Below are 41,695 nucleotides of genomic sequence, written 5' to 3' on the forward strand. Positions count from 1 at the left end.
GCAGCGCCGGGGATCGACGACAGGAGGGTGCGGCGGAGGGAGTTACCGAGGGTGTAGCCGAAGCCCGGCTCCAGCGGCTCGATCACGAACCGGGAGCGGAACTCGTCGACGACCTCCTCGGTCAACGAGGGTCGCTGAGCGATCAGCATCTGTGGATCCTTCAGTCGTGGACGCCCGCTATATGACGCCCGACGGGGCCGCACCTGACAGAGTGCGGGTGCTGCAAGGCTACGGGCGGTACGACCCCAAGGGGCCATACCGCCCGAAACCGCTGTCCTGCGAAGCGGCCGTGCGTCAGACGCGGCGGCGCTTCGGCGGACGGCAGCCGTTGTGCGGGGTCGGGGTGACGTCCTGGATGGAGCCGACCTCGAGGCCCGTGGCCTGCAGGGAGCGGATCGCGGTCTCACGACCGGAACCCGGGCCCTTCACGAACACATCGACCTTGCGCATGCCGTGCTCCTGGGCGCGGCGGGCGGCCGACTCGGCGGCCATCTGCGCGGCGAACGGCGTGGACTTCCGGGAGCCCTTGAAGCCGACGTGGCCAGCGGAGGCCCAGGAGATCACGTTGCCGGACGGGTCCGTGATCGAGACGATCGTGTTGTTGAACGTGCTCTTGATGTGCGCGTGGCCGTGAGCGACGTTCTTCTTTTCCTTGCGGCGCACCTTCTTGGCAGCGCCCTGACGACCCTTGGGGGGCATCTACTAACTCCTACGGGAGGTGGTCGGTCCTACAGCGAAGACCGTGGACAGGTGTCCGCTGCGGACTACTTCTTGCCCGGCTTCTTCTTGCCGGCGATGGCGCGACGCGGGCCCTTGCGGGTACGGGCGTTGGTGCTGGTGCGCTGACCGCGGACGGGCAGACCGCGACGGTGACGGAGACCCTGGTAGGCGCCGATCTCCACCTTGCGGCGGATGTCGGCCTGGATCTCACGACGGAGGTCACCCTCGGTCTTGATGTTGTTGTCGACGTACTCGCGGATCGCGACGAGCTGCTCCTCGGAGAGGTCGCGAACGCGGGTGTTCGGGTCGATGCCGGTCTCGGCCAGCGTCAGCTGGGAGAGCGTCCGGCCGATGCCGAACACATAGGTGAGGGCGACCTCCACGCGCTTTTCGCGCGGGATGTCAACACCGGAAACGCGTGCCATTCAATGGCTCCTGGTGATCTTCGGAGGTCTTCCGCAGAGCCGGCTCCCGGCCGCCGTACGAGGTACGAACCGGGTCCCCGGCCTCCGAACCGGGGGTATCGGAACCGCATGGTTCCGGGCACTGCGTATGAACATATTCAGCTTGCGTCGCGCGAATTTCTGCGGATGCAGAGGTGCGGTCGTGCGTCAGCCCTGGCGCTGCTTGTGGCGCGGGTTCTCACAGATGACCATGACCCGACCGTGACGGCGGATCACCCTGCACTTGTCGCAGATCTTCTTGACGCTCGGCTTGACCTTCATGGGATTGAGGTTCTCCGGGTCAGTGCCACCACCCCGCCGGAGCGGAGTGCGGGCAAGATCTACTTGTATCGGTAGACGATCCGTCCACGCGTCAGGTCGTAGGGAGACAACTCCACCACGACCCGGTCGTCAGGGAGGATGCGGATGTAGTGCATACGCATCTTGCCGCTGATGTGTGCCAGGACCTGGTGGCCGTTCTGGAGCTCGACCTTGAACATGGCGTTCGGAAGAGACTCGACGACAGTGCCCTCGATCTCGATGGCACCTTGCTTCTTGGCCACGCTTCGCCCTTCGAATCGACTACCTTGATCGACTCAGGGTCCCGCATGCGGACATGCGAATACACGAGAGCCGACGAGTCAGTCTACGTCAGGCCCCTCGGAAAGACGAATCGTGGAAGTCTGCCCCATGCGCGAGATCATCATGCGCGCGGGGGCCTGCGGGCGGCCGGACTCAGGCCAGCGGGTCCGGGGCCGCCGTGATGCCGTATTCGGCGAGCTTCGCCTTACCGCCGTCCGGGGCCGTCAGGACCAGCGGGCCCTGCTCCGTCAGGGCGACGGAGTGCTCCCAGTGCGAGGACCAGGTGCCGTCCGTGGTGATCACGGTCCAGTCGTCCTCGAGCACCTCGGTCTTCGGCGTGCCCAGCGACACCATCGGCTCGATGGCGAGGCAGAAGCCGGGGACCAGCTTGGGGCCCTTGCCCCGGCGCCGGTCGACGTAGTTCAGCAGATGCGGGTCCATGTGCATCTCGGTACCGATGCCGTGCCCGCCGTAGTCCTCGATGATCCCGTACCTGCCGCCGCCCGGCTTCGGCTGCCGGCGGATGTACGTCTCGATCGCCCGGGAGACGTCGACGAGCCGGTTGCCCTGCTTCGCCGCCGCGATCCCGGCCCACATCGACTCCTCGGTCACCCGGGACAGCTCGATCAGCTCCGGAGCGTGACCTGACCCCACGAAGACGGTGTACGCGGCATCCCCGTGCCAGCCGTCCACGATGGCGCCGGCGTCGATGGAGATGATGTCCCCGTCCTTGAGCACGACCTCGTCGGAGGGGATGCCGTGGACGACGACCTCGTTCGCCGAGGTGCAGATCGTCGCGGGGAAGCCTCCGTAGCCCAGGAAGTTCGACTTCGCGCCGTGCTCGGCGAGGACCTTGCGCGCCACCTCGTCCAGGTCCTTCGTCGTGGCCCCCGGAACGGCCGCCTCGCGGGTAGCCGCATGCACGGCGGCGACGACCAGTCCCGCCTCACGCATCTTGGCGATCTGCTCGGGGGTCTTGATCTGCACCATGGGGGCTGCGGCCTTTCTGGACCTGGAGATGACGGACACCATCAACGATAAGGGGCGGCCGATCCTGCCCGGCCGCGCTCGGTGCCGGGGCCCGCTCGGGTCGGCCGGGATCCGGGGCCGAGGGACCGCACACCACGGCCGCGGTCCCCTCTGGGGACCGCGGCCGGTGAGCGGTGAGGGCGACTACTTGGCGTCGACCTTCTGCTTGAGCGCCTCCATCGCGCGGCGGGTGACCTCTTCCACCTTGCCGAGCGCGGAGATCGTGGCTACCAGGCCCTGCGCCTTGTAGTAGTCGATGATCGGCTCGGTCTGCTGGTGGTAGACCTCCAGCCGCTTGCGGACGGTCTCCTCGGAGTCGTCGTCGCGCTGGTAGAGCTCGCCGCCGCAGACGTCGCAGACGCCCGCCTGCTTCGGCGGCTTGTACGACTCGTGGAAGACGTGCGACGGCTCCTTGCGGCAGACCCGGCGGCCCGCGATGCGCTTGACGACCTCTTCCTCGGGGACCTCGAGGTCGAGGACCGCGTCCAGCTTCATGCCCTCGCTCTTGAGCATGTCGTCCAGCGCCTCGGCCTGCTGCACATTGCGCGGGAAGCCGTCCAGCAGGAAGCCGTTCTTCGCGTCCGGCTGTTCCATGCGGTCCTTGGCCATCGCGATGGTGACCTCGTCCGGTACCAGTTCGCCCTTGTCCATGAAGGACTTCGCCAGCTTGCCGAGTTCCGTCTGCTGGCTGATGTTGGCGCGGAACAGGTCGCCCGTGGAGATGTGCGGGATCGACAGGTTCTTGGCGAGGAACGCGGCCTGCGTTCCCTTGCCGGCACCGGGCGGTCCGACGAGGACGATTCGCATCAGCGGAGGAACCCTTCGTAATTGCGCTGCTGGAGCTGGCTCTCGATCTGCTTCACCGTCTCGAGACCGACACCCACGATGATCAGGATGCTGGTGCCACCGAAGGGGAAGTTCTGGCTCGCCCCGAAGCCAACCAACGCCACTGTCGGTACGAGAGCAATCAGACCCAGGTACAGCGATCCCGGCCAGGTGATCCGGTTGAGCACGTACGAGAGGTACTCAGCGGTGGGCCGACCGGCCCGGATGCCCGGGATGAAGCCACCATACTTCTTCATGTTGTCCGCGACTTCCTCGGGGTTGAACGAGATGGCCACGTAGAAGAACGCGAAGAAAACAATGAGCAAGAAGTACATCGTGATGTAAATCGGGTGGTCGCCCTTGGTCAGGTTCTGCTGGATCCAGGCTTTCCACCCGGAACCGCCCCCGGCGAACTGCGCGATCAGGGCCGGGATGTACAGCAGCGACGAGGCGAAGATGACCGGGATCACACCCGCCTGGTTCACCTTGAGCGGAATGTACGTGGACGTGCCGCCGTAGGAACGCCGGCCGATCATGCGTTTCGCGTACTGGACCGGGATGCGCCGCTGCGCCTGCTCCACGAAGACCACCAGGCCGACCATGACCAGGCCGACGGCGATGACGGTGCCGAACTCGATCCAGCCGCCGGCCAGGGTGCCCTGCTTCTTGATGGCCCACAGCGCGGACGGGAAGGTCGCGGCGATCGAGATGAACATCAGGATGGACATGCCGTTGCCGATGCCGCGGTCGGTGATCAGCTCGCCGAGCCACATGACGACGGCCGTACCGGCGGTCATGCAGATGACCATCGTGATGGTGCTGAAGATCGACTGGTCCGGGACGATCGAGGTCGCCACCGGGCAGCCCGAGAACAGGGCGCCGCTGCGGGCGGTGGCCACCAGGCCCGTGCCCTGGAGGATCGCCAGCGCCACCGTCAGGTAACGGGTGTACTGCGTGATCTTCGTCGTACCCGCCGAGCCCTCCTTCTTCAGGGCCTCGAGACGGGGGATGACCACGGTCAGCAGCTGGAGAATGATGCTCGCCGTGATGTACGGCATGATGCCCAGCGCGAAGATCGTGATCTGCAGCAGCGCGCCGCCACTGAACATGTTGACCAGACCGAACAGGCCCTGGTTGCCCTTGGCGACATCGATACAAGTCTGGACGCTCTTGTAGTCGACGCCCGGGATCGGGATGTGCGTACCGACCCGGTACACCACGATGATGCCGAGCGTGAAGAGCAGCTTCTTGCGCAGGTCGGGCGTCCTGAACGCCCGGGCGAACGCGGTGAGCACGGTGCCTCCTGCGACCCCCGCGCAACTGCGTCAAGGGTGACGGTCTTGAGATTCCGACTGGACAACGACATGTGTAACGGTCGACTACCGCCCAGAGTGCCCGTACTGCGGCGCCCTGTGAAAGTTGGCAGTGCTGGCCACCTTACCGGCGAGACTGCCCCCTTGGAACGACCAACCGGGGATACCCCATGTGGGATATCCCCGGCGGGATCGTTCAGGTCATCGAGGCGTCCGAGGGAATCAGACGAGCTCGGTGACGGTACCGCCGGCGGCGGTGATCTTCTCCTTGGCGGAGCCGGAGACGGCGTCGACCGTCACCTGCAACGCCACGGAGATCTCGCCCTGGCCCAGGACCTTGACGAGGCTGTTCTTGCGAACGGCGCCCTTGGCCACCAGGTCCTCGACCGTGACCTCGCCACCCTCGGGGTAGAGCGCGGCCAGCTTGTCGAGGTTCACGACCTGGAACTCGGTCTTGAACGGGTTCTTGAAGCCCTTCAGCTTCGGGAGGCGCATGTGCAGCGGCATCTGGCCACCCTCGAAGCGCTCCGGAACCTGGTAGCGGGCCTTGGTGCCCTTGGTACCACGACCGGCCGTCTTACCCTTCGACGCCTCACCACGACCCACACGGGTCTTGGCGGTCTTGGCGCCCGGGGCGGGACGGAGGTTGTGGATCTTGAGCGGGTTCTGCTCCGCCATGATCAGTCGACCTCCTCGACCGTCACGAGGTGGCGGACGGTGTGCACCATGCCGCGGAACTCGGGGCGGTCCTCCTTGACGACCACGTCACCCAGGCGCTTGAGGCCCAGGGAACGCAGGGTGTCACGGTGGTTCTGCTTGCTGCCGATGTAGGACTTGACCTGCGTGATCTTGAGCTGAGCCATCACGCACCCGCCCCGGCACGCGCACGCAGCAGGGCCGCGGGAGCGACGTCCTCGAGCGGCAGACCACGGCGGGCCGCGACCTCCTCGGGACGCTGCAGGCCCTTCAGGGCCGCCACGGTCGCGTGCACGATATTGATCGCGTTGTCGGAGCCGAGCGACTTCGACAGGATGTCGTGGATACCGGCGCACTCGAGCACGGCACGCACCGGACCACCGGCGATAACACCGGTACCCGGGGACGCGGGCTTGAGCAGCACGACGCCGGCAGCCTTCTCACCCTGGATCGGGTGCGGGATGGTGCCCTGGATCCGGGGGACCTTGAAGAAGTGCTTCTTGGCCTCCTCAACACCCTTGGCGATGGCGGCCGGCACCTCCTTGGCCTTGCCGTATCCGACACCCACGGTGCCGTCACCGTCGCCCACCACGACCAGCGCGGTGAAGCTGAAGCGACGACCACCCTTAACAACCTTGGCGACACGGTTGATCGCGACGACGCGCTCAACGTACGCGGTCTTCTCGGCGGCAGCTGCGCCGCCGTCACGGCCCTTCCGGTCCCGCCGCTCGCCGCCACCGGCACCGCCACCGCGGCGCTGGGGTCCAGCCATTGGAATTACCTCTCTCTGTTTCCGCTAGCTACGGCAGGCTCAGAACTTGAGCCCGGCTTCGCGGGCGGCGTCCGCCAGGGCGGCGATACGCCCGGCGTACTGGTTGCCACCACGGTCGAACACGACAGCCTCGACACCGGCGGCCTTGGCGCGCTCGGCGACCAGGGCGCCGACCTGCTTGGCCTGCGCGGACTTGTCGCCCTCGCCACCACGGACCGAGGTGTCCAGCGTGGACGCCGATGCCAGGGTGTGGCCCTTGAGGTCGTCGATCACCTGCGCCACGATGTGGCGGTTGGAGCGGGTCACGACCAGACGCGGACGCTCCGCCGTACCCGAGATCCGCTTGCGGATCCGGAGGTGACGGCGCTTGATCGCGGCGCGCTTGTAGGCGTCGCCCTTGAGGATCTTCTGTCCGTATGCCATGGCTTACTTACCCGCCTTTCCGACCTTGCGGCGGATGACTTCGCCCTCGTACTTGACGCCCTTGGCCTTGTACGGGTCGGGCTTGCGCAGCTTGCGGATGTTGGCCGCAACCTCGCCGACCTTCTGCTTGTCGATGCCCTCGACCGAGAAACGGGTGGGGGCCTCCACCTTGAAGGTGATGCCCTCGGGGGCCTCGACGGTGATCGGGTGGCTGTAGCCGAGCGCGAACTCGAGGTTCGCGCCCTTGGCGGTCACGCGGTAACCGACACCGCTGATCTCGAGCTTCTTCACGTAACCCTGGGTCACGCCGGTGATCATGTTCGCCACCAGCGTGCGGGACAGGCCGTGCAGGGCCTTGTTCTGACGCTCGTCGTTGGGGCGGGTGACGTTCAGAACGCCGTCCTCACCCTTGGCGATCTCGATCGGCGCCACGACGGTGTGGGTCAGTGTGCCCTTGGGGCCCTTGACCGAGACCGTGTTGCCGTCGAGGGTGACGTCCACGCCGGCGGGAACCGCGATGGGGAGCTTGCCGATGCGCGACATAGCTGTTTCCTCCGTTCCCTTCCGTTACCAGACGTAGGCGAGAACTTCTCCGCCTACGCCCTTCTTGCCGGCCTGCTTGTCGGTGAGGAGCCCGTGGGACGTGGAGATGATCGCCACGCCGAGGCCGCCGAGCACCTTCGGCAGGTTGGTGGACTTCGCGTACACCCGGAGACCGGGCTTGGAGATCCGCTTGATGCCCGCGATGGAGCGCTCACGGTTCGGGCCGAACTTCAGCTCGAGAACGAGGTTCTTGCCGACCTCGGCGTCCTCGACCTTCCAGCCCGTGATGAAGCCCTCCTGCTGGAGGATCTCCGCGATGTGCGACTTGATCTTCGATGCCGGCATCGTCACGGAGTCGTGGTATGCCGAGTTCGCGTTCCGCAGACGCGTAAGCATGTCTGCGATCGGATCAGTCATGGTCATGAAGTGGCCTTCGGCCTCTCTCGCCGGGGTTTCCTGGTGCGCCATCCCTCTCCCCGATCCGAGACGGGACGGGTGCGGCGCGGTGGACCTACGGCGTAGTAAGTCGTACGGGCGGCAGACGCCCAACCCCACAAGCTTAATGCATGTGAGTTGGGCCGCCTGCCGACCCAGATGCTTACCGAGAGCCTGATATCAACCCAACTGGGCTGATTACCAGGAGCTCTTGGTCACGCCCGGCAGCTCGCCACGGTGAGCCATCTCACGAAGGCACACGCGGCACAGGCCGAACTTGCGGTACACGGAGTGCGGACGGCCGCAGCGCTGGCAGCGGGTGTACGCGCGCACACCGAACTTGGGCTTGCGAGCAGCCTTGGCAATCAGAGCCTTCTTCGCCATCTCGCTTACGCCTCCTTGAACGGGAAGCCGAGGTGACGAAGGAGCGCACGGCCCTCAGCGTCGTTGGTCGCCGTGGTGACCACGGTGATGTCCATACCCCGGACGCGGTCGATCTTGTCCTGGTCGATCTCATGGAACATGACCTGCTCCGTGAGACCGAAGGTGTAGTTGCCACGGCCGTCGAACTGCTTGGGGGACAGACCGCGGAAGTCGCGGATGCGCGGCAGCGCGAGCGACAGGGTGCGGTCCAGGAACTCCCACATGCGGTCGCCACGAAGCGTGACGTGGGCACCGATCGGCTGGCCCTCACGCAGCTTGAACTGCGCGATGGACTTACGGGCCTTGGTGACGGCCGGCTTCTGACCGGTGATCGTGGTGAGGTCGCGGATGGCGCCCTCGATCAGCTTGGAGTCGCGGGCGGCGTCGCCCACACCCATGTTGACCACGATCTTGACGAGACCGGGGATCTGCATGACGTTCTCGTACTTGAACTCGTCACGCAGCTTGCCCGCGATCTCCTCGCGGTACTTCTGCTTCAGACGCGGAGTGGTGGTGGTAGCCATCAGATGTCCTCACCCGTCCGCTTGGCAACGCGGATCTTGTTGCCGTTCTCGTCGAAGCGGTAGCCGACACGCGTGACGACCTTGTTGCCGTCCTTCTCCACGACCAGCTGAACGTTGGACACGTGGATCGGGGCCTCGGTGGTCACGATGCCGCCGGCCTGCGAACCGCTGGCGGTCGGACCGGCCTTGGTGTGCTTCTTGACCCGGTTGACACCCTCGACCAGGACACGCTCGTCGCGCGGGTAAGCGGCAATGACCTTGCCCTGCTTGCCCTTGTCCTTGCCGGTGATGACCTGGACCAGGTCGCCCTTCTTGATCTTCATGCTTACAGCACCTCCGGCGCGAGCGAGATGATCTTCATGAACTTCTTCTCGCGCAGCTCACGGCCGACCGGGCCGAAGATGCGGGTGCCGCGAGGGTCGCCGTCGTTCTTCAGAATGACGGCGGCGTTCTCGTCGAAGCGGATGTACGAGCCGTCCGGACGGCGGCGCTCCTTGACAGTGCGAACGATGACCGCCTTGACGACGTCACCCTTCTTCACGTTGCCACCGGGGATCGCGTCCTTGACGGTGGCGACGATGACGTCACCGATGCCCGCGTAGCGGCGACCGGAACCACCGAGCACACGGATGCAAAGGATCTCCTTCGCACCAGTGTTGTCGGCGACGCGCAGTCGCGACTCCTGCTGGATCACGTCTATCTCCTGATCGTCTGCCGGTTCCCTCCGGGTGTTGAGGCCGGAGAGCCTGGCGGAACTGTCCTGCGGGGGGTGCCCCGCAGGAATTACTTACGCCTCTTCAGGCGGAAACCCACGCCGGGGGCCGGGACCTGACGGTACGGCCCCCAGCGGTGGTCAACCGGGGCTTCGCAGCCCCCGCTGGTTACTTCGCCTTCTCGAGGATCTCGACGACGCGCCAGCGCTTGCTCGCGGACAGCGGCCGGGTCTCCATGAGGAGGACGCGGTCGCCGACACCAGCGGCGTTCTGCTCGTCGTGCGCCTTGAGCTTGTTCGTACGGCGGATGACCTTGCCGTACAGCGCGTGCTTGACGCGGTCCTCGACGGCGACGACGACGGTCTTGTCCATCTTGTCGCTGACGACGAGACCCTCGCGGGTCTTGCGGAAGCCCCGCGCCTCAGTGTTCTCAGTCACGTTCTTCTCGCTCATCAGGCGTTCTCCACCGTTTCGATGCCCAGCTCACGCTCGCGCATCAGGGTGTAGATCCGCGCGATGTCCTTGCGGACCGCCTTCAGACGGCCGTGGTTCTCGAGCTGGCCCGTCGCCGCCTGGAAGCGGAGGTTGAACAGCTCTTCCTTGGCCTCGCGGAGCTTGTCCAGAAGCTCCTCGTTGCCCAGCTCGCGCAGCTCGGACGCCTTGGTACCGGCCGACATCACGCTTCACCTGCCTCGCGCTTGACGATCCGGCACTTCATCGGCAGCTTGTGGGCCGCACGGGTCAGCGCCTCACGGGCGATCTTCTCGTTGGGGTACGACAGCTCGAACATCACGCGTCCGGGCTTGACGTTGGCGATCCACCACTCCGGAGAACCCTTACCGGAACCCATGCGGGTCTCAGCGGGCTTCTTGGTGAGCGGACGGTCCGGGTAGATGTTGATCCAGACCTTGCCGCCACGCTTGATGTGACGGGTCATCGCGATACGAGCGGCCTCGATCTGGCGGTTCGTCACATACGCCGGGGTGAGCGCCTGGATGCCGTACTCGCCGAACGCAATCTGCGTGCCGCCCTTGGCAGCGCCGTCGCGCTTCGGGTGGTGCTGCTTGCGGTGCTTGACCCTACGGGGGATCAGCATGTCGGTCAGGCCTCCGTTCCGGTGCTCTCAGCCGGAGCGGCAGCGGGAGCGTCGGCCTTGGGGGCCTCGGCAGCCGGAGCCTGCTGCGGCTTGCGGCCGCGCCCGCCGCGCTCGCCACCGCGGCCACCACGGGCCGGGCGGTCGGCACCACCGCGGGCCGGGCGGTTACCCGCACGGGCTGCAGCGTTCTCGGCGCGGACCTCGGCGATGTTCTTGACGTCGCCCTTGTAGATCCAGACCTTCACACCGATACGGCCGAAGGTCGTCTTGGCCTCGAAGAAGCCGTAGTCCACGTTCGCGCGGAGCGTGTGCAGGGGCACACGGCCCTCGCGGTAGAACTCCGAGCGGGACATCTCGGCGCCGCCGAGGCGGCCACCGCACTGGATCTTGATGCCCTTGGCGCCCGCCTTCATCGCCGACTGCATGCTCTTACGCATGGCGCGGCGGAAGGAGACGCGGGAGGAGAGCTGCTCGGCGACGGCCTGGGCAACCAGCTGAGCGTCGGTCTCGGGGTTCTTGACCTCGAGGATGTTCAGCTGGACCTGCTTGCCCGTGAGCTTCTCGAGGTCGCCGCGGATGCGGTCGGCCTCGGCGCCACGGCGGCCGATGACGATGCCCGGACGCGCGGTGTGGATGTCCACGCGGACGCGGTCACGGGTGCGCTCGATCTCGACCTTGGAGATGCCGGCGCGCTCCATGCCGGACGTCATCATCCGACGGATGGAGACGTCTTCCTTGACGTAGTCCTTGTACAGCTTGTCGGCGTACCAACGCGACTTGAAGTCGGTCGTGATACCGAGCCGGAACCCATGCGGGTTTACCTTCTGGCCCATTACCGGGTTCCTTCCTTGCTGCTGACGACCACGGTGATGTGGCTGGTCCGCTTGCGGATCCGGTAGGCACGGCCCTGGGCACGCGGACGGAACCGCTTCAGGGTCGGGCCCTCATCGACGTAGGCCTCGGAGATGAAGAGGCTGTCGACATCGGTGTGGTCGTAGTTGTGCGCGGCGTTGGCAATGGCGCTGTCCAGCACCTTGCCGACCGGCACGCTCGCGGCCTGCGGGGCGAAACGCAGGACCGCCTGAGCCTCCGTGGCGTTCATGCCACGGATGAGGTCCACCACGCGGCGGGCCTTCATGGGCGTGACGCGGATGTACCGCGCCTGGGCCCTGGCTTCCATGGTTGTCCTTCCAGTGTCTGTCATGGTCATTCCACCCCGCTGCTAGCGGCGCTTCGACTTCCGGTCGTCCTTGACGTGACCCCGGAAGGTGCGCGTCGGCGAGAACTCGCCGAGCTTGTGGCCGACCATCGACTCGGTGACAAACACCGGAATGTGGGTCTTGCCGTTGTGCACCGCGATCGTGTGGCCGAGCATGGCCGGGACGATCATCGAGCGGCGGGACCAGGTCTTGATGACGTTCTTGGTGCCGGCTTCGTTCTGGACATCCACCTTCTTGATCAGGTGGTCGTCGACGAAGGGCCCCTTCTTGAGACTGCGCGGCATCTAAACCCGCTCCTAGCGCTTCTTGTTCGTCTTGCGGCGGCGGACGATGTACTTGTCGCTCGCCTTCTTGGCGGAACGAGTACGGCCTTCCTTCTGGCCCCACGGGGACACCGGGTGGCGGCCACCGGAGGTACGGCCCTCACCACCACCGTGCGGGTGGTCCACGGGGTTCATGACCACACCACGCACGGTCGGGCGGACGCCCAGCCAGCGCTTGCGGCCGGCCTTGCCCCAGTTGATGTTCGACTGCTCGGCGTTGCCGACCTCGCCGACAGTGGCGCGGCAGCGGACGTCGACCAGGCGGATCTCGCCGGACGGCATGCGCAGGTGGGCGTAGGCGCCCTCCTTCGCGAGCAGCTGCACGGAGGCACCGGCCGAGCGGGCGAACTTGGCGCCACCGCCCGGACGCAGCTCGATGGCGTGCAGGGTCGTACCGACCGGGATGTTGCGCAGGGCCAGGTTGTTGCCCGGCTTGATGTCGGCCCCGGGACCGTTCTCGACGCGGTCACCCTGCTGCAGGTTGCGCGGGGCGAGGATGTAGCGCTTCTCGCCGTCGGCGTAGTGCAGCAGCGCGATGCGCGCGGTGCGGTTGGGGTCGTACTCGATGTGCGCGACCTTCGCCGGCACGCCGTCCTTGTCGTGACGACGGAAGTCGATCACTCGGTAGGCGCGCTTGTGTCCGCCACCCTGGTGGCGAACGGTCACACGACCGGTGTTGTTACGGCCGCCCTTGCTGTGCAGGGGACGGACCAGCGACTTCTCCGGCGTGGACCGCGTGACCTCGACGAAGTCGGCGACGCTGGCGCCACGACGGCCCGGCGTAGTCGGCTTGTACTTGCGGATTCCCATTTCTCAGTCCTCGTCCGATATCGGACGATCCGGACCGCCCTCAGGCGGTCGGACCGCCGAAGATGTCGATACGGTCGCCCTCGGCGAGGGTCACGATCGCGCGCTTGGTGGCGGCACGCTGGCCGAAGCCCGTGCGGGTCCGCTTGCGCTTGCCCTGGCGGTTGATCGTGTTGACCCCGGTGACCTTGACCGAGAAGACCGCCTGGACGGCCTCCTTGATCTGGGTCTTGTTGGCGCTCGGGGCAACGACGAACGTGTACTTGTTCTCGTCGAGGAGCGCGTAGCTCTTCTCCGACACGACCGGCTTCAGCAGGACGTCACGGGGGTCCGTGTACGACTTGCTCGCCGGGGTGACGACGGTGTTCTTGCCCTCGGTGGCGTGGCGACGCGCCTTGGCGACGCGCGCGGCCTTGGCGGCCTTGGCGGCCTTCGAGGCAATGGCGGGGTGACGGATGGCCATCAGACCTCGCTCCCTTCGGTGTCAGTGGCCTTCGGGCCGGACACGAAGGACTCGAAAGCGGCCTGGGTGAAGACCACGTCGTCGGAGACGATCACGTCGTACGTGTTCAGCTGGCCCGGCTCCAGGATGTGGACCTGGGGCAGGTTGCGGGCGGACAGCCACGCGGCCTCGTCGGCGCGCTCGATGACCAGGAGCAGGTTCTTGCGCTCCGAGATCTTGCCGAACAGCGTCCTGGCGGCCTTGGTGGAGGGGGTCTCGCCCTCGATCACGCCGGTGACGACGTGGATGCGGTTGTGGCGGGCCCGGTCGGTGAGGGCGTGGCGCAGGGCTGCGGCCTTCATCTTCTTCGGGGTCCGCTGCGAGTAGTCACGCGGCACGGGACCGTGCACGACGCCACCACCGGCGAACTGCGGCGCGCGGGTCGAACCCTGACGGGCGCGGCCGGTGCCCTTCTGGCGGTACGGCTTCCTGCCGCCACCACGGACCTCGGCGCGGGTCTTGGTCTTGTGCGTGCCCTGGCGGGCAGCCGCGTTCTGCGCGACGACGACCTGGTGGATCAGCGGAATGCTGACCTTCTCCACGCCGAAGATCTCCGCGGGGAGTTCGACGCTACCGGCCTTCTCGCCGGCAGGCGAAAGGATGTCAACAGTGCTCATCGGTTACCTCAGGCCCCCTTGGCCGCGGTGCGGACCAGGACGAGGCCGCCGTTCGGACCGGGAACCGCGCCCTTGATGAGCAGCAGACCCTTCTCCGCGTCAACGGCGTGGACGGTCAGGTTCTGGGTGGTGACGCGCTCGTTGCCCATGCGACCCGCCATGCGGACGCCCTTGAACACACGGCCCGGGGTGGCGCAGCCACCGATCGAACCGGGAGAGCGGTGCTTGCGCTGAACGCCGTGCCCGGCGCCGAGGCCCTTGAAGTTGTGACGCTTCATGACACCGGCGAAGCCCTTGCCCTTGCTCTTGCCGGTGACGTCGACCTTCTGGCCGGACTCGAACACCTCGGCGGTGATCTCCTGGCCGAGCGCGTAGTCGGCGGCGTCCGCGGTGCGGATCTCGACAAGGTGGCGACGCGGGGTGACGTCCGCCTTGGCGAAGTGGCCCTTGAGGGGCTTGTTCACCTTGCGCGGGTCGATGTCACCGAACGCGATCTGGACGGACTCGTAGCCGTCGGCGTCGTTCGTACGGACCTGGGTGACGACGTTCGGCCCGGCCTTGACGACGGTCACCGGGACGACACGGTTGTTCTCGTCCCAGACCTGCGTCATACCGAGCTTCTCGCCCAGGATGCCCTTGATCTGCTTGGTCATCTCTCAGATCACCGGCCTCAGAGCTTGATCTCGATGTCGACACCGGCCGGGAGGTCGAGTCGCATCAGAGAGTCAACGGTCTTGGGGGTCGGGTCGAGGATGTCGATCAGGCGCTTGTGGGTGCGCATCTCGAAGTGCTCGCGCGAGTCCTTGTACTTGTGCGGCGACTTGATGACGCAGTACACGTTCTTCTCAGTGGGCAGCGGCACCGGGCCCGCGACCGACGCACCAGTGCGGGTCACCGTCTCGACGATCTTCTTCGCCGAGGAGTCGATGACCTCGTGGTCGTAGGCCTTGAGCCGGATGCGGATCTTCTGTCCCGCCATGGCTACTTCGTAGTCCTGTCTCTGCTTACGCTCTGGAACCCGGCGTTCCAGCCTTTCTCCTCCGACCCACGCGGTCGGGCGTGTCGCGCTCCCGCTGACACAGATGTCCCTTGTTCGAGCATCCCTGCTGGGGAACACGGCCCTTCCGGAACCGCGAGACCGGGGGCGGACCCGCCGGGTGCCTGGCCGGTGCCGCGCCGACACTTCCCGGAAGATTCCCGTACGTCCGCCCCAGCGCTGCCGTGAGGCAGTTAGGGCGACGAGTACTGTGGGACTCGCTTCCGGTCCTCCCGGCGGGAGGCGCGCAGCATCAACACTCGACCGAGCAACCCCGCTAGTCTGCCATAGAGGGCGGGGCGCTGGCCAATCGAGCCGGAGAGGATACCCGGACGGTTCCGCGGGTCAAACCCGGCTCGCCCCATCACAGCCGGCCCGCAGGTCCGCACCCGGGGACCGCGGATAATCCCTCGCCCGCCGCCGCGCCGCGATCCTACGCTGACCAGGTACATCGGCCGTCACGGGGGACGTTCACCATGCGCACGCACTATCCGCGGACCCCGCATCTGCCCTGGTCCCCCGGCGCGAGCGCCGATGATCTGCGGGTCACCGGCCTGTCCGGCCTGCGCGGCCGCGAGGTCGTCGTCACCGAGAAGCTCGACGGTGAGAACACCACCCTCTACGCCGACGGCCTGCACGCCCGCTCGCTCGACTCGGCCCACCATCCCTCCCGCACCTGGGTCAAGGCGCTCCAGGCACGCATCGGCCCCGCCATACCCGAGGGCTGGCGAGTGTGCGGGGAGAACATGTACGCCCGCCACTCGATCGCGTACGACGCCCTGGAGAGCTGGTTCTACGGCTTCTCGGTGTGGGACGGCGACGGCCGCTGCCTGGACTGGGACCGGACGGTGGCCTTTCTGCACGGACTCGGCATTCCCGCGCCCCGGGTGCTGTGGCGAGGCGTGTTCGACGAGCGGGCCCTGCGCGCTCTGCCGGTGGATCCCGGGCGCCAGGAGGGGTACGTCGTGCGGGTCACGGACGGGTTCGGCGCGGAGGAGTTCGGGGAGCGCGTGGCCAAGTGGGTGCGCGCCGGGCATGTGCGGACGGACACCCACTGGATGCACGCGGCCGTCGTCGAGAACGGGCTCGGGCCGAGCGCCGCGTTGTGGGCGGTGCGCTCCGGGGCGGCTGTCGATGCGGCGGCGCTGGAGGAGGCCGTCGGGTTGCCCGGCGAGGGCGACCGACCGGCCGCGGCCCGGTTCGATCCGGCGGAGCGGTCGGGTGACGACCGGCTCGCCGGCGTACTGGCCGCGCTGCTGCACAGGGGCAGACGAGGGCGGCTCGCGGCACGGCTCGCCGGGGTGGTGGGCATGCCGCTCGCACGCCGGGTCGCCGATCTCGTGGGACTGCACCCGGCACTGCACCGGCCGTATCCGGACGCGGACCGGCGGTCCGGCCTGGTGCGGCTGTCCTACGCCGCCGACCTCGGTCTGCTGCACGCGGTCGCCCGGGCCACCGCGGCGACGGACGAGGCACGCGAGCAGGTGGAGTGGTCGGCGCTGCACGCCGAGGGCATCCGGGCGATGGACGAGGACGCGTTGCGGGAGGCGTTCGCCGAGCTGCCGGCCGATGCCGCCGTCCGGTGCCGGGCCGAGGCGCGCGAGGCGTACGCCGCGGGGCGGATCAGCGGTGTCGACGAGGTGGTGGCCGCGACCTGGCGCTGGCGCTCCGGCGCCTTCCCGCAGCTGATCCAGATGGTCGGCCCGGCCGGCAGCGGCAAGAGCACCTTCGCCCAGGGGCTCCCGGGCGTGGACGCGTACGTCTCCCTGGACGATCTGCGCGAGGCGCGCGGTGCACGCGCCGACCAGCGGGCGAACAAGGAGGTCCTGCGCGAGGGGCTCGGCCTGCTGGACAGGACGCTGGCCGCCGGAGGGACCGCGGTGTGGGACGCCACGTCCCTGAACAAGCAGCAGCGCTCAATCGTGCACGCGACCGCCCGCCGCCACGACGCCCTGATCACCCACGCCGTGGTCCTGGTCGACGAGGACGAGCTGGTCCGGCGCAACGCCCACCGTGAGCACCCGGTGCCGCCCGCGGTGCTCACCGAGCAGCTCCGCCGCTTCGGCCCGCCGTATCCGGGCGACGCGCATCGCACCTGGTACATCGGCGCGAGCGGAACCGTCGAGGAAGAGGTCTGACCGGTGCGCACGAGCGAGGAGATCTATCACCGGCTGCGCTGGGACGCACGCTTCGACCCGGCCCGCTTCGTACTGGGTATCCTCCAGCGCGGCGCCGGTCCGAAGCGTGTTCCGCTGCCCGTGTTCGTGCCCGGCGGCGAGATCCCGTGGCACCGGGTGCTGTTCTTCGAGGCGGACGGCGAGGTGGTGTGGGACCGGGCCACAGGTGTGGACCGGATCGACGCGACAGGGGCCGGTCGGGTGCGGGAGGCCCGGCTGCTACGCGCACCGTTCTTCACGGCCCGTACGCCGCACGTCCGGGACGGTGAGGACTGGGTGCCCGCACGCCCGTACGCGGCCGCCTCCGGCCCCCTCCCGGACTCCGGCGGTGTGCGGGTGCTGACCTGGAACACCCTCTGGGACCGGTACGACGCCGACCGCATCGACAGCGCCCGGCGCAGGCCCGAGCTGCTGCGTGCCCTGCGTGACGCCGATGTGGACGTGATCGCGTTGCAGGAGGTCGAGGCGGATCTCCTGGCCTTGCTGCTGCGCGAGCCATGGGTGCGGGCGGGCTGGACGCTGGGGACGGATCCGCGGGGACCGGACGTGGACACCTGCGGGCTGCTGCTCCTGAGCAGGTTGCCCGTCCGCGAGGCCGCGTCCCATGCGCTGGGCCCGCACAAGGCGGTGACCGCCCTCGTCGTGGAGACGGGCATGCGGCCTCTCGTCGTCGCGGCGACGCATCTGAGCAGCGACCACTCCGAGAACGGTGCGGACCGGCGCGTTGCCGAACTGGCCCGGATCGCCGAGGGGTTGGCGGGCCTGGATGCCGATCTGGTCCTGATGGGCGACTTCAACGACGGTGGTGACGCACCGCAGCTGACGCTGGGGATGCGCGACGCGTGGAGCGAGGCACACGGCGCCGGCGACACGACCCCGACCTTCGATCCGGGCACCAACCCGCTGGCCGCGATCTCCTCCCTGTCCGGCCGGACATCCCGGCTGGACCGGGTGCTGCTGCGCGGGGACGGTCTGCGGGTACGACGGGCCGAGCTGTGCGGCGACAAGCCCGCGGCGGAGGGGCTGTACCTCTCCGATCACTACGGGGTGCTGGCGGAGGTGACATCGGACCCAACGGAGGGGGACGCCCTCGACCGTCTCGACGCCCGGCCGACGCCCCGTACGGCACTGGCGTGGATCCCTCCCCGCGCACTGTGGCCGCCGCTGCAGGACATCCGCCGGGACCATGACCCGCAGATCCACCGCTGGCCTCCGCATGTGAACCTGCTCTTCGGATTCGTGCCTGAACACGCCTTCGAGCAGGCGGCATCGGTGCTCGCGACGGCCGCCACGGCTCCCTTCGACGCCCGGCTGGAGGGCGTGCACTCGTTCGGCCACCGCGACCACGCCACCGTCTGGCTCGACCCCGCGGCCGGCGGCGAGGAGCCATGGGCCGAGCTGCACCGCACCCTCCTGCGCCACTTCCCGCGCTGCCGCGGCCGCCACGCGGGATTCACCCCTCATCTGAGTCTGGGCCGCACCACCGACCCGCACGCCCTGGCCGCCGTGTGCGAGGCCCGGCTCGCCCCGATGCCGGCCAGGGTCGGCGAGCTGGCGCTGCTCTCGCGGCGCGGGGACGAGCCGATGCGAGTGCGTGGGACGGTGGCGCTGGGCACGGGCGAGGTCCGCTGGGCGGCGGAGGCCCCTCAGCACGGACACGAAGCCGCCACGGCCGCCGGCTCCGCCGTGGCCGACCGGATCACGCGCCGCATCGAGGACGCGATCCGCGACGGCGTCGTGCACGTCGCGGGCTCCCGGCGCATGGGCTGCGCGCTGCCCGGAGCGGACCTGGACCTGGTGGCGGCGGTGCCCGGCAGCGTCGAACTCGCCGCCATGCAGGCGAAGTTGACCTCCTCTCTCCCCGAGACGGCCGACGTGCGCGAGGTGGTCGGGGCACGCGTTCCCGGTCTGCGGTTGCGGCTCGACGGGCTGGACGTGGACCTGGTCGTCGTGGCCACCGGCTCGATCGACCCCGCCGAGGCGGTGGAGCGCCGGGCCGAGCTGGGCGAGGCGGCAGCGGTCGCGCTCAGCGCGGTGAGCGACGGCGACGCCGTGCTCGCGGCGGCGGGCGCACACGGGCCGGCCTTCAAGCGGCTGGCCACGCAGGTCAAGGCGTGGGCGAAGGCCCGGGGCCTGGACTCGGCACCGTTCGGCGGCCTGCCGGGCCTGGCCTGGTCCGTCCTGGCGGCCCGCACCGCGAGCGAGGCCGGGGGCCTGCCCGCGCCCGATCTGCTGCGGCACTTCTTCGCGACCTGGGCGGCCTGGGACTGGCACAAGGAGGTGGCACCGGCGGGACGCGAGGACGATCGGGCCCAGCCCCTCCCCCTCACCATCACGACGCCGTCCGCCCCGGTGCGCCCCTGCACGGACCAGGTCACGGCCGGCATGCGCGACCTCGTCACCCAAGAGCTGTTCCATGCCTGGGAGTTGCTGGACACGACCACGGACCCGTACCCCTGGGCCGAGCTCCTCGCCCCTCCCCCGCTCCACCGCCGCCACGCGGCCTGGGCGGTCGTGACGGTGGGCGCGGGGGCGGACGAGGGGCGGGTACGGGGCAGAATGCGGGCCCTCGTCACCGACCTCGCGGAGGCGGCCCCGGCCTGCCACGCCTGGCCCCGCCCCTTCGCCACGGACCCCGCCCGCTACGCCATCGGCCTGGGCCCCACCCCACCGACCGCCGACCAGCTCGCGGCCGTCGTGGAACGCCGACTGCGCGGACTGACCGGGGTCACGCTCACGAGGGCCAAGGGCGGCGAGGTTCCGACCCTGCGCTGAGCGCCGTGGCTCCGGAACGCGCTCGGCGAGTCTCAGCCGCCCGGCGGCTTCGCCCGCAATCGGTCGAAGACCGCCTCGTAGTGCTGCTGCGGCGCCCTCGGCGAGCAGTGCGGCTGCTTCCCCCGATCACCCGGATGCGCGTACCCCCGGTGCCGCAGGCGTGACAGCGCACAACGCGAAGAGGCCCGTACGACCGGAGTCGTACGGGCCTCTTCAGGTCAGCTGATGACCCTCAAGCAAGCGGAACTTACTTGGTGATCTTGGTGACCTGGCCGGCGCCCACGGTGCGGCCACCCTCACGGATGGCGAACTTCAGGCCCTCTTCCATGGCGATGGGCTGGATGAGCTCCACCTTCATCTCGGTGTTGTCACCCGGCATGACCATCTCGGTGCCCTCGGGGAGGGTCACGACGCCGGTCACGTCCGTCGTACGGAAGTAGAACTGCGGGCGGTAGTTGTTGAAGAACGGCGTGTGGCGGCCACCCTCGTCCTTGGACAGGATGTAGGCCTGCGCCTCGAACTCGGTGTGCGGGGTGACCGAGCCCGGCTTGATGATGACCTGGCCGCGCTCGACGTCCTCGCGCTTGATGCCGCGGAGCAGCAGACCGACGTTCTCACCGGCCTGGCCCTCGTCGAGCAGCTTGCGGAACATCTCGATACCGGTGACCGTGGTGGTGGTCTTCTCGGTCTTGATGCCGATGATGTCGACGGTCTCGTTGACCTTGAGGATACCGCGCTCGATACGACCGGTGACGACGGTGCCACGACCGGTGATCGTGAAGACGTCCTCGATCGGCATCAGGAACGGCTTGTCGACGTCGCGCTCCGGCTCCGGGATCGACTCGTCGACGGCCTTCATCAGGTTGAGGACCGACTCGGTCCACTTGGCGTCGCCCTCGAGCGCCTTCAGAGCGGAGACCTGGACGACCGGAACGTCGTCGCCCGGGAACTCGTACTCGGAGAGGAGCTCACGGACCTCGAGCTCGACGAGCTCCAGGATCTCCTCGTCGTCCACCATGTCGGCCTTGTTCAGGGCGACGACGATGTACGGAACGCCGACCTGGCGGGCCAGGAGCACGTGCTCCTTGGTCTGCGGCATCGGGCCGTCGGTGGCGGCGACCACCAGGATCGCGCCGTCCATCTGGGCGGCACCGGTGATCATGTTCTTGATGTAGTCCGCGTGACCCGGGCAGTCGACGTGGGCGTAGTGACGCGACTCGGTCTGGTACTCGACGTGCGCGATGGAGATGGTGATACCGCGCTGACGCTCCTCGGGCGCCTTGTCGATGTTGTCGAACGGGGTGGCCTCGTTCAGGTCCGGGTACGCGTCGTGCAGCACCTTGGTAATGGCGGCCGTGAGGGTCGTCTTACCGTGGTCGATGTGACCGATGGTGCCGATGTTGACGTGCGGCTTAGTCCGCTCGAACTTCGCCTTCGCCACTGGGGTCCTCCTGTGGAGTGGTTCTGTACGCCTTACTCATCGGCGCCAGGTGATCTTTGCTGGGGTGCCGCCCGCCGGGGTCCTTCACGGGGAAGAACCCCAGACGGTCGGTGTCAAGCCTAAAGCGTGCAACGGGGTGCGTTACTCGCCCTTGGCCTTCGCGATGATCTCCTCGGCGACGTTCCGGGGAACCTCGGCGTAGGAGTCGAACTGCATCGAGTAGCTCGCGCGACCCGACGTCTTGCTGCGGAGGTCGCCGACGTAGCCGAACATCTCCGACAGCGGAACCAGGCCCTTCACGACACGGGCGCCGGCACGCTCCTCCATGGCCTGGATCTGACCACGGCGGGAGTTGATGTCACCGATGACCTCACCCATGTAGTCCTCGGGCGTGGTGACCTCGACGGCCATCATCGGCTCGAGCAGCACGGGGCTGGCCTTGCGCGCGGCCTCCTTGAAGGCCTGCGAGCCGGCGATCTTGAAGGCGAGCTCGGAGGAGTCGACCTCGTGGTAGCCACCGTCGATCAGCGTGACGCGCACGCCGGTCATCTCGTAGCCGGCGAGGATGCCGAACTGCATGGCCTCCTGCGCACCGGCGTCGACCGAAGGGATGTACTCCTTCGGGATACGACCACCGGTCACCTTGTTCACGAACTCGTACGAGGCGTCGCCGCCCTCGATGGGCTCGATCGCGATCTGGACCTTGGCGAACTGGCCGGTACCACCAGTCTGCTTCTTGTGGGTGTAGTCCACACGCTCGACGGCCTTGCGGATCGTCTCGCGGTACGCGACCTGCGGCTTGCCGACGTTGGCCTCGACCTTGAACTCACGGCGCATACGGTCGACCAGCACCTCGAGGTGCAGCTCGCCCATACCACCGATGATGGTCTGGCCGGTCTCCTCGTCCGAGTGAACCTGGAAGGACGGGTCCTCCTCGGCCAGGCGCTGGATCGCGACGCCCAGCTTCTCCTGGTCGCCCTTCGACTTGGGCTCGATGGCGACCTGGATGACCGGAGCCGGGAAGTCCATGGACTCCAGGATGACCGGGTTCTTGTCGTCGGCCAGCGTCTCACCGGTGGTGGTCTGCTTCAGGCCCATGACGGCGACGATGTCGCCGGCGCCCACCGACTCGATCTCCTCACGCTTGTTGGCGTGCATGCGGTAGATCTTGCCGATGCGCTCCTTCTTGCCCTTGACGGAGTTCAGCACCGCGGTACCGGACTCCAGGCGGCCCGAGTAGACCCGGACGAAGGTGAGCTTGCCGAGGTGCGGGTCGCTCATGATCTTGAACGCCAGCGCGGACAGCGGCTCCGTGTCGGACGGCTTGCGCTTGACGACCTCCTCCGGGTTGTTGACGGCGTGGCCCTCGATGGCCTCGACGTCAAGCGGGGAGGGGAGGTAGCGCACGACCGCGTCGAGCAGGGGCTGGACGCCCTTGTTCTTGAACGCGGTACCGCAGAACACCGGGGTGACCGTGGTGTCCTTGGACTTGCCGGAGGCGATGGTGATACGACGAATCGCGGCATACAGCTGCTCCTCGGAGGGCTCCTCGCCCTCCAGGTACAGCTCCATGATCTCTTCGTCGTTCTCGGCGACGGCCTCGAGCAGCTTGCCGCGCCACTCGTCGGCAGCCTCGGTGTGCGTGGCCGGGATGTCGACGACGTCGTACATCTCGCCCTTGGTCGCCTCGGCGGACCACACGAGCGCCTTCATGCGGACCAGGTCCACAACGCCCTTGAAGTCGGCCTCGGCACCGATCGGCAGCTGCATGACCAGCGGCTGCGCGCCCAGGCGGTCGGAGATCATGTCGACGCAGCGGTGGAACTCGGCACCGGTGCGGTCGAGCTTGTTGACGAAGCAGATACGCGGAACGCCGTAGCGGTCCGCCTGACGCCACACCGTCTCGGACTGCGGCTCCACGCCGGCGACGCCGTCGAACACCGTCACGGCACCGTCGAGCACGCGCAAGGAGCGCTCCACCTCGACCGTGAAGTCGACGTGGCCCGGAGTGTCGATGATGTTGATGGTGTGGTCGACGTCTTCCAGCGGCCAGTGACAGGTGGTGGCAGCAGAGGTGATCGTGATGCCACGCTCCTGCTCCTGCTCCATCCAGTCCATGGTGGCAGCGCCGTCGTGGACCTCACCGATCTTGTACGAAACGCCGGTGTAGAACAGGATCCGCTCGGTGGTGGTCGTCTTGCCCGCGTCGATGTGGGCCATGATCCCGATGTTGCGGACCTTGGCCAGGTCAAGTGAAGTGGTAGCCATGAGGCTTCAGTCTTCTCTCGGTCTCGATGTGGGTAGCGACTACCAGCGGTAGTGCGCGAAGGCCTTGTTGGACTCGGCCATCTTGTGCGTGTCCTCGCGCTTCTTCACAGCGGCACCGAGGCCGTTGGACGCGTCGAGGAGCTCGTTCAGCAGACGCTCGGTCATCGTCTTCTCGCGACGGGCGCGGGAGTAACCGACGAGCCAGCGCAGCGCGAGCGTGTTGGCACGACCGGGCTTGACCTCGATCGGAACCTGGTACGTCGCACCACCGACACGGCGGGACTTGACCTCGAGGGTCGGCTTGATGTTCTCGAGGGCGCGCTTCAGCGTGATGATCGGGTCGTTGCCCGTCTTCTCACGCAGGCCCTCCATGGCGCCGTAGACGATGCGCTCGGCGGTGGAGCGCTTGCCGTTCAGCAGCACCTTGTTGATCAGCGAGGTCACCAGAGGAGAGCCGTAGACCGGGTCGATGATGACCGGGCGCTTCGGGGCGGGGCCCTTACGAGGCATTCTTACTTCTCCTTCTTGGCGCCGTAGCGGCTGCGGGCCTGCTTGCGGTTCTTGACACCCTGGGTGTCGAGGGAGCCACGGATGATCTTGTAGCGAACACCCGGCAGGTCCTTCACACGGCCGCCGCGCACGAGCACGATGGAGTGCTCCTGCAGGTTGTGTCCCTCACCCGGAATGTAAGCGGTGACCTCGATCCCGCTGGTCAGACGCACACGCGCGACCTTACGCAGGGCCGAGTTCGGCTTCTTCGGGGTGGTCGTGAACACACGCGTGCAGACGCCGCGACGCTGAGGGGAACCCTCGAGTGCGGGCGTCTTGTTCTTCTCGACCTTGTCCTGCCGGCCCTTGCGGACCAGCTGCTGGATCGTAGGCACTACTTCTCCGGTTTCTGTGTGCCGATGGGTACAGCTAACCTGGAACATCGCCGACCCACGCGGTCGGGTGTGTCGAATCCCGCAGACTCCCGCCGCAAGGCGAAAAGGGCGCAGATTACGGTGGCCGTTGACGGCTCGCTATGCGGTTGAAGGCACGCACGAGAGCCAGGGCACACCCCAGGCACAAGGTCTGAGCGTACCTACCTCATTCGCTGTGGTCAAAACAAATGGGCCGCGCCCGCATCCCCGTGCGGAGCATGTCAAGCCCATACGGCCTATGTGATCTTTGAATCAACGATCCGCGCACCTCGGTCAGGTGTCGCACGCACGCGCGCGCCACCCGGCGGACACCTCGGCGACACCCGTGTCACCAGGTGAGCGCCACCGTCAGCACGAGAACGAGTGCCCAGCCCGCCGTGGACAGCCAGCCGAGGATCAGACCGGTCAACGCGAGACCGTCGCCGGACTCACCCTTGCGGCGGATCTCGTCCCGCGCCACGTGCCCCAGGACGATCGCGGGAATGCCCGTGAGGCCCGCCGTGGGCACGCAGAGCAGGCCGCAGACCGCGGCGCCGACGGCCTTGTCGTTGGTCTTCGGCCGGGGCAGGACCATCTGCGGCACGAGTGCCGGCTGCGGCATGGGCCCCTGCGGCAGATCGGCCACGATCAGGGCCAGTTCGCCGAGCGTACGGGCCGCGTACGCCCGCGCCACCCGCCGTTCGAACTCCGGCTGCTCCAGTCGCCCTTCGGCGTACCCCGCCCGGAGTACGTCCACGGCACGCTCGCGGTCGGCGTGCGAGGCGAGCATGGGCGACTGCGCCGGCGGAGCCGGCTGACCGGGCCATGGCCGCGGAACGCCGGCCGCCCCCTGCTGCCAGGGTTGCCACGACGGATAGGACACCGAACACCTCCCCGTGGACTCCGAGTCCCCCCATCATGCGCCGAACCGGCAATTCCGGCACAGACGTTGACGGGACATGTGCCCCGGAAGGCCGAAGGGCGGCCACTCCGCACCGGAGTGACCGCCCCTCGACTCAAGCTGCTCGCTTACTGGTTGTACGGACCGTAGTCGTAGTCCTCCAGCGGAACGGCCTGGCCGGAGCCCGTGCCGAACGGCGAGTAGTCGATGTCGTCGTAGCCCACGGCCGAGTACATCGCGGCCTTGGCCTCTTCGGTCGGCTCGACCCGGATGTTGCGGTAGCGGGACAGACCCGTACCGGCCGGGATGAGCTTACCGATGATGACGTTCTCCTTGAGGCCGATCAGGGAGTCGGACTTGGCGTTGATCGCCGCGTCCGTGAGGACCCTGGTCGTCTCCTGGAAGGACGCCGCCGACAGCCAGGACTCGGTCGCCAGCGAGGCCTTGGTGATACCCATGAGCTGCGGACGACCGGAGGCCGGGTGACCGCCCTCCTGGACCACACGACGGTTCTCGTGCTCGAACTTCGAGCGCTCGACCAGCTCGCCGGGCAGCAGCTCGGCGTCGCCGGACTCGATGATCGTCACACGGCGCAGCATCTGCCGGATGATGATCTCGATGTGCTTGTCGTGGATCGACACACCCTGGGAGTTGTACACCTTCTGGACCTCGCCGACCAGGTGGACCTGGACGGCACGCTGGCCCAGGATGCGCAGCACGTCGTGCGGGTTGGTGGCACCCACGGTGAGCTTCTGGCCCACCTCGACGTGCTCGCCCTCGCTGACCAGAAGACGGGCGCGCTTCGAGATCGGGTACGCCGTCTCGTCGCTGCCGTCGTCCGGGGTGATGACGATCTTCTTGGTCTTCTCTGTCTCCTCGATGCGGACGCGTCCGGACGCCTCCGAGATCGGGGCGACACCCTTCGGCGTACGGGCCTCGAAGAGCTCGACGACACGCGGCAGACCCTGGGTGATGTCGTCACCGGCCACACCACCGGTGTGGAAGGTACGCATCGTCAGCTGGGTGCCGGGCTCACCGATGGACTGGGCGGCGATGATGCCGACCGCCTCACCGATGTCGACCAGCTTGCCGGTGGCGAGCGAACGGCCGTAGCACATGGCGCAGGTGCCGACCGCGGACTCACAGGTCAGGACCGAACGCGTCTTGACCTCGTCGACGCCCTGGGCCACGAGCTCGTCGATGAGGACGTCGCCCAGGTCCGTGCCGGCCGGGGCCAGCACCCTGCCGCCGACGACGATGTCCTCGGCGAGGCAGCGCGCGTACACGGACGTCTCGACGTTCTCCGCCTTGCGCAGCACGCCGTCGGCGCCGCGCTCCGCGATGTGGAGCTTGAGGCCGCGGTCGGTGCCGCAGTCCTCCTCGCGGATGATGACGTCCTGCGACACGTCGACCAGACGACGGGTGAGGTAACCCGAGTCGGCGGTACGCAGAGCGGTGTCCGCCAGACCCTTACGGGCACCGTGCGTGGAGATGAAGTACTCCAGCACGGACAGACCCTCACGGAACGAGGCCTTGATGGGCCGCGGGATCGTCTCGTTCTTCGCGTTCGACACCAGACCGCGCATACCCGCGATCTGGCGCATCTGCATCATGTTTCCTCGCGCACCCGAGTTCACCATCATGAAGATCGGGTTCGTCTTCGGGAAGTTCTCGGTCATGGCCTCGGCGACCTCGTTGGTCGCGTTGGTCCAGATGCCGATCAGCTCCTGGGTGCGCTCGTCCTTCGTGATCAGACCGCGCTCGTACTGGCGCTGGACCTTCTCGTCCGCGGCCTCCCACTTGGCGACGATCTCCCGCTTCGCGTCGGGGACGACGACGTCGGAGATCGCGACGGTGACACCGGAACGGGTGGCCCAGAAGAAGCCCGCCGCCTTCAGGTTGTCGAGCGTGGCGGCCACGATGACCTTCGGGTAGCGCTCGGCCAGGTCGTTGACGATCTGGGAGAGCTGCTTCTTGCCGACCTCGTAGTCGGCGAACGGGTAGTCCTCGGGCAGCAGCTCGTTGAAGAGCGCACGGCCCAGGGTCGTCCGCAGGCGGAAGGAGTCACCCTGCTGCCACTCCGGCTCGCCCTCCTCGCGGACCGGCGGGGTCCAGCCACGAGGCGGGATGGTGCCCACCGGGAAGCGGATGTCGACCGGCGCCTGGAGCGACAGCTCGCCGGCGTCGAAGGACATGATCGCCTCGGCGACGGACGCGAAGGAGCGGCCCTCGCCCTTGACGTTGCGGCCCTCGGCGTCCGTGGTGAGGAAGAACAGGCCCAGCACCATGTCCTGGGTCGGCATCGTCACCGGGCGGCCGTCGGCCGGCTTGAGGATGTTGTTCGAGGACAGCATCAGGATGCGGGCCTCGGCCTGCGCCTCCGCGGACAGCGGCAGGTGCACGGCCATCTGGTCACCGTCGAAGTCCGCGTTGAACGCGGTGCAGACGAGCGGGTGGATCTGGATGGCCTTGCCCTCGACCAGCTGCGGCTCGAAGGCCTGGATGCCGAGGCGGTGCAGCGTGGGCGCACGGTTCAGCAGAACCGGGTGCTCCGCGATGACCTCTTCCAGCACGTCGTACACAACCGTGCGGCCGCGCTCGACCATGCGCTTGGCGCTCTTGATGTTCTGCGCGTGGTTCAGGTCGACCAGGCGCTTCATCACGAACGGCTTGAAGAGCTCCAGCGCCATCGCCTTCGGCAGACCGCACTGGTGCAGCTTCAGCTGCGGACCGACGACGATCACGGAACGCGCCGAGTAGTCGACACGCTTGCCGAGCAGGTTCTGACGGAATCGACCCTGCTTGCCCTTCAGCATGTCGCTGAGGGACTTCAGCGGGCGGTTGCCGGGGCCCGTGACCGGGCGGCCACGACGACCATTGTCGAAGAGGGCGTCAACAGCCTCCTGAAGCATGCGCTTCTCGTTGTTGACGATGATCTCCGGGGCACCGAGGTCCAGGAGCCTCTTCAGACGGTTGTTGCGGTTGATGACCCGGCGGTACAGGTCGTTCAGGTCGGAGGTCGCGAAGCGGCCACCGTCCAGCTGCACCATCGGACGCAGGTCCGGCGGGATGACCGGCACGCAGTCGAGGACCATGCCCTTGGGGCTGTTGGAGGTCTGCAGGAAGGCAGACACGACCTTCAGCCGCTTGAGCGCACGTGTCTTCTTCTGGCCCTTGCCGGTGCGGATGATCTCGCGGAGACGCTCGGCCTCCTCCTCGAGGTCGAAGGACTCCAGGCGCTTCTGCAGCGCCGCGGCACCCATCGAACCGTCGAAGTACGTGCCGAAGCGGTCACGCAGCTCACGGTAGAGCAGCTCGTCGCCCTCGAGGTCCTGGACCTTGAGGTTCTTGAACCGGGCCCACACCTCGTCGAGGCGGTCGATCTCGCGCTGCGCACGGTCGCGCAGCTGCTTCATCTCGCGCTCAGCGCCCTCGCGGACCTTGCGGCGCACATCGGCCTTGGCACCCTCGGCCTCGAGCTCGGCCAGGTCGGCCTCGAGCTTCTTGGCGCGGGCCTCCAGGTCGGCGTCGCGACGGTTCTCGATCTGCTGCCGCTCGACGGAGACGTGCGCCTCCAGGGAGGGCAGGTCACGCGTACGGCGCTCCTCGTCGACGTACGTGATCATGTACGCCGCGAAGTAGATGACCTTCTCCAGGTCCTTCGGGGCGAGGTCGAGCAGGTAGCCCAGCCGCGACGGAACGCCCTTGAAGTACCAGATGTGCGTGACGGGAGCGGCCAGCTCGATGTGGCCCATCCGCTCACGGCGCACCTTGGCGCGCGTGACCTCCACGCCACAGCGCTCACAGATGATGCCCTTGAAGCGGACACGCTTGTACTTGCCGCAGTAGCACTCCCAGTCCCGGGTGGGGCCGAAGATCTTCTCGCAGAAGAGGCCGTCCTTCTCGGGCTTGAGGGTGCGGTAGTTGATGGTCTCGGGCTTCTTGACCTCGCCGTGGCTCCACTGACGGATGTCGTCAGCGGTGGCCAGGCCGATCCGGAGCTCGTCGAAGAAGTTGACGTCGAGCACTATGCGTCAATCCCTCTCAGGGTCGTAAGTCTTTCGGTCTGTACGGGGGTCCCGGGGTCGGCGGGCCTTGGAGTCAGGCCCGCCGGACTCCCGTCAGACCTCTTCGACGCTGCTCGGCTCGCGCCGGGACAGGTCGATGCCGAGCTCCTCCGCAGCGCGGAAGACGTCCTCGTCGGTGTCGCGCATCTCGATGGACATACCGTCGCTGGACAGCACCTCCACGTTCAGGCACAGGGACTGCATCTCCTTGATGAGCACCTTGAAGGACTCGGGGATGCCGGGCTCGGGGATGTTCTCGCCCTTGACGATGGCCTCGTAGACCTTCACGCGGCCGGTGACGTCGTCGGACTTGATGGTCAGCAGCTCCTGGAGCGCGTAGGCGGCGCCGTAGGCCTCGAGGGCCCACACCTCCATCTCGCCGAAGCGCTGGCCACCGAACTGGGCCTTACCACCCAGCGGCTGCTGGGTGATCATCGAGTACGGACCGGTCGACCGGGCGTGCAGCTTGTCGTCGACCAGGTGGTGCAGCTTCAGGATGTACATGTAGCCGATCGAGATCGGGTCCGGGAACGGCTCACCGGAGCGGCCGTCGAACAGCCGCGCCTTGCCGGACGGGAGGACCATGCGGTCACCGTCGCGGTTCGGGATGGTGTGCTCCAGCAGACCCGCCAGCTCGTCCTCGCGGGCACCGTCGAAGACCGGGGTCGCGACGTTGGTCCGGGGGTCGACCTGGTCGGCACCGATCGCCTGCAGGCGCTGTGCCCACTCATCACCGAGGCCGGAGACGTCCCAGCCCTGGCTGGCGAGCCAGCCGAGGTGGATCTCCAGCACCTGTCCCGGGTTCATTCGGGACGGCACACCCAGCGGGTTGAGGATGATGTCGACCGGGGAGCCGTCCTCCAGGAACGGCATGTCCTCGATCGGCAGGATCTTGGAGATGACACCCTTGTTGCCGTGGCGGCCGGCGAGCTTGTCACCGTCGGTGATCTTGCGCTTCTGGGCCACGTAGACGCGGACCAGCTGGTTCACGCCCGGCGGCAGCTCGTCGCCCTCCTCGCGGTCGAAGACGCGCACACCGATGACCTTGCCGGTCTCGCCGTGCGGCACCTTCAGCGAGGTGTCACGGACCTCACGGGCCTTCTCACCGAAGATCGCGCGCAGCAGGCGCTCCTCGGGGGTCAGCTCGGTCTCACCCTTCGGGGTCACCTTGCCGACGAGGATGTCACCGGCGATGACCTCGGCACCGATACGGATGATGCCGCGCTCGTCCAGGTCCGCGAGGACCTCCTCGGAGACGTTCGGGATGTCCCGGGTGATCTCCTCGGGGCCGAGCTTGGTGTCACGGGCGTCGACCTCGTGCTCCTCGATGTGGATCGAGGAGAGGACGTCGTCCTGCACGAGGCGCTGCGACAGGATGATCGCGTCCTCGTAGTTGTGACCCTCCCACGGCATGAACGCCACGAGCAGGTTCTTGCCGAGCGCCATCTCACCGTTCTGGGTGGCCGGACCGTCGGCGAGGACCTGGCCCTCGATGATCCGGTCGCCCTCGTTGACGATGACCTTCTGGTTGACCGAGGTGCCCTGGTTGGAGCGGGCGAACTTGGCCAGGCGGTACGTGATGTACGTGCCGTCGTCGTTGGCCGTGGTGACGTAGTCCGCGGAGACCTCCTGGACCACACCCGCCTTCTCGGCCTTGACCACGTCGCCGGCGTCGACGGCGGAGCGGTACTCCATGCCGGTGCCGACGAGCGGGGACTCGGACCTGATCAGCGGCACGGCCTGACGCATCATGTTCGCGCCCATGAGGGCACGGTTGGCGTCGTCGTGCTCGAGGAACGGGATCATGGCGGTCGCGACCGACACCATCTGGCGCGGCGAGACGTCCATGTAGTCCACGTCCTCGGGGCTGACGTAGTCGACCTCACCGCCACGGCGGCGGACCAGCACACGGCCCTCGGCGAAGCGAAGCTCGTCCGTCAGCGTGGCGTTGGCCTGCGCGATGACGAACCGGTCCTCTTCGTCGGCGGTCAGGTAGTCGACCTCGTCGGTGACCTGGCCGTCGTTCACCTTGCGGTACGGGGTCTCGACGAAGCCGAACGCGTTGACCCGGCCGTAGGAGGCGAGCGAACCGATCAGACCGATGTTCGGGCCTTCCGGGGTCTCGATCGGGCACATGCGTCCGTAGTGGGACGGGTGCACGTCACGGACCTCGAAGCCGGCCCGCTCACGGGAGAGACCACCCGGGCCGAGCGCGGACAGACGACGCTTGTGCGTCAGCCCGGACAGCGGGTTGTTCTGGTCCATGAACTGGGACAGCTGGCTGGTGCCGAAGAACTCCTTGATGGAGGCGACGACCGGCCGGATGTTGATCAGGGTCTGCGGCGTGATCGCCTCGACGTCCTGGGTCGTCATGCGCTCACGCACGACGCGCTCCATACGCGCCAGACCCGTGCGGACCTGGTTCTGGATGAGCTCGCCGACGCTGCGCAGGCGGCGGTTGCCGAAGTGGTCGATGTCGTCGGTCTCGACGACGATCGACTGGCCGCTGTCGCCGACCGTCTCGGTCTCACCCGCGTGCAGCTTCACCAGGTACTTGATCGTCGAGATGATGTCCTCGACGGTCAGGATGCCCGCGTCGAGCGGGGCGTCCGCACCCAGCTTCTTGTTGACCTTGTAGCGGCCGACCTTGGCGAGGTCGTAGCGCTTCGGGTTGAAGTACAGGTTCTCCAGCAGCGTCTGCGCGGCCTCACGCGTCGGGGGCTCGCCCGGGCGCAGCTTGCGGTAGATGTCGAGCAGCGCGTCGTCCTGGCCCTGGGTGTGGTCCTTCTCCAGGGTGGCGCGCATGGACTCGTACTCGCCGAACTCCTCGAGGATCTGCTCGGTCGTCCAGCCGAGCGCCTTCAGGAGGACGGTCACGGACTGCTTGCGCTTGCGGTCGATACGAACACCGACCATGTCGCGCTTGTCGATCTCCATCTCCAGCCAGGCACCCCGGGACGGAATGATCTTGGCCGAGAAGATGTCCTTGTCGGACGTCTTGTCGATGGAGGAGTCGAAGTAGACACCGGGCGAACGGACCAGCTGCGACACCACGACACGCTCGGTGCCGTTGATGACGAACGTGCCCTTGTTCGTCATGAGCGGGAAGTCGCCCATGAAGACGGTCTGGGACTTGATCTCGCCGGTCTCGTTGTTGGTGAACTCGGCCGTGACGAAGAGGGGCGCGGCGTAGGTGAAGTCGCGCTCCTTGCACTCGTCGATCGAGTTCTTCGGCGGCTCGAAGCGGTGGTCGCGGAACGTCAGCGACATCGACCCGGAGAAGTCCTCGATCGGGGAGATCTCCTCGAAGATCTCCTCGAGACCGGACTTGGTGGGGACGTCCTGACCGGACTCCAGAGCCTCCTCGACGCGAGCCTTCCATGCGTCGTTACCGAGCAGCCAGTCGAAGCTCTCGGTTTGCAGCGCGAGAAGGTTCGGAACCTCGAGGGGCTCCTTGATCTTTGCAAAGGAGATGCGCAGCGGGGCAGTGCTGGCGCCGTTATTCGTATTCGCGGTCGAGGCAGTGCGCGAGGCGGCCAAGAGGGGGTCCTTCCGAGGGCTCGGACTCACTACGCGCGTCCCGGTCCCCACCGAGCACAGAGAAGGAAAGTCCCAGGTCGGAGACTTCCAGTCCGTGTACTCAAGCAGAGGGCGTACTCCTGGTGACGGGCAGGAGACAGCTAACAGGCAGCGCAAAGGGTCAGTGTAGCCACTTGGCACACTGATGTCCAGTGCGGGTTTGCAGGCCCACGCCGGAGACCCTCTCTGTCCCTCAATACCTGCGGCAAGCCACGCCCTCGATGCACATCGATACTGCCCTCTTCGTCGTCGATCCATGCCTCGGATCCGGATCGTTGTGACGACGCGTCCTGAGAATTGCGCGCTGCGTGCGGTTCGTCAAGGCCCCCCCTGCCCAAACCGGGTGCTGCCCTCGTCACTTGCCACCTGCCACCGGGGCCCTCGGGAGGCAGGACGAAGATCACCATACTCCCCGCGACGACGGGCGCAAGGCAGCCGCCGCCACACCCCTCGGAACGGCGAAGGGCGACCACCCGGATGGATGATCGCCCTTCGGCGCGCTCGCGTTACAGTCCTGCGAGTGAGCCGCTCCGGGGACCCGCAGGGGGCCGCTACGGCGTTCGAGTGAGCCGCGGCCGGCGGTCGCGAGAGGACCGCGTGCGGCCTACACGAAAGGGCCGTACGGGGCGGCTGCCCCGTACGGCCCTGTGAGCCCCTGTGCGGGCCCGTGAGTCCGGTGCGGACCCGAAGAGGTGTTACTTGACCTCGACGGAGGCGCCGGCGCCCTTGAGGGACTCGGCGGCCTTCTCGGCGGCGTCCTTGGCGACCTTCTCCAGGACGGGCTTCGGGGCGCCGTCCACGAGGTCCTTGGCCTCCTTGAGGCCCAGGGAGGTCAGCTCGCGCACGACCTTGATGACCTGGATCTTCTTGTCGCCGGCACCGGTGAGGATGACGTCGAACTCGTCCTTCTCCTCCTCGACCTCGGCGGCGGCGGCCGGGCCGGCCGGGCCCGCGACGGCGACCGCGGCGGCGGCGGTGACGTCGAACTTCTCCTCGAACGCCTTCACGAACTCGGAGAGCTGGATGAGGGTCATCGACTCGAACTCGGCGAGCAGTTCTTCCTGGGTGAGAGCCACGATGGCTTCCTTCCACTAATTCGGCTGGTGCCGGATGTACATGTCTGGCGGGCGTACGTTCGGCCCGCTACGACCTCCGCCTCAGGCGGCGGTGGTCATTTCGGGGGCCGAATTACTCGGCACCGCCCTGCTCGTCCTGCTTGGCGCGAAGCGCGTCCACGGTGCGGACGAGCTTCGACGGGAGCGCCTGGAAGACCTGAGCAGCCTGCGTCTGCTTGCCCTTCAGAGCACCCGCCAGCTTGGCGAGCAGAACCTCGCGGGACTCGAGGTCCGCAAGCTTCTTGATCTCGTCGGCGGACAGCGCCTTGCCGTCAAGGACACCGCCCTTGATGACGAGGTTCGGGTTGTCCTTGGCGAAGTCACGAAGACCCTTCGCCGACTCCACCGGGTCACCGGTGACGAAGGCGACCGCCGTCGGACCGTTGAACAGGTCGTCGAGCGAGGAGATCCCGGCCTCGTTGGCCGCAATCTTGGTCAGCGTGTTCTTCACCACGGCGTACTGGGCGTTCTCACCGAGCGACCGGCGCAGCGTCTTCAGCTGCGCCACGGTGAGACCCCGGTACTCGGTCAGCACGGCGGCGTTCGAGCTACGGAACTGCTCCGTGAGCTCGGCTACCGCGGCAGCCTTGTCGGGCCTTGCCATAGAGCGTCGGCCTCCTTCCGGGTGATGGGACCGCTCAGAAGGGGCTGGGGAAAACGAAACGCCCCGGCGCAGGCGCACGGGGCGGACTCGACCGGCTGCACGCGCGGGGAACGCACATGCTCCGGGAGCTCTTCCACAGTCACCTGCGCGGGTCGTCCGCAGTTCAGCGGATCCTTCGGCCGCCGCGCCCTCTTCCGAGCACACGGCAACGACCAGCGGTCTTTGGCTTCTGTAGGAGAGTACGGGAACGGATCGCCGTCGGGCAAATCCGTTCCCACGCTCGGCCGGGCTCGGCCCCGGGGACTCGTCCCACGGGGCTCGGCCCGCGGGGGTCAGCCCTGCTGGGCGCCCTTCATCATCTCGGCGAGGTCGGCCGTGTCCTTGGCGGACGGAGCCGTCACCGTCACCGGCTTGTTGTAGTCGACGAAGGTGATGGTCATGTCCAGCGGTCCCTTGTCGGCGTCACCGCGCATCCGGAACTGCTTGGTGTGGTTGCTGCCGTCCATCCACATGTCCATGGACAGCTTGTCCGCGCCCATCTTGGCGTACTGGTCGAGGCCCTTCTCGCGCTGCTCGAGGGTGGCCTTGTCCAGCTTCTGGGCCTTGAGGGAGGCGCGCATCTCCGCGACGGTGATGTCGCCCTTGTAGTGGGTGGTCTGCACGCCGTCGACGGTCTCGGTGCCGACCTTCGTCACATGCTTGGAGCTGGTCAGGAACGTGGAGTCCTGGGCCGGGTTCTGGTTCGCCTGACCGGCCGCCCCCATCTGGTCCAGGTTCTTCTGCATGTCCCCGCCCAGCGCGCCCAGGTCGAGCTTCATCCAGTGCTTGCCGCCCAGCTCCTTGGCAGCCTCGTCACCCGCGCCGATGTACATCACCTTGTCGACGAGGCGGATCTCGACCGGGCCCCCGGTCTTCTGCTCCGACGACGTCATCTTCATGCTCATGGCGAGCGGCTTCATGGCCATCTGGGCCTCGGCCCTGACCTGGCCCGCGCCCGGCATCGTCCCGGTCATCCGGTAGTGCAGGGACGTGATGCGCTCGGAGTTCTTCGCGGCCGCGGCGACGGCCGCGGCGGGCGACATCCGCGGCGACTCCTCCGCACCGTTGCCCTTCGAGCAGCCGACCGCTCCGCCGCCCAGAACCAGGGCCGCGAGCACCGCGCCGGCCGCACCGCGCTCCACCCGGTTGCGCACAGCAAACGTCATGATTCCCCCCAGCGAACACATGGTTGATCCATAACAAGAACGTGAGCCTATACCCATGGACTGACAGAGGCGCGTCAATTCCGGCGTCAAGCAGTGAACGGGGATGGGCTATGAACCCCGGGTGGTCATCAGTTCCTTGAAGTCCGCGGTGTCCGCCGTCGGGGGCCGGCCGGCCGAGACCTTCACGCCGTAGTCGCGGTAATAGGCCGTGGCGGACATGCGGCCGCCGGCCAGCTCGCCCTTCTCGACCTTCTTGACCAGCAAGGCTTGGTCGTCGACCCAGATGTCGACGGTCTCCCTGGTCACCCCGGCCTGCTCCAGCCGCTCCCGCAGCGCGGCCGCGTCCTCTCCGCTGAGGTTTGCCGGGGTGACCGTTCCCGAGTAGTGCGTGGTGCGGCGGCCACGCACCGTCTCCTCGCCGACCCTGCGCACGGCTCCGCAGGCGAGCAGGAGCCGGACCGGGCGGATCGGGGCGGTGTCGCGCAGCTGGTCCGTGAGATACGCCCCGGAGCCGCCCGGCAGCGCCGCCAGGTCGTCGTAGCCGTACCTGATCCAGTGCCGGCCGTCGAGGCGGCGGGCGAACGGGGCGCCGACCTTCGCGTAGTAGGCGTCGGGCAGCAGCCGGGCCTCCATGGAGGTGCTGTTCAGGTTGCGCATGGTCTCGGCGAGCCGGCCGCCGGTGTAGGTGATGCGCAGGGTGCCCACGGACCCGTGGGACCAGCCGAGGGCCCCGTCCGTCTTCAGGGCGAGCATGGCGCCCATGGCGGTCGTGGACTCGATCCGCGCGGAGCCGGCCCTGGTGGTGGCCTTCTCGACGGCGCGCAGGGCGGTCACCGACCGGGAGTCGGCCCGCCCGGCGCGGCCGCCGGAGGGCGCCGCCGCGCCCCTGTGGGAGTCGCCGTCACCGAAGAGGCCGCACCCCGCCACGGCGGAGAGGGCGGCCACCGCCGCGATCGGGAGGATCCCGCGCCGCACGATCCTGTCCCTCATCCGTTCCCCCTTGTGCGCTGCGTGATCTTCACGCTAACTCCGCGGCGGAGGACCCGGCATGCGCCTGGCTCGAAACGGCATGTGCCGCATCTCTCGCCGGACGAAAAGCGCCGGAGCCCGCACCTCGGAAGGTGCGGGCCCCGGCGTCAGCTGCGCGTGACCGCGGCTGCCGTCAGTGTCAGACGGCGGCCGGGTCCTCCTCGACGAGGAGGTTGCGGGTGCGGTTCGGGTCGAGCGGAATGCCGGGGCCCATCGTGGTCGTGATGGCGGCCTTCTTGATGTAGCGACCCTTGGCGGCGGACGGCTTCAGACGGAGGATCTCCTCCAGCGCCGCACCGTAGTTCTCCACCAGCTTGGCGTCGTCGAAGGACGTCTTGCCGATGATGAAGTGCAGGTTCGAGTGCTTGTCGACGCGGAACTCGATCTTGCCGCCCTTGATGTCCGTGACGGCCTTCGTCACGTCCGGGGTCACGGTGCCGGTCTTGGGGTTCGGCATCAGACCACGGGGACCGAGCACGCGGCCGAGGCGGCCGACCTTGCCCATGAGGTCCGGGGTGGCGACGACGGCGTCGAAGTCCAGACGGCCCTTCGACACCTCGTCGATCAGCTCGTCGGCGCCGACGATGTCGGCGCCCGCGGCACGAGCGGCCTCGGCACGGTCACCGGTCGCGAAGACCAGGACCCGGGCGGTCTTACCGGTGCCGTGCGGGAGGTTCACGGTGCCACGGACCATCTGGTCGGCCTTGCGGGGGTCGACACCCAGGCGGAAGGCGACCTCGACGGTGCCGTCGAACTTGGTCGTGGAGGTCTCCTTGGCCAGACGGACGGCCTCGAGCGGGGCGTACAGCTTCTCCCGGTCGACCTTGGCGTCCGCAGCGCGGAGAGCCTTGCTGCGCTTGCTCACAACTGCTCCTGTGGGTTCTGAAGGAGGCGTGGTACGGGCCGAGCAGGCCCTGCCACGTGCGGCCGGAGCCGCATGGTTCTACGAAGGTGGGGTTCAGCCCTCGACCGTGACGCCCATGGAACGGGCGGTGCCGGCGATGATCTTCGCGGCGGCGTCCAGGTCGTTGGCGTTGAGGTCGGGCATCTTGGTCTGGGCGATCTCGCGGACCTGCGCCTCGGTGATCTTGGCGACCTTGGTCTTGTGCGGCTCGCCGGAGCCCTTCTCGATGCCCGCGGCCTTGAGAATCATCTTGGCGGCCGGCGGCGTCTTGGTGACGAAGGTGAAGGAACGGTCCTCGTAGACCGTGATCTCCACCGGGATCACCCAGCCACGCTGCGACTCGGTCGCGGCGTTGTAGGCCTTGCAGAACTCCATGATGTTCACGCCGTGCTGACCCAGCGCGGGGCCGACCGGCGGAGCCGGGTTGGCCGCGCCGGCCTTGATCTGGAGCTTGATGAGCCCCGTGACCTTCTTCTTCTTGGGAGGCATTGCTCTCTCCGGGTCCTTAGTGAGAGTTTTCCGCCATCGATCCGGATCATCCGGATCGAGGCATACCGCACAACGATAGCGGGTACCTCTGCACGCCCAAAAACGAGCAGGTCAGGCCAACGTCCGGCCACCGCTGGGAGCAGCCCCGGACAGCCCGTCCGACCTGGTCGGACGTGTGCGTACGGACAAGCATCGCGGCACGGCCCGGGCTCGGTACCGGCACGCGAAAGAGCCCCTGTCCGACGGGAAGTCGCCGGCCAGGGGCCCTGTCGGACAGTCCGACTAGTTCTTCTGGATCTGGTCGAAGCTCAGCTCGACCGGGGTCTCGCGGCCGAAGATCTCCACCAGGCCCTTGACCTTCTTGGAGTCGGCGTTGATCTCGTTGATGGTCGCCTGCAGCGTGGCGAACGGGCCGTCGGTGACGGTGACCGAGTCGCCGACCTCGAAGTCCAGCACCTGGACCTCGACCTTGCGCTGCGGAACCGGCTTGCCCTCGGCCTCGGCGGCCTCGCGGGCGGCCTTCTCCTCGGCCTCCGGGGCGAGCATCTTGACGATCTCGTCCAGGGTCAGCGGGTAGGGGTCGTAGGCGTTGCCCACGAAGCCCGTGACACCCGGAGTGTTGCGGACGACACCCCAGGACTCGTTCGTCAGGTCCATGCGCACCAGGACGTAGCCCGGGAGCTTGTTCTGACGGATGGTCTTGCGGTCGCCGTTCTTGATCTGGACGACCTCTTCCTGCGGCACCTCGGCCTGGAAGATGTAGTCCTCGACGTTCAGCGATACGGCGCGCTGCTCGAGGTTGGTCTTCACGCGGTTCTCGTAGCCGGCGTACGTGTGGATCACGTACCACTCGCCGGGCAGGGAGCGCAGTTCCTCGCGGAGCTTCTCGACCGGGTCGAGCTCCGGCTCCTCCTCGCCCGCACCGGCCTCGTCCTCGTCCACCACGTGCACGGCGGCCTGCTCGGCCGGCTCGCCCGCCTCGGCGTCCGCAGCCTCGAACTCGTCGTGCTCGTCCGCGCCCTCGACGATGTCGAGCTCGTCATCCACGGACTCGTCCGGCTCGATGGCGTCGTTCAGGTTCGGGTCAGACACGGTGGCTGCTTCTTCCTGGATACATAGGGGTGGAACACGCGAAAGGGACGCCGGGCACGACGGCGTCCTTCGCTCCCGGCTCAGCCGAAGACGTACTTGGCGGCGTGGTTGAGCCCATAGTCAATCAAAGTCACCAGGGCAATCATGATCGCGACGAAGAAGATCACCACGGTGGTGTACGACGTCAGCTGATTCCGCGACGGCCAGACGACCTTGCGCAGCTCAGCGACGATCTGGCGATAGAAGATGGCAAGGCGCTTCAGCGGGCCCTTCTTGCCTCGCTTGCCGCCCTTGCGGATCTTCTTCTTCGACTCCTGCACCTCGTCCTGGGCGTCAGGCATGTCGATGGAGCCCACGGCGTCCGTCACGCGTCCTCACCTGAATTCCCGGGTCGTGGCCGTGCCGCGCCCGGTGGAGCCGCACGGCGAGTGCAATACAAATGTACTGTGCGCACACTGCCTCGTAGGAGTGTGTAGCAGGGCCGGAGGGACTTGAACCCCCAACCGCTGGTTTTGGAGACCAGTGCTCTACCAATTGAGCTACGACCCTTTGTTGTGTACCCCAACGTACCGCATCCGACCGGGTGCTCGGTGTGCACCCGCGAGATCGCCGCCGCTGGAGGCCAACGAGGTGAGAGTGTACGTGGTCCGCGGCCGGGCGTCGAACAGAAAGCGCCCGTACGGGCTTTGCCGGTGAAAGATCGGCCCGGAGCCTCCCCCGGATCCGCACGGATGTTCAGTTACCGGTCCGGTCCGGCTCAGTCTGTGAAACCCGCGTGCCGGGCGCGTTTCCTGTCTGAAACCATGGATCGCATGAGCGCTGCAACCCCTCCCACCGAGCGCCGGGTCTCCGCCCGAATCGGCGCGATCACCGAGTCCGCCACCCTCGCCGTGGACGCCAAGGCCAAGGCCCTCAAGGCCGCCGGGCGCCCGGTGATCGGCTTCGGCGCAGGTGAACCCGACTTCCCGACGCCGGACAACATCGTCGAGGCGGCCATCGAGGCCTGCAAGAACCCCAAGTACCACCGGTACACCCCGGCGGGCGGTCTGCCCGAACTGAAGGCCGCGATCGCCGCGAAGACGCTGCGCGACTCCGGCTACGAGGTGGACGCCTCCCAGGTCCTCGTCACCAACGGCGGCAAGCAGGCCGTCTACGAGGCCTTCGCCGCGATCCTCGACCCGGGCGACGAGGTGATCGTCCCCGCGCCGTACTGGACCACGTACCCGGAGTCGATCCGGCTGGCCGGCGGCGTTCCGGTGGACGTCGTCGCCGACGAGACGACCGGCTACCGCGTCTCCGTCGAGCAGCTGGAGGCGGCCCGCACGGAGAAGACGAAGGTCCTCCTGTTCGTGTCCCCGTCCAACCCGACCGGCGCGGTGTACACCGAGGCCGAGACCGAGGCCATCGGCCGCTGGGCCGTGGAGCACGGCCTGTGGGTGCTGACGGACGAGATCTACGAGCACCTCGTCTACGGCGACGCGGTCTCCGTGTCCCTGCCGGCCCTCCTGCCCGAGCTGCGCGACAAGTGCATCGTGGTCAACGGCGTCGCCAAGACGTACGCCATGACGGGCTGGCGCGTGGGCTGGATGATCGGCCCGAAGGACGTGATCAAGGCGGCGACGAACCTGCAGTCGCACGCGACGTCCAATGTGTCGAACGTCGCACAGGTGGCGGCGCTGGCCGCCGTCTCGGGCGGCCTCGAGGCGGTCGCGAAGATGCGCGAGGCCTTCGACCGGCGCCGCAGGACCATCGTGCGGATGCTCAACGAGATCGACGGCGTGGTCTGCCCCGAGCCCGAGGGCGCCTTCTACGCGTACCCGTCGGTGAAGGCGCTGCTCGGCAAGCAGATCCGCGGCAAGCGCCCGCAGAACAGCGTCGAGCTGGCCGCGCTGATCCTGGACGAGGCCGAGGTCGCCGTCGTTCCGGGCGAGGCCTTCGGCACCCCCGGCTATCTGCGGCTGTCGTACGCCCTCGGTGACGAGGACCTGGTCGAGGGCGTCAGCCGGCTCCAGAAGCTGCTCGGCGAGGCGCGGGACTGACGTCCGGCTCCCCCGGTCACCCAGGCGGCCGCGCAGGGCGCCAGCCCCATGGCCTCAGCAACCAGG

46 protein-coding genes, 1 tRNA gene and 1 pseudogene are annotated in these 41,695 nt (G+C 67.7%); 3 read left to right on the forward strand and 45 right to left on the reverse strand.

Translation table 11 applies throughout. The annotated features are described in order from the left end of the window. From ABZ904_RS39060 to rpsJ, 29 genes and pseudogenes are all read right to left on the reverse strand, one after another. Nucleotides 1-149, reverse strand: a pseudogene (locus tag ABZ904_RS39060) (DNA-directed RNA polymerase subunit alpha); the annotation flags it as partial. Between the two features lie 145 nt (nt 150-294). Beyond that, nucleotides 295-699, reverse strand: a complete 405-nt coding sequence (rpsK, locus tag ABZ904_RS39065; protein WP_003956432.1) for a 30S ribosomal protein S11 — start codon at nt 697-699, stop codon at nt 295-297. Nucleotides 700-764: 65 nt separating this feature from the next. Further along, complete coding sequence (gene rpsM / locus ABZ904_RS39070; RefSeq protein WP_359396297.1) at nt 765-1,145, reverse strand: 30S ribosomal protein S13; 381 nt, start codon at nt 1,143-1,145, stop codon at nt 765-767. 186 nt (nt 1,146-1,331) lie between these two features. Continuing rightward, nucleotides 1,332-1,445 carry a 50S ribosomal protein L36 gene (gene rpmJ / locus ABZ904_RS39075; RefSeq protein ID WP_003998809.1) on the reverse strand — a complete coding sequence of 38 codons (114 nt, stop codon included), beginning with the start codon at nt 1,443-1,445 and terminating at the stop codon, nt 1,332-1,334. A 59-nt stretch (nt 1,446-1,504) separates the two neighbouring features. After that, a complete protein-coding gene (infA, locus tag ABZ904_RS39080) occupies nt 1,505-1,726 on the reverse strand; it encodes a translation initiation factor IF-1 (protein ID WP_003948620.1) in 222 nt (73 codons plus the stop codon). A 172-nt stretch (nt 1,727-1,898) separates the two neighbouring features. After that, nucleotides 1,899-2,735, reverse strand: a complete 837-nt coding sequence (gene map / locus ABZ904_RS39085) for a type I methionyl aminopeptidase (protein WP_361828881.1) — start codon at nt 2,733-2,735, stop codon at nt 1,899-1,901. A 183-nt stretch (nt 2,736-2,918) separates the two neighbouring features. Continuing rightward, nucleotides 2,919-3,581 carry an adenylate kinase gene (locus ABZ904_RS39090; protein ID WP_359396293.1) on the reverse strand — a complete coding sequence of 221 codons (663 nt, stop codon included), beginning with the start codon at nt 3,579-3,581 and terminating at the stop codon, nt 2,919-2,921. Continuing rightward, on the reverse strand, nt 3,581-4,894 hold the full coding sequence (gene secY, locus ABZ904_RS39095; RefSeq protein WP_359396291.1) for a preprotein translocase subunit SecY: 1,314 nt from the start codon (nt 4,892-4,894) through the stop codon (nt 3,581-3,583). Before secY ends, ABZ904_RS39090 begins: the two co-directional genes overlap by 1 nt. A gap of 240 nt (nt 4,895-5,134) precedes the next feature. Beyond that, nucleotides 5,135-5,590, reverse strand: a complete 456-nt coding sequence (gene rplO, locus ABZ904_RS39100; RefSeq protein ID WP_360990546.1) for a 50S ribosomal protein L15 — start codon at nt 5,588-5,590, stop codon at nt 5,135-5,137. A 2-nt stretch (nt 5,591-5,592) separates the two neighbouring features. Beyond that, a complete protein-coding gene (gene rpmD / locus ABZ904_RS39105) occupies nt 5,593-5,775 on the reverse strand; it encodes a 50S ribosomal protein L30 (RefSeq protein ID WP_030174559.1) in 183 nt (60 codons plus the stop codon). Then, on the reverse strand, nt 5,775-6,380 hold the full coding sequence (rpsE, locus tag ABZ904_RS39110; protein ID WP_007494753.1) for a 30S ribosomal protein S5: 606 nt from the start codon (nt 6,378-6,380) through the stop codon (nt 5,775-5,777). The genes rpmD and rpsE overlap by 1 nt, the downstream gene beginning before the upstream one ends. Nucleotides 6,381-6,419: 39 nt before the next feature. Next, a complete protein-coding gene (gene rplR / locus ABZ904_RS39115; protein ID WP_359396288.1) occupies nt 6,420-6,803 on the reverse strand; it encodes a 50S ribosomal protein L18 in 384 nt (127 codons plus the stop codon). A 3-nt stretch (nt 6,804-6,806) separates the two neighbouring features. Next, complete coding sequence (gene rplF, locus ABZ904_RS39120) at nt 6,807-7,346, reverse strand: 50S ribosomal protein L6 (RefSeq protein ID WP_359396286.1); 540 nt, start codon at nt 7,344-7,346, stop codon at nt 6,807-6,809. A 24-nt stretch (nt 7,347-7,370) separates the two neighbouring features. Beyond that, a complete protein-coding gene (gene rpsH / locus ABZ904_RS39125; RefSeq protein ID WP_007384075.1) occupies nt 7,371-7,769 on the reverse strand; it encodes a 30S ribosomal protein S8 in 399 nt (132 codons plus the stop codon). A gap of 210 nt (nt 7,770-7,979) precedes the next feature. Further along, nucleotides 7,980-8,165: a type Z 30S ribosomal protein S14 gene (locus ABZ904_RS39130; RefSeq protein ID WP_003956452.1), complete on the reverse strand. Its 186-nt coding sequence runs from the start codon at nt 8,163-8,165 to the stop codon at nt 7,980-7,982. A gap of 5 nt (nt 8,166-8,170) precedes the next feature. After that, nucleotides 8,171-8,728: a 50S ribosomal protein L5 gene (gene rplE / locus ABZ904_RS39135; RefSeq protein ID WP_016434630.1), complete on the reverse strand. Its 558-nt coding sequence runs from the start codon at nt 8,726-8,728 to the stop codon at nt 8,171-8,173. Continuing rightward, a complete protein-coding gene (gene rplX / locus ABZ904_RS39140; RefSeq protein ID WP_059127179.1) occupies nt 8,728-9,051 on the reverse strand; it encodes a 50S ribosomal protein L24 in 324 nt (107 codons plus the stop codon). The genes rplE and rplX overlap by 1 nt, the downstream gene beginning before the upstream one ends. 2 nt (nt 9,052-9,053) lie before the next feature. Beyond that, nucleotides 9,054-9,422: a 50S ribosomal protein L14 gene (rplN, locus tag ABZ904_RS39145; protein ID WP_003998823.1), complete on the reverse strand. Its 369-nt coding sequence runs from the start codon at nt 9,420-9,422 to the stop codon at nt 9,054-9,056. Nucleotides 9,423-9,609: 187 nt separating this feature from the next. Continuing rightward, entirely contained in the window at nt 9,610-9,894 is a 285-nt protein-coding gene (gene rpsQ / locus ABZ904_RS39150) for a 30S ribosomal protein S17 (RefSeq protein WP_360990539.1), read from the reverse strand. After that, nucleotides 9,894-10,118: a 50S ribosomal protein L29 gene (gene rpmC / locus ABZ904_RS39155; RefSeq protein WP_054217228.1), complete on the reverse strand. Its 225-nt coding sequence runs from the start codon at nt 10,116-10,118 to the stop codon at nt 9,894-9,896. Before rpmC ends, rpsQ begins: the two co-directional genes overlap by 1 nt. Beyond that, a complete protein-coding gene (gene rplP, locus ABZ904_RS39160; RefSeq protein ID WP_360990536.1) occupies nt 10,118-10,537 on the reverse strand; it encodes a 50S ribosomal protein L16 in 420 nt (139 codons plus the stop codon). Before rplP ends, rpmC begins: the two co-directional genes overlap by 1 nt. Before the next feature lie 5 nt (nt 10,538-10,542). Further along, nucleotides 10,543-11,370: a 30S ribosomal protein S3 gene (gene rpsC, locus ABZ904_RS39165; RefSeq protein WP_359396269.1), complete on the reverse strand. Its 828-nt coding sequence runs from the start codon at nt 11,368-11,370 to the stop codon at nt 10,543-10,545. Then, the gene (rplV, locus tag ABZ904_RS39170; RefSeq protein ID WP_346173381.1) at nt 11,370-11,717 is read right to left on the reverse strand and encodes a 50S ribosomal protein L22; all 348 of its coding nucleotides are present in this window, start codon (nt 11,715-11,717) and stop codon (nt 11,370-11,372) included. Before rplV ends, rpsC begins: the two co-directional genes overlap by 1 nt. Nucleotides 11,718-11,759: 42 nt before the next feature. Then, complete coding sequence (gene rpsS, locus ABZ904_RS39175; protein WP_003948639.1) at nt 11,760-12,041, reverse strand: 30S ribosomal protein S19; 282 nt, start codon at nt 12,039-12,041, stop codon at nt 11,760-11,762. Nucleotides 12,042-12,053: 12 nt separating this feature from the next. After that, nucleotides 12,054-12,890, reverse strand: coding sequence for a 50S ribosomal protein L2 (rplB, locus tag ABZ904_RS39180; protein WP_359396266.1), 837 nt, complete (start codon nt 12,888-12,890; stop codon nt 12,054-12,056). Between the two features lie 40 nt (nt 12,891-12,930). Further along, complete coding sequence (rplW, locus tag ABZ904_RS39185) at nt 12,931-13,350, reverse strand: 50S ribosomal protein L23 (RefSeq protein ID WP_360990529.1); 420 nt, start codon at nt 13,348-13,350, stop codon at nt 12,931-12,933. Next, on the reverse strand, nt 13,350-14,006 hold the full coding sequence (gene rplD, locus ABZ904_RS39190) for a 50S ribosomal protein L4 (RefSeq protein ID WP_359396260.1): 657 nt from the start codon (nt 14,004-14,006) through the stop codon (nt 13,350-13,352). Before rplD ends, rplW begins: the two co-directional genes overlap by 1 nt. Before the next feature lie 8 nt (nt 14,007-14,014). Continuing rightward, the gene (rplC, locus tag ABZ904_RS39195; RefSeq protein WP_360990525.1) at nt 14,015-14,659 is read right to left on the reverse strand and encodes a 50S ribosomal protein L3; all 645 of its coding nucleotides are present in this window, start codon (nt 14,657-14,659) and stop codon (nt 14,015-14,017) included. 17 nt (nt 14,660-14,676) lie between these two features. After that, the gene (gene rpsJ / locus ABZ904_RS39200) at nt 14,677-14,985 is read right to left on the reverse strand and encodes a 30S ribosomal protein S10 (protein ID WP_003948644.1); all 309 of its coding nucleotides are present in this window, start codon (nt 14,983-14,985) and stop codon (nt 14,677-14,679) included. A gap of 533 nt (nt 14,986-15,518) precedes the next feature. Between rpsJ and ABZ904_RS39205 the strand changes: the two genes are divergently transcribed. Beyond that, the gene (locus tag ABZ904_RS39205) at nt 15,519-17,180 is read left to right on the forward strand and encodes an RNA ligase family protein (RefSeq protein ID WP_361828887.1); all 1,662 of its coding nucleotides are present in this window, start codon (nt 15,519-15,521) and stop codon (nt 17,178-17,180) included. A gap of 3 nt (nt 17,181-17,183) precedes the next feature. Continuing rightward, complete coding sequence (locus ABZ904_RS39210) at nt 17,184-19,994, forward strand: poly(A) polymerase (protein WP_361828889.1); 2,811 nt, start codon at nt 17,184-17,186, stop codon at nt 19,992-19,994. A 247-nt stretch (nt 19,995-20,241) separates the two neighbouring features. Here ABZ904_RS39210 and tuf read toward each other — a convergent pair whose 3' ends face one another. The 16 genes from tuf to ABZ904_RS39290 all read right to left on the reverse strand — a co-directional run bounded on the left by tuf (nt 20,242) and on the right by ABZ904_RS39290 (nt 40,139). Then, on the reverse strand, nt 20,242-21,435 hold the full coding sequence (tuf, locus tag ABZ904_RS39215) for an elongation factor Tu (protein WP_360990516.1): 1,194 nt from the start codon (nt 21,433-21,435) through the stop codon (nt 20,242-20,244). Between the two features lie 141 nt (nt 21,436-21,576). Continuing rightward, nucleotides 21,577-23,703: an elongation factor G gene (fusA, locus tag ABZ904_RS39220; protein ID WP_360990513.1), complete on the reverse strand. Its 2,127-nt coding sequence runs from the start codon at nt 23,701-23,703 to the stop codon at nt 21,577-21,579. Between the two features lie 39 nt (nt 23,704-23,742). Next, nucleotides 23,743-24,213, reverse strand: coding sequence for a 30S ribosomal protein S7 (gene rpsG, locus ABZ904_RS39225; RefSeq protein WP_003992340.1), 471 nt, complete (start codon nt 24,211-24,213; stop codon nt 23,743-23,745). A gap of 2 nt (nt 24,214-24,215) precedes the next feature. Then, on the reverse strand, nt 24,216-24,587 hold the full coding sequence (rpsL, locus tag ABZ904_RS39230; protein WP_003948652.1) for a 30S ribosomal protein S12: 372 nt from the start codon (nt 24,585-24,587) through the stop codon (nt 24,216-24,218). 367 nt (nt 24,588-24,954) lie between these two features. After that, nucleotides 24,955-25,395, reverse strand: coding sequence for a DUF1707 and DUF4190 domain-containing protein (locus ABZ904_RS39235; protein WP_361828892.1), 441 nt, complete (start codon nt 25,393-25,395; stop codon nt 24,955-24,957). A 239-nt stretch (nt 25,396-25,634) separates the two neighbouring features. Continuing rightward, nucleotides 25,635-29,534 carry a DNA-directed RNA polymerase subunit beta' gene (locus tag ABZ904_RS39240; protein ID WP_360990507.1) on the reverse strand — a complete coding sequence of 1,300 codons (3,900 nt, stop codon included), beginning with the start codon at nt 29,532-29,534 and terminating at the stop codon, nt 25,635-25,637. 93 nt (nt 29,535-29,627) lie between these two features. Next, nucleotides 29,628-33,113, reverse strand: coding sequence for a DNA-directed RNA polymerase subunit beta (gene rpoB / locus ABZ904_RS39245; RefSeq protein ID WP_360990504.1), 3,486 nt, complete (start codon nt 33,111-33,113; stop codon nt 29,628-29,630). A gap of 734 nt (nt 33,114-33,847) precedes the next feature. Continuing rightward, nucleotides 33,848-34,231: a 50S ribosomal protein L7/L12 gene (gene rplL, locus ABZ904_RS39250; protein ID WP_359396382.1), complete on the reverse strand. Its 384-nt coding sequence runs from the start codon at nt 34,229-34,231 to the stop codon at nt 33,848-33,850. Between the two features lie 109 nt (nt 34,232-34,340). Beyond that, the gene (rplJ, locus tag ABZ904_RS39255; protein WP_359396234.1) at nt 34,341-34,871 is read right to left on the reverse strand and encodes a 50S ribosomal protein L10; all 531 of its coding nucleotides are present in this window, start codon (nt 34,869-34,871) and stop codon (nt 34,341-34,343) included. A gap of 332 nt (nt 34,872-35,203) precedes the next feature. Further along, on the reverse strand, nt 35,204-36,076 hold the full coding sequence (locus ABZ904_RS39260; protein WP_359396232.1) for a DUF1396 domain-containing protein: 873 nt from the start codon (nt 36,074-36,076) through the stop codon (nt 35,204-35,206). Nucleotides 36,077-36,184: 108 nt separating this feature from the next. After that, nucleotides 36,185-37,066, reverse strand: a complete 882-nt coding sequence (locus ABZ904_RS39265; RefSeq protein ID WP_361828895.1) for a hypothetical protein — start codon at nt 37,064-37,066, stop codon at nt 36,185-36,187. Nucleotides 37,067-37,244: 178 nt separating this feature from the next. After that, nucleotides 37,245-37,970, reverse strand: coding sequence for a 50S ribosomal protein L1 (rplA, locus tag ABZ904_RS39270; protein WP_359396228.1), 726 nt, complete (start codon nt 37,968-37,970; stop codon nt 37,245-37,247). A 93-nt stretch (nt 37,971-38,063) separates the two neighbouring features. Next, nucleotides 38,064-38,498, reverse strand: coding sequence for a 50S ribosomal protein L11 (gene rplK, locus ABZ904_RS39275; protein ID WP_359396226.1), 435 nt, complete (start codon nt 38,496-38,498; stop codon nt 38,064-38,066). A 282-nt stretch (nt 38,499-38,780) separates the two neighbouring features. Continuing rightward, nucleotides 38,781-39,590, reverse strand: a complete 810-nt coding sequence (gene nusG, locus ABZ904_RS39280) for a transcription termination/antitermination protein NusG (RefSeq protein WP_359396224.1) — start codon at nt 39,588-39,590, stop codon at nt 38,781-38,783. 80 nt (nt 39,591-39,670) lie between these two features. Continuing rightward, nucleotides 39,671-39,958, reverse strand: a complete 288-nt coding sequence (secE, locus tag ABZ904_RS39285; protein WP_359396222.1) for a preprotein translocase subunit SecE — start codon at nt 39,956-39,958, stop codon at nt 39,671-39,673. Between the two features lie 108 nt (nt 39,959-40,066). Next, nucleotides 40,067-40,139: transfer RNA gene (locus ABZ904_RS39290), tRNA-Trp, on the reverse strand. Nucleotides 40,140-40,402: 263 nt separating this feature from the next. Here ABZ904_RS39290 and ABZ904_RS39295 point away from each other — a divergent pair. Then, nucleotides 40,403-41,629 carry a pyridoxal phosphate-dependent aminotransferase gene (locus ABZ904_RS39295; protein WP_360990496.1) on the forward strand — a complete coding sequence of 409 codons (1,227 nt, stop codon included), beginning with the start codon at nt 40,403-40,405 and terminating at the stop codon, nt 41,627-41,629. Nucleotides 41,630-41,695 lie beyond the last annotated feature (66 nt).

The sequence above is a fragment of the Streptomyces sp. NPDC046900 genome (genome assembly GCF_040644975.1).
In the GTDB taxonomy this organism is placed as follows: Bacteria; Actinomycetota; Actinomycetes; order Streptomycetales; family Streptomycetaceae; genus Streptomyces.

Excerpts from the sequence above, each read along its gene's own strand:
- rpsK (WP_003956432.1), bottom strand. The coding sequence starts at position 699 with ATGCCCCCCAAGGGTCGTCAGGGCGCTGCCAAGAAGGTGCGCCGCAAG.
- rpsM (WP_359396297.1), bottom strand. The coding sequence starts at position 1,145 with ATGGCACGCGTTTCCGGTGTTGACATCCCGCGCGAAAAGCGCGTGGAG.
- rpmJ (WP_003998809.1), bottom strand. The coding sequence starts at position 1,445 with ATGAAGGTCAAGCCGAGCGTCAAGAAGATCTGCGACAAGTGCAGGGTG.
- map (WP_361828881.1), bottom strand. The coding sequence starts at position 2,735 with ATGGTGCAGATCAAGACCCCCGAGCAGATCGCCAAGATGCGTGAGGCG.
- ABZ904_RS39090 (WP_359396293.1), bottom strand. The coding sequence starts at position 3,581 with ATGCGAATCGTCCTCGTCGGACCGCCCGGTGCCGGCAAGGGAACGCAG.
- rplO (WP_360990546.1), bottom strand. The coding sequence starts at position 5,590 with ATGGCGGAGCAGAACCCGCTCAAGATCCACAACCTCCGTCCCGCCCCG.
- rpmD (WP_030174559.1), bottom strand. The coding sequence starts at position 5,775 with ATGGCTCAGCTCAAGATCACGCAGGTCAAGTCCTACATCGGCAGCAAG.
- rpsE (WP_007494753.1), bottom strand. The coding sequence starts at position 6,380 with ATGGCTGGACCCCAGCGCCGCGGTGGCGGTGCCGGTGGCGGCGAGCGG.
- rplR (WP_359396288.1), bottom strand. The coding sequence starts at position 6,803 with ATGGCATACGGACAGAAGATCCTCAAGGGCGACGCCTACAAGCGCGCC.
- rplF (WP_359396286.1), bottom strand. The coding sequence starts at position 7,346 with ATGTCGCGCATCGGCAAGCTCCCCATCGCGGTTCCCGCCGGCGTGGAC.
- rpsH (WP_007384075.1), bottom strand. The coding sequence starts at position 7,769 with ATGACCATGACTGATCCGATCGCAGACATGCTTACGCGTCTGCGGAAC.
- ABZ904_RS39130 (WP_003956452.1), bottom strand. The coding sequence starts at position 8,165 with ATGGCGAAGAAGGCTCTGATTGCCAAGGCTGCTCGCAAGCCCAAGTTC.
- rplE (WP_016434630.1), bottom strand. The coding sequence starts at position 8,728 with ATGGCTACCACCACCACTCCGCGTCTGAAGCAGAAGTACCGCGAGGAG.
- rplX (WP_059127179.1), bottom strand. The coding sequence starts at position 9,051 with ATGAAGATCAAGAAGGGCGACCTGGTCCAGGTCATCACCGGCAAGGAC.
- rpsQ (WP_360990539.1), bottom strand. The coding sequence starts at position 9,894 with ATGAGCGAGAAGAACGTGACTGAGAACACTGAGGCGCGGGGCTTCCGC.
- rpmC (WP_054217228.1), bottom strand. The coding sequence starts at position 10,118 with ATGTCGGCCGGTACCAAGGCGTCCGAGCTGCGCGAGCTGGGCAACGAG.
- rplP (WP_360990536.1), bottom strand. The coding sequence starts at position 10,537 with ATGCTGATCCCCCGTAGGGTCAAGCACCGCAAGCAGCACCACCCGAAG.
- rpsC (WP_359396269.1), bottom strand. The coding sequence starts at position 11,370 with ATGGGCCAGAAGGTAAACCCGCATGGGTTCCGGCTCGGTATCACGACC.
- rplV (WP_346173381.1), bottom strand. The coding sequence starts at position 11,717 with ATGGAAGCCAGGGCCCAGGCGCGGTACATCCGCGTCACGCCCATGAAG.
- rpsS (WP_003948639.1), bottom strand. The coding sequence starts at position 12,041 with ATGCCGCGCAGTCTCAAGAAGGGGCCCTTCGTCGACGACCACCTGATC.
- rplB (WP_359396266.1), bottom strand. The coding sequence starts at position 12,890 with ATGGGAATCCGCAAGTACAAGCCGACTACGCCGGGCCGTCGTGGCGCC.
- rplW (WP_360990529.1), bottom strand. The coding sequence starts at position 13,350 with ATGGCCATCCGTCACCCCGCCATTGCCTCGAAGGCCGCCAAGGCCGCC.
- rplD (WP_359396260.1), bottom strand. The coding sequence starts at position 14,006 with ATGAGCACTGTTGACATCCTTTCGCCTGCCGGCGAGAAGGCCGGTAGC.
- rplC (WP_360990525.1), bottom strand. The coding sequence starts at position 14,659 with ATGACCAAGCAGATCAAGGGCATCCTGGGCGAGAAGCTCGGTATGACG.
- rpsJ (WP_003948644.1), bottom strand. The coding sequence starts at position 14,985 with ATGGCGGGACAGAAGATCCGCATCCGGCTCAAGGCCTACGACCACGAG.
- ABZ904_RS39205 (WP_361828887.1), top strand. The coding sequence starts at position 15,519 with ATGCGCACGCACTATCCGCGGACCCCGCATCTGCCCTGGTCCCCCGGC.
- fusA (WP_360990513.1), bottom strand. The coding sequence starts at position 23,703 with ATGGCTACCACTTCACTTGACCTGGCCAAGGTCCGCAACATCGGGATC.
- rpsG (WP_003992340.1), bottom strand. The coding sequence starts at position 24,213 with ATGCCTCGTAAGGGCCCCGCCCCGAAGCGCCCGGTCATCATCGACCCG.
- ABZ904_RS39235 (WP_361828892.1), bottom strand. The coding sequence starts at position 25,395 with ATGCTCGCCTCGCACGCCGACCGCGAGCGTGCCGTGGACGTACTCCGG.
- rplJ (WP_359396234.1), bottom strand. The coding sequence starts at position 34,871 with ATGGCAAGGCCCGACAAGGCTGCCGCGGTAGCCGAGCTCACGGAGCAG.
- ABZ904_RS39260 (WP_359396232.1), bottom strand. The coding sequence starts at position 36,076 with ATGACGTTTGCTGTGCGCAACCGGGTGGAGCGCGGTGCGGCCGGCGCG.
- ABZ904_RS39265 (WP_361828895.1), bottom strand. The coding sequence starts at position 37,066 with ATGAGGGACAGGATCGTGCGGCGCGGGATCCTCCCGATCGCGGCGGTG.
- rplK (WP_359396226.1), bottom strand. The coding sequence starts at position 38,498 with ATGCCTCCCAAGAAGAAGAAGGTCACGGGGCTCATCAAGCTCCAGATC.
- ABZ904_RS39295 (WP_360990496.1), top strand. The coding sequence starts at position 40,403 with ATGAGCGCTGCAACCCCTCCCACCGAGCGCCGGGTCTCCGCCCGAATC.